The sequence below is a fragment of the Anaerolineae bacterium genome (genome assembly GCA_013178015.1).
Classification (GTDB): Bacteria; Chloroflexota; Anaerolineae; order DRVO01; family DRVO01; genus Ch71.
The window spans coordinates 1-57,671 of sequence record JABLXR010000002.1 but is presented as its reverse complement, the minus strand read 5'-3'; the positions used below and the strand labels follow the sequence as shown (position 1 = coordinate 57,671).

Genomic DNA, 57,671 nt, shown 5'->3' with positions numbered 1-57,671 from the left:
AGCCGGGATGATGTCCAGCTCCGGGTCGTTGCCGACCACCAGGCACCGCTCCGCCGGAACATCGAGGGTGTCGGCGATCTCGCGGAAGTAGGCTGGATGAGGTTTGGCCCAGTGCATGTTCTCGATCGCCGTGATCAGGTCGAACCTGACATCCGCCAGCCCAGCCCACTTCAGGCGAGCGCGGACCGCACTGAGGGGAAACAGCGGGTTAGTGGCCACGACCACCTTGCGGCCGCCGGCCTGAGCCTCCAGCACCGCCTCTCGGGCCCCGGGCATCGCCTCCAGCCCCTCCCCTAGAGAGGGATAGATCTCTTCGTAGAAGCGCATGAAGTGAGGCCACAGGCTCTTTGGATCCAGGCCGCTCAGCCGGCCGAACTCCTCCGAGAAGGCCTCGGCATTGGTGAGCTCAGGGTGCTCGCGCTGCAGGATGGCTCTCGTAGCCTGAAGCACCCACTGCCGAAACTGAGCCGGCTCCACCCCGCCGAGGGGCTGGAAATACTCTCCCAGAGCAGCGAAGTACCGGGCGATGAACTCGTCCGTCTCCGTGCGCAATAGAGTGTCGTCTAGATCGAAGAGAACGGCCTCGAACATGCGCTACCCGCCACCCTGGACCGCGCCAGGCGCCTGCTGGCTACTCGACCTCGCTGCGGCCCTCCAGCGCCCGGGCCAGGGTTATCTCGTCAGCGTACTCCAGGTCCCCGCCCATGGGGAGCCCTCGGGCCAACCTGGTCACCCGGATGCCGAGCGGGCGGATGAGCCGGGCTAGGTACATGGCCGTGGCTTCGCCTTCCATGTTTGGGTTCGTCGCCAGCAGCACCTCAGACACCCCGCCCTCGCGCAGCCGCTCCACCAACTCGCGGGCGCGAATGTCTTCCGGCCCGATACCCTCGACCGGCGAGATGGCGCCGTGCAGCACGTGATAGAGCCCCTTGTAGCGCCCGCTACGCTCGATGGCCACCAGGTCCAGTGGCTCCTCCACCACGCAGATGATGCTCTGGTCCCTGGACTCATCCCGACAGATGGCGCATGGGCTCTGCACGTCCACGTTGAAGCAACGGGCGCACAGGATGGTCCGTTCCTTGAGGTCTACCAGCGCCTCCGCTAGGGCATTGGCCTGGTCCTTCGGCGCCCGCAACAGGTAGTAGGTAAGCCGCGATGCCGTCTTGGGCCCGATGCCCGGCAGACGGCTGAACTCATCTATCAATCTGGCGATCGGCTCGCTCAGAAGTGCCATCCTACAGCATACCTTCTAGGCCCAACCCCCCAGTGAGGCTGCTCAGCTGCTCGGCTACGGCGGCGCGAGACTTGTCTAGCGCCTCATTCACGGCAGCCATGATCAGATCCTGCAGCATCTCCACATCCTCGGGATCCACCACCTCGGGGTCAATGCGCAGCTCCTTGACCTTCTGCTCTCCCGTGACCACCACTTCCACTACCCCTCCGCCGGCCGTCGCCGTGGTGGTCTGTTCCTTCATCTCCTCCTGAATGCGGGCGAAGTCGGCCTGCAGCCTCTGGATCTGGTTCTTGCCCCCACCACCAAGCTTGGGCCGCATGGGCAGGGCGCGCTTGCCGCTACGCTTGCTCATCAGTACTGCCTCCGTCATCGATCACTCTAACTCTGCCGCCCAGCTCCCTCGCCACCTGGTACAGCGGGTCTTCGTCCACCGGGATCTCCTTCGGCTCACCAGCAGCATCTGAATCTGCCTGCCTCTCGACCGCCGTTCCCGGCGCCTGCACCACTCGGACGATCCGAAGCGACCGGCCCAATACCTCGGCCACCGCCTGAGCCAATACCCTCTCTTCCTCGGTCCCGCCCAAGCAAGCGTGGTGGAATGGGTAAGCGAACGCAATAGTCAAAGTGTCCCCCTCCAGGCCGCACGGCTCACTGGAGCGCAGTAGCGCCTCCAGGGTACGATCCCGGCGGTGCACCTTGGCCGCCACCTTGGGCCACATCTTCCGCGCCCTCTCCAGACTGGGCGGCTCCTCCTGCTGGCGGACCGGCCCGGCGGTCGCCGGCTCCTGCCTCTGCTCGCCCTGCCTATCGGGTAACGCATGCGGCCGCACCGCGGGGGGCGCCTTCGGAACGACCGGAGCTGCTGCCTCGGCAGGGTGAGGTATAGGCCGATTCAGCAGGCCGCTGATGTCTACCATGGCCAGCTCCAGGGGCAGCTGGGGCAAATGCCCGTGCCGCACCTGATCGGCCGCCTGGGCCAGGGCGCCAGCCACGTGCCGGAGCGTGTTCACCTCGAGGTCGCGGGCCGACTGGGCCAGCCGCGCCACCGCCTCGGGAGACAACACGCCCTCTGGCTGCACCCCCAATCGCACCAACAGGAGGGCGCGGGTGAGCTCCAGCAAGTCCCGGACGAACTGCTGCATGTCCAGCCCCTCGGACGCCAATCCTTCCAGGAACTCCAGCGCCTCCGCCAGATTCCCATCCAGAACCAGGCCCAGAAGCGTCTCGGCCGCCTCATCAGGCGCCGTGCCCAGCACCTCCCGCAGGAGGTCGGCCGTGACCATGCCCTCACCGACCGACACGATCTGGTCCAGCATGCTGATGGCATCGCGCATGCTGCCCGTCGCCTGCCGGGCGATCAGAGCCAGCGCCGCATCGTCGTGCCCGTAGTGCTCGGCCTCGCAGATCTGCCGCAGGCGGGCCTCGATGAGGTCAGCTTTGATGGGCCGGAAGTCGAAGCGCTGGCAGCGCGACCGAATGGTAGCCGGTACTCGCCACACCTCCGTGGTGGCGAATACGAAGATCACGTAGTCCGGCGGCTCCTCCAGCGTCTTCAGCAGGGCGTTGAAGGCCTCCCGGGTGAGCATGTGCACTTCGTCAATTATGTAGACTTTGTATCGGCCCTGGTTAGGGCGGAAGTTGACCTTCTCCCGCAGATCGCGAATCTCGTCTATCCCCCGGTTGGAGGCGCCGTCTATCTCGATCAGGTCCAGGTAGCGCCCCTCGCTGATGGCCCGGCAGGCGTCGCACTGGTTGCAGGGCCTCTCATCGCCCTCGCCCTGGCAGTTGAGCGCCTTGGCCAGGATGCGCGCCACCGAGGTCTTTCCCGTGCCCCGCGGCCCGGAGAAGAGGTAAGCGTGGGCCACCCGGCCGGCCCGGCAGGCGTTCCTCAGCGTGCGCGTGACGTGAGCCTGACCCACTACATCGTCGAAAGTCTGCGAGCGCCACCGGAGATACAGCGTTTCGTTCGCCATGATGCACAGGCTCCCTGTTCGTCCAGTGTAACCTTCAGCATAGCAGCTGGCAAAGGCCCGGAGGGGAGAGGGGGAGACGCGGAGAGGGGGAGAGGGGGAGACGCGGAGATGGTGAGACACTGTGACATCAGGACGCGACAAACCACCTCTCTGTCTCGTCCTCTCCCTGTCTCCCCCTCTCCCTGTCACCCCGTCTCCGCGTCTCCCCCTCTCCGTGTCTCCGTGGCCGGTCTCCACTCGCCAACCACGCCGGCGGGGGTATACTCGGTACGGGAGGCGCGCATCGTACCGCTATGCTGCCGCTGCGGAGGCTAACCATGGACGGCGATCTCAAGCTGGGGCTCATCGGCGCCGGGCGTATCGGCCGCGTGCACGCTCACACCCTGGCTCGCGCCGTGCCTGGGGTCGGGCTGGCCGCCATCGCCGACGTGCGCCTGGAGGCCGCCCAGGAACTGGCTCGCCAGTACGACGTACCAGTGGCTGTACAGGATCACCTCGCCATCCTTGCCGATCCCGAGATTGATGCCGTCGTCATCTGCACCAGCACCGATACTCACGCCGACCTCATCGTGGAGGCCGCCCGGGCAGGCAAGCACGTCTTCTGTGAGAAGCCCATCGCCCTCGACCTGGTAGAGACGGACCGGGCCCTGGCCGCTGCCACCGAAGCCGGGGTGAAACTCCAGATCGGCTTCAACCGCCGTTTCGACCCCAGCTTCCGCCGCGTCCGCGACTTGGTGGCTCAGGGCCGCGTGGGTGAGCCTCACATCGTCCATATCATCAGCCGCGACCCGGCGCCCCCGCCCATCGAGTACGTGAAGGTCTCCGGGGGCATCTTCGTGGACATGACCATCCACGACTTCGACATGGCCCGCTTCCTCACCGGCAGCGACATCGAGGAGGTGACGGCCGTCGGTGCCGTCCTAGTGGACCCGGCCGTCGGCGAGGCAGGAGATGTGGACACCGCCCTGGTGACGCTGCGCTTCGTCAGCGGCGCCCTTGGCTCCATAGACAACAGCCGCCGCGCCGTCTACGGCTACGATCAACGGGTGGAAGTCTTCGGCAGCCGGGGCAGCGCCGCCGCCGGCAACCAGACGCCCACCAACACCGTCGTGGCCGACGCCGAGGGCATACACCAGGAGAAGCCCCTCTACTTCTTCCTGGAGCGCTACGCCTCCGCCTACGTGGCGGAGCTTCAGGCCTTCTGCGACTGCCTACGGCAGGACGTCCCGCCCCCGGTGACCGGCGCCGACGGGCGGGCCGCCCTCGTCGCCGCCCTCGCCGCTACCCGATCTCTACGCGAACACCGCCCCGTCCGGGTGGCGGAGGTGGAGGGAGGCTAGCCACAGAGACACGGAGACAGGGAGACAGGGGGACGCGGAGATGGCGGATCTCGTCCCCAAGTCATGCAGTCACCCCCTCTCCCCCTCTCCCCGTCTCCGCGTCTCCCCGTCTCCCCGTCTCCCCTCTCAGGAAGCGGATAGCGCTCGCGGCGGCGGTGGCGGGATCGGGGAGGGGAAGGAACTCGCCGGAGACATAACCGCCGTAACCGGTCTCGGCCAGCGCCGCTAGGATGGCGGGGAAGTTCAGGTGGCCGGCGCCCGGGTACCAGCGGTTCGAGTCCGCCACATGGAAGTGAAAGATGCGCTCCCCTGCCGCGCGAATACTGCGCTCGATGCTGGGCTCTTCGATGTTCATGTGAAAGGTGTCAAGGAGCAGCCCCAGGTTGGGAGCCCCCACCTGGGTCACCAGGTCCAGCCCTTGGGCCACCGTGTTGACCAGCACCGTCTCGTAACGGTTGATGGGCTCCAGGGCCAGCCTGACCCCAACGTCGGCCGCCGAACGGCAGCACTCCCTGAGTGCCTCCACCAGCCAGGCCCAGGCCTGCTCGGGCTCCACCCCAGGGAACACGGTGCCTCGGATGAGGCCCACGATGACGACCGCGCCCCAGCGGGCTGACGGCGCCAAGTGGGCCCGTATGCGGTCCACCGCCGCCCGGCGCACGGAGGCGTCGGGATCGGTGAAGGAGAGGCCTTCCTCCGCCCAGGCCTGGCCGGTGCCGACGGCGGGTACCGCCAGGCCTAGTTGATCGAGCGTGCGGCTGAGAGCCTCGACATCCACCAGGCCAGGGTCCCGGATGGCCAACTCCACCCCGTCGTACCCCAACCCGGCGATGCTTCTCAGGTTCGCCTCCAGGTCCCCCCTGAACGCCACCGCCTGGAACTGGGCCGGGTGAGTGGAGAGGACGATGGCGAGGGGGAGACGGGGAGACGCGGAGAAGGGGAGACAGGGAGAAGGGGAGAGGCGGTGAGGGGGAGACAGTGAATCGCCCCCTCTCCCTGTCTCCCTGTCCCCGTGTCCCCCCATCTCCGCGTCTCCCCTTCTCCCCCTCTCCCCCTCTCCCCCTCTCCGCGTCTCCCCGTCTCCCAAGCAGGGAGGGCCCAGGGCAGGAATCCGCTTCACGACCGGCGCATTCCGATGGCTGGTAGCGAGTAGACGGGCTTCCACCCTTCGCTCATCGGCTCACGCAGGTAGGGCTCCATCTCCTCCGCCGAGCGCAGGGTCACCTCCTCCGTGGGTGGAACCGTGCCGGGAGGGAAGGCAGCCAGCACGTCGTCTATGAAGAGGGTTAGGTAGCGCAGGATGGCGGCCAGAGGGCGCTTAGCCTTGTAGGCAGCCGCATCGGCAGCGTGGCCCACCACCCCCTCCGGCGTGGCCTTGATCTCGATGGGGAAGTGGCCCTCCCCCTGAGACCAGTTGCTCGGGCGGGCGAAGGGGTCCACCGACTTGTCGAAATGCCCGTCCGGAAGGTAGGACTTGCCCTCGGTGTTGACGGCGTAGCTCATGTCCACCATCTCGGGGAACAGGTACAGGCCCAGGGAGGTCTCCGATTCGTCGGCGTGGACGAAGTCCGTGCCCCACTGGCCCCCTCGGTCGGTGGTGCGGAAGAACTCGCGCACCGCCCGGTGCCAGTCGATCACCCGGAAGATGCCAGGTAGCTGGTAGCGCTTCTGGAACTCCTGCAGGGCGGACTCCAGCATCCACAGCTGGCCGTGGTTGTTGAGGATGATCTGCTTGCGGAAGCCGTCGTTCCACAGCCCCAGCATGACGTCAATGAGCAGCTCCCGCACTACCTCCTCGCGCAGGACGACCGTCCCCGGCATGCCCAGGTGATGGTAAGGATGCCCCCCGTAGTTCAGCGGCGGCAGGGCCAAGGCAACCGGGCGTCCCCGGCGCGCGGTGTACCGCCGCACCCCCTCGGCTATCATGCTGGCAAACAGCGTATCGGCGGCGCTCACCAGATGCTGACCGTGGTTCTCCGTGCACCCGACCGGGATGATGACGACGTCGTTGAGACGCCGCTCCGCCTCCAGTTGGTGCCGGATGGTCGTCTGGATGTATGACCCCGGCTTGCCCCACTCCACTCCTTGGGGTGGCATCCCGTACTCCGCCAATATGCCCTCTATCTCCTCGTCACTCGCCTCCCAAACCTCCTTCTTCATCCGCCCCACGGCGTTGTCCTCGAAGAACAGGTCGGGCTGGTTCGTCGCTAGCCACTTCGGCATCTGTGCCTCCTTATTGTGGGGAAAGGAGTAAAGGAGACAGGAGTAGAGGAGTAAAGGAGACAGGAGGAAAGGAGCTTGCGGGCAGCAGACATGAGGACGGTCATCCGGGTCGCTGTCGGCTGTCCGCTGGCCCGCAGGGCCGCATCCCTTGTCCTTCACCCGTTGCCTCCCATCACTCCTCTCCTCCTCCCTGCCCACTACCCCTCATCGCTTGGCACCCCCTTCCCTCCTCTACTCCTGTCTCCTCTACTCCTTCCCTCCTCTCCCCCACGGTGATCAGGATCTTGCCGTCCTCGCGCCTCGTGGCCTGCTGGATGGCGGCCACGCCCTCGTCCAGGCGGAAGCGGCTGGTGATGATGGGGGACAGGTCCAGTCGGCCCGAGGCCATCAACCGGATGACGTTGGGGAAGTTGCCGTAGCCCGAATGTCCCTGCGCCCCGAACACCTTGGCCTTGCGCACCTGCAGCTGCTCCAGGTACATGGGCACTCGCGTCGCAGCCCGACCTATCTGCACCACCTTGGCTCCGATGGCCAGGGCCTGCTCCATCTCGGGGACGGTGTGTTGCGGCGCCCCCGCCGCCTCGACCATGAAGTCGAAGCCCTCGCCTCCGGAGTGCTCCATCAGCACCTGGGAAGGGCGCACCTGCGCGGGATCATAGGCGAGATCGGCCCCCACCCGCAGAGCCAGCTCGCGCCTGACCGGAGAGACCTCGAAGGCCACGATCCGCCCGGCCCCGGCAGCCCGCGCCAGCGCGATGGAGGCCAGGCCGATGGGCCCTGCCCCGAACACGGCCACGTACTGGCCCGGCCGGAAGCCACCGGCCACCTCGAAGATGGCGTTGTAGGCCACTGACGCGGGCTCGGTCATGGCACCCAACTCGAGGGCGCGCCCTTGGTCGCCCAGGCGCTCAGCCACGGAGCTGAGCTTCCAGCAGTACTTGGCCCCGATGGCGATGTACTCTGCCGCCGCCCCGTCAATGGTGAAGCCAATCTCCTCCAAGTTGCGGCACTGATTAGGGAAGCCGTTGCGGCAGGGAACGCAATGCCCGCACCAGATCATCTCCTCGGCGGTCACTAGGTCTCCCACCTCCAGGTCGCTCACGGCGGCGCCCCTGTCGGCCACCACTCCCGAGAACTCGTGCCCAATCACGCTGGGGAACCGGGTCAACCCTGGGTAGAGCATGTAGCCGTCGGCGTCGGTTTCGTAGAAGTGAACGTCCGAACCGCATACGCCGCAGGCGCTAACCCGAACCAGCACCTCTTCCGGCTCCAGGACCGGTGTAGGTACTTCCTCCACCTGCAGGCGAGGGTTCCGCCACACGCTGCTGCCCGTCACCGCCTTGCCGGTGCGCTTCTCCCACTGGCTCAGCTCGTATTCTGGCCGCGGATCCCAGTCTGCGCGCAGCACCAATGCCCTCATGACAAACCTCCTAACCGCAGTGAATGGCGAATGGCCGAAAGTGGACAGTGGTCGGGCAGTGTTGAGAAGGCCGTCGGCCTGGCGAGGAGACTGGGCGAGACTGTTCTCATCTGCCATTCACCCTTGGCTCGCCGCTATCCACTGCTCTTTGGCGGGCCTGACGACTGCCGAATGACCAGCCGGGGTAGAATGACGCGGTCGCCTACACTCTCCCCCGCCAGCAACCGCAGCAGCATTTCGACCGCCTGTCGTCCCATGCTCTCCCGCGGCTGGTTCACGGTGGTGAGCGCGGGGCTCACCAGCGACGCCTCCCTTACGTCGTCGAAACCTACCAGCGAAACATCGCCCGGCACCGCCAGGCCCCACCGCCGGGTTTCGTTGAGAGCACCGATAGCGGTGACGTCGTTGTAGCAGAAGACCGCCGTCGGTCGGTCCTCGACGCCCAGCAGCCGGCGCATCCCTAGCTTTCCTCGCTCGGCGTCATCGCCTATGCCTTCGTCTGCCACCACCTGGGACAGGCCCGGCACCATGCCCCGCTCCCCCAGGGCCATCCGGAACCCCTGCTCCCGTCGTCGGTGTGAGCGGGGCCGATCGGGACAGCCGATGTACGCGATGTGGCGATGGCCGAGCTCGAGGAGGTGGTCTGTCGCCATGTGAGCACCCCGGACATCGTCCACGTTTATGGAGTAGATGTAGCTACTCTCCGACTGGTTGTTGAGCAGCACTATGGGCACCTGCAGCCGCACCAGTCGCTCCTCGTAGTTCCCCACCCGCGAGGCCGAAACGATGATCCCGTCCACCCTCCTCTCGCTCAGCAGTCGCACCGCCTCCAGCTCATGCTCGGGGTCGGAACGAGACATGACCAGGATCACCGCATGATCGTTAGCCGTCGCCTCCTCCTCAATGCCATCCACAACGGCGGAGACGAATGGGTCAGAGATGGTGGTGACGACCACACCGATGGTGCGGGTCCGCCGGGTGACCAGGCTGCGCGCCACGACGCTGGGGCTGTAGCTCATGTCCCTGGCCAGAGAACGGATGCGCTGCACCACCTCCGGGCTGATGCGCGGATCGTCCCTCAGGGCCCGAGACACGGTAGAGTGAGACACCCCCGCAGCCCGGGCGATGTCTTTGATGGAAGTGCGAGCCACTCCTCACCTCGTGCACACGTGTGCACGAGCCAGCATGCACCTTGATGATCCCAGTGTCAAACGCGTCTTGGTCGTCGAGCTGAGGCGGGGAGAGGGAGAGACAGTGTGACATCAGGACGCGATCAACCGTCTCCGCATCTCCCTGTGTCCCGGTCTCCGCGTCGCCGCGCCTCCCCCTCCCTTTCTCTGCGCCTCCGTGTCTCTGTGGCTGCCTACTGCCTGTTGCACAGCAGCGGCGGCGTCTCCGCCGGCCGGCTGAACGGACCTGAGGCCAGCAATCCCCAGTAGCCACTGGCCGACAATCGCCTAGAGTCGTACACCGCAACCCCCATCGCCCCTGCCAGCCGGGCCTCGGCGATGGTCTGCGCCAGCGCCTTGAAGGGGCGTAGCCCGCCGTCCACCGCCGGCACCACGGGCACCCAACCTCCGGCCAGTCCCCAGTCCTCGACCAAGGCAGCCACTCGCTCCGCCTGCCCCAGTTCCTCCGCCAAGTAGAGGGCGGGCACCAGCACGTCCACCCGGCCCTCCCGGGCCCACGAGGCCGCATCCTGCCCGAAGTCGGCGCCCGCTTCTGCCAAAGCCCAACCCCACTGGTCCCGCCGCACCGGCCAGATCTGGGCCGAGAGCTCAACCTCAGGACAGACGGCGCGGACCTCCCGCCCGATCTCCTCCAAGAGCAGCCCCAATGCCTCGGTGCCATCCCCCTGAAGGTGGGACCGATACTCCAGTCCCGTGAAATGCAGCCCGTCCACCGGGTAGCGCGAGACCAGGTCCCGGCACACGGCGGCCAGGTAGGTCCTCACCTGAGGATGGGAGGGCGAAGCGTAGAGCACACCATCCTCGCTTCCTGCCTGCAGCCATTCGGCCCCGAACCTGGCGCTGAAGAGCGAGTACAGGTGGCCCAGCGGCTGCTGCTCGACTGGGGCGCTCGCCTCCCATACCGGAAGCACTTCGATCCAGGCGTGGAGCCGGAGGCCGCGCTCCTTTGCCATTTCGCAAGCCCGCGCCAGGGGATCCCAGCGCAGGCCCTCCTCGCCCTGCAGAACCTCCACCACCGGCTCCACAGCGGAGTCGTAGTAGGCCAAGCCGAGCCGTCTCACCTGCAGGTAGATAGTGTTGAAGCGGGCCGCCGCCGCCCGGTCCAACACCTCCCTCAACTGCGCTTCGTCGCTCAAGTCCATCTCGGCGAGCGAGACGTAGAGCGCCCGCACCTCCACGTCCGTCACCGCGGGCTCGCCCCCCATCGCCTCTGTGGTCGGAGATGGAGTCACTGGCTCCACCCCCGGCGGCCCCAACAGACGAGCACCAGCCAGCCGGCAGTCCGCTCCGGCCGACAGGGCATCGAAGGCTATGAAGACCGTGCCCGCTCCGCCCCCCTCTTCAATCTCTAGGGAGACCCGTTGCCAGCCCTGGTCGCGAGCCTGTGAGGACCATGTCACCCCGGGAGAGGTTGGGTCCACCCCACCGGTCGCGTCATACCCTAGGCGCACCGCCGCCGCCCCGGATGCCGTCGGGGCCATGCTGAGGTAGACATCGGCCTCGAGGTAGTAGCCGCCAGCCGCCAACCCGTCCAGCCGTTGCCACAGACCAGCGATACACGTGCGCCCGCCGCAGTCCAGCCGAAGGAAGGACTCGCCTGGGCCTCGAAAGAAGCGGGCGCCGGCTTCAGTAACCTCGAACAACTGCCATCCAGGCGGAGCAGCCTCCGAGTCGCCGCTCCCCTGCAGCTCCAGTTGCCCGTTCGTGAGCCAGTCTTCCCGATCCGAAAGGGCAGCGGCGGGAACGATGGGCCCTACGGCGGCCCTCTGATCCTCAGCCGGCGCTTGTCGGGAGCGCTCCGCCAGCGCAACCACGAGCAGGAACGCCAGGCTGGCCAACAGGGCGAAAAGCGTCCATGAACCGGCTCTCGGTCGGCCCCGAGAGCGAAAGCGGCCTCTCTCGCTGCTCACCAGTGCGCCTGTCTTTCCATCATGGCTCTCGCGATTATAGCGAAGCACTGCCCTTGCTACCACGATCCCCGGGGCCCCGTGACATACCCACACCAGGCATGCAAATTGCAGGTTTCCCCATCCAGGCTGTACAAGGGAGTCCCCGGGACGAGCTTTCTCCCCGCGCCCCGTCTCTCGGCGGGCTCGCGAGGCTCAACCCCGCGGGGAACCCAGATCCCTCGGAGGCACCCTCTCCAACATGGCCGACCCTTCACGTCGCTCGGCATTCCCCTGCGGCTGCATGGTTCTGGCCGCAATCCTTGCCTTTCTTCTGGGCGCCGGCCTGGCAGCCTTCCGCGACTCGGCCCTGGCCGGGCCCCTAGCTGCCGTCTTCTCGCCTTCCTCTGCCGTCTGGTCCGGGTCCGAGCCGGTAACCCTGCTTCTCCTCGGCACTGATGCCCGCGAGAACGAGCCCGGCCCCTCTCGCAGCGATACCATCATGCTGGCCCTCTTCGATCCCGGGGCCCGGAGTGTCGCCCTCCTCTCCATCCCGCGCGACCTCTGGGTCACCATCCCTGGGCACGGGGAGAGCAGGATCAACACCGCCTACTTCCGTGGCCAGGCCTACGACGTCCCTCACGGGGGGCCAGGCCTGGCTGCCCTCACGGTGGAGTACAACTTCGGCGTCCCGGTGGACTACTGGGCTACGTTGGACTTCGCTGGCTTCGAGCGCATCGTGGACGCCCTGGGCGGCGTCACCGTCGAGGTGCCCTATGACATCTACGATCCCACCTACCCGGACGACTGGAACGGCACCACTGAGCTGTACATACCCGCCGGCATCCAGCACCTCGACGGTGCCCTGGCCCTCAAGTATGCCCGCACCCGCCACGGCGACTCTGACTTCGACCGGGCCCGCCGACAGCAGCAGATCGTCCGGGCCGCCCTGGATCGGGCCCTGAGCCCGGCCACCCTGCCCAAGCTCCCCCGTCTGGCACGCGCCCTGTCCGACGCGGTGGAGACCAACGCCGACACCGACGCCTTGGTGGCTCTGGCCGGCTGGCTCTGTCGCACCAGGGAACTCAGTCTGGAGACAGCCCTAGTGGACCGCGACTTGGCGTCAGACTACGTCACCGCCACCGGAGCCTACGTCCTCCTACCTGACTGGGCCGGCATACGCGCTCTTGTGGGGGAGATATTCTCCCCCCGGTTGCCCCAGGGGCAGCCCCTGGCAGGAGTGGCCCTCCGGGTGGAGAACGCTACCGACCTGCCAGGGCTGGCCTCGCATACCGCCTCCTTCCTGAGCACCGAGGGAGCATCCATAACCAGCATCGCTGACCGGGAAGGCGGCACCTTAAGACGGTCGGTCCTCTACGTCTACTCTCCCTCCCCGCGAGCGGAGGAGTACCTGCGCTCGCTCTACGGCCTGGCAGACGATCAGATCGTGCGAGTGGAGGGAGGGATGGAGTCCCAGACTCAGATGACTCTTGTGCTGGGCTGGGACGTGATCGCAGGAGAGTGACAAGGTGAACCGAGACGCGGGACACTGGCGCCGATCCTTCGCCGCCGCCATCGCTTTGCTACTGACTACCATCTCTGCCGTGGCCCTCATATCCGGTGATCTTCTGCCGCCCGTCGCCCGCCTCTGGGCCGACCGCCTCACGTCCAACTCCAGGCCCACTTCCTTCTCTTCGGACCTGGGCGCCATGAGCCCCTCGGGCGATGCCTTCGGTTCCACCACCTGGCACTTCGCCCACGGCGTCGCCGTGTCGTCGGGAGACACCCACCATACCTGGCTGCTGCTTGCCAACCCCGGCACCTCCCCAGCTCAAGCCTCCGTGCTCCTCCAGCCGGATGGCGGAGCAGCCCGGACAGTAACCGTCCAAGTGCCGGCGTTGGGTCGGACGGCCGTATATGCCAATGACCATGTCACCGGCCATTTCAGCACCACCATCACCTCAGATTTGCCCTTGGTAGCCGAGCAGAGCGTGTTCTTCGCCAACGATGGCTACACTGTCCCCGGGGTGGCCTCCCCGACCACGATATGGTACCTACCGGAAGGAGCCGCCGGCAGCGGGTATGACACCTACCTGCACGTGTACAATCCCGGTGCCACCACCGTCGCTGCCGTGCTAAGATTCCACAGCGAGTCGGGGCAGGTGCAGGACGTGGGGTGGGAGATCGGTCCCCGCTCGGCGCTCCGCTTGAGGCTGGCGGAAGTGTGCACTCTGGCAGGTGGCGTCGCCACTCGCGTGGCCGCCACGGCCCCGGTAGTGGTTCAGCGCGTGACCTACTTCCCTGGGTGGAATGGTGGCCGCGGAGCCCATGCCTCCGCCGGCACGTCCGTCCTCACCGATGTCGCCTATTTTCCCCTGGCCCCCGCCGATGCCAATTTCGACTCCTGGCTTATGTTCGTGAACCCGGGCGACTCGCCGGTCACAGTGGCGGCGGCGTACTGGCAAGGAAGCCAGAGGCGCACCGCCACCTACACCCTTCCCGCTCACGCCCGCTACACCGTGTGGCTGGACAAGGAAGCCGCCGAGGGCCGGGCTCCCTCGGGCAGCCTAAGCATCGTCCTCACCGGCAGCGCTCCTTTCGCCGTCGAGGGCGTCACCTACGACGCCGGATACCAGACCGGGACCGCCCACCCAGGAACTCCGGGGGCGGCTCAGCGATGGCACTTCGCCGAAGGAAGCACCGCCGCTCCCTACACCACCCGGCTGGCCATCTTCAACCCCGGTCCCACGGGCGCCGTGGCCAATGTCTCTCTGCTTCCGTCCGTGGCGGGCGCTAGCAGGATCGCCTGGGCCCTCTTGCCGGGAGAGCTGAAGGTGGCCAACCTTAACGAGCTGGCGGCGGGCGCCAACTCGGGCTTCACCGTCGCCAGCGACTCCCCGGTGGTGGCCCAGCGCCTGATGACCATGACCGGCGCCGGGCTCCTAGGAGCCATCGGGCTGCCCGAGGCCGCCCCCCACCTGACTCCCGTCGCCTATCTGCCCCTGGTCATCTCGGTGCCGGGACCGGTCCCCACCGCTACCAGCACTCCCACACCCGGCCCGGTGCCGGAAGCCACGCCCACTCGCATCCGCAAGGCGGAGCCAGACAGCTTCGCTCTCGCGGCGCCCATCACTGGAACTGCCAACTGCGGCACCACCGGGCTGAAGGGCAGAGTGACCGACGCCTCCGGTGCCCCCATCGCCGGAGCCAGGGTGCGCGTCTGGGCCGATGGCTGGGCCGGGGGTCTGAGCAACCCTACCGACAGCGAGGGACGGTGGGACTTCGTCCTCGGGAGCGGAGCCCGCTCGGGCGTCTGGTTCGCCGCCGTCGCCGATGACGCCGGGGAACTGCTCTCGCGCGCCGTGGCCCTGCCCACTTCCGACGACTGCTCCAATGGGCACCAGTGGCTGGAGGTGGAGTGGGCCGAGCGCAGCAGCGCCGCTCCCACCTACGTGCTGGCCTGGAGTCGGCGGCTATCCTGCGCCGAGAACGGCGGCAATCACCACCTCTTCATAGACGTAACCGACGCCGACGGCAACGGTCTCCCCGGCGTGACTCTGCGCGTGGCTTGGGCCGGCGGCCAGGAGGACATCCAGACCGGTGGGAAGCTGGACGTGGGGCCGGGCCGAGTGGAGTTCCCCATGTACAGGGGCACGTATACCGTGACCGTCGTCGGCAGCAGCAGCGACACCGCCCGCCAGCTGACGGTGGAGTTGCCCGACGAGACCGTCTGTAGCAACCACGGCAACACGCTGTATCATTACTCTTATCACGTGGTGTTCCGGGCCATCTGATGCGCGAACCTGCTGGCACCGAACTTGCTTCTACTATCAGCAAACGGGGTAAGACGCGTATGCACCCACATCGCGCCCGTGCTCTACCCGTTTTCCTCATCCTCGCCGCTCTGGGGCTGCTGCTCACGCAAGTCCCAGAGCGGCTTGCTGCTCAGGACCCGGCCGCCCAGGCCGCCGTCACCCCCAACCCGGCGTTCGGCATGTGCTTCGTCACCTCAGCCGAGGACCCGGCCAGCTCGGCCCGACTGGATCGGGCCGTAGCCTCCGGCGCTTCGTGGGATCGGTTCCCCTTCTACTGGCAGAACATCGAGAAGTCACCCGGGCAGTACGACTTCTCGGCCCAGGATCGGGCAGTCGCTGATGACGTTGCCCGAGGGCTCAAGACATTGGCCATCCTCCTAGGCACCTCTCCCGTCTACGCCAGCAACATGGCCTCCGCTGATATGCTGCAGGCACAGCGGCAGGTGCCCATCTGGCCTGCAGGCCGCACTCGCCCTCTGCCTGATGTCAGGATCGCCAGCGCCAACAGCGCTCCCGCCAACCTGGACCGCCCCGTGTTCAGCGACGGCACCGACGTTCCCGGACCGGGCAAAGCCATCAACCCGGACAACCCTTGGGCCCGCTACGTGTACGAGACCGTACGCCGCTACAAGCCCGGAGGCGTACTGGCCCAGGCACGAGGCTGGCCGGCTGGAGCCGGCGTCTCCCACTGGGAGATCTGGAACGAGCCCGACTGGACCTTCTTCTGGAGCGGCTCCGTCGAGCAGTACTACCGGTTACTCAAGGTCGCCTACCTGGCGGCCAAGCACGCCGACCCGGGCTGCACCGTGATCCTAGGCGGGTTGGCCACCTACTTCGATCCCGACTGGTTCCCCCGCCTGCTGCAGGTCATGTCCGCTGACCCGAACCAAGCGGAGCGGGCGGCGCGCAATCACTACTTCGACGCCCTGGCGGTGCACTTCTACAGCCGCAGCGCCGACGCCCTCGACCACACCCAACGGGCGCGCTCCCTACTCGCCGCCCACGGCCTCAACAAGCCCATCTGGGTGACCGAGTCGGGGGTACCGGTGTGGAACGACTATCCCGGCCCCACCGAAGACCCCAAGAGCCCATACCGGGCTACCACCGAGGAGCAGGCCGCCTACGTCATCCAGGCCCACGCCTACGCCCTGTACTCCGGCGCCCAGGTGGTGTTCCACTTCCAGCTCCACGATGACTGCGGCAACGGCCCCACCGCCCGCGACGCCTACGGCCTCTACCGCAACGAGGCCTCCGCCGCCTGCTACCCTTCAGATGCCGCGCCCCGCCTCTCCCTTAAGGCCTACCGTACGGCGGTGGCCCAGTTTCGAGGCCTACAGCCTCTGTGGCGCCGGACGCCGGCCAACGATCGCGAGGAGATCGCCTTCTACCGGCCCCAGACCGGGCACCGCGTCACCGTTCTCTGGGCCACCCAGGGCCACGACGTGGACGCCCTCGTTCCCGCCTCCGGCACTGCTGCCAGTCTGGTGGACTTGCACGGGAACGTCACCACCGTTACCCCGCAGGGTGGCTTCTACTCCATCCGGCTTCCTCGGGCTACCAATCAGAACCTGCCCGGGTCAAGCGAGTACATGATCGGGGGCGCGCCGTACATCCTCATCGAGTCGGCCGGCCGGCTGCTCAGTCGCGAGTTGATCTACAACGGGCGGTTCGCCGCCGGCCTGGACGGCTGGCTCGACATGGGCAGCACCCCTCCCGCCTTGGGCACCTCCTGCCTGAGTGAGGGCAAGTGCCTGCTGCTGGGAAGTGACTTCGTGCCAGACGAGGATCCGGCCCTGGAGGGCGGCGGCAACTCCACTGCCTATCAGGAACTGCTGGTAGACGCGGGGATGGTGGAGCCTACTCTTCGCTTCTGGTACCGACTGGAGAGCGAGGAAACCAAACCAGGAGAGGACTGGTTCGAACTCCTAGTGGTAGACCTGGACGCGGCGGGCGGGCCCACGGCCACCTACCTCATCCAGCCTCGCACTACCTACCAGAGCTGCAAGTGGACCCACGCCAGTTTCGACCTCTCCCCTTGGCGCGGTCACAACATCCGGGTGGTATTCAACTTGTACCAGTCTTCGGGGGAGCGGCCCACCCTGGCCTACGTGGATAACGTAAGCCTGAACGAGCGCCTGATCAGCACCATCCTGCCTTTGGTAGGGAATAGGGGATAGGTTACAGGGGATAGGTTACAGGGAATAGGGGATAGGGGATAGGGAGCAGGCTGGGGGCAGTCCGTCTCTGGTCCGTGGCACGCCCCGTAGACCGACGATCCCCTCGTCGCCCCGCGGACCGACATGGATCATCTCCTCGCCCCGCGGTCGTTCCCCAATCTCCACAACCTATTCCCTATAACCTGTAACCTGTAACCTGTAACCTGTAACCTATAACCTACAACCTACCCAACGGGCAGCGCCCTGACGATCACCCTATGGGTGTTATTGTTGTACGGCCAGCAGGTGACCAGGGTGAGCATCTCCTGCCCGGTGGGGGCTATCCAGCGACCGTTCTCTCGGCGGACACTCAGCGGCATCCCCTTCTCTGGCAGAATCAGCACCTCGCTCACCTGGTAGGTGAACTCCCTGTCCCCGGAATAGACGTAGACCAGGTCCCCTACCTGGAGCGTCACCAACTCCCGGAACACCTCCCCCGCGATGTTGTGGTGTCCGGTCATGACCATGTTGTCCGGCTCGCCTGGCTTGGCGGAGGTGTAGTGCCAGCTGGCGGCGTAGTCAGCTACATCCCAGACGGCCAGCAGAGTCCCTTCAACTACCTCCTCGTGCCAGCCCACTTCCTGCACCGGCGTATCCACGTTGATGGCTGGGATCACCAGGCGCGTGGGCGGAGCCGGCTCCGGCGTGAACGTCGCAGTGGGCTCAGGAGTGGCTGTCGCGGTCGCAGTAGGCTGGCTCTCCTCTAGGCTCAGCATCGGCGCCGTCGCGGTAGCGGTGGCGGTCGGGGTCAAAGTCGCCCGGGTGGGCGAGAGAGCAACCGCAGTCGTCGCCGGCAGGCTCCGCATGGTAGAGCCGCCAGGTCCTTGGGCCCGAAGCGCGTTGGCCCGCGCCGCTGATCCGCCCACGCTGAAGACCACTCCCACGGCCAACAGGGTAAGGCCCACCCACACCGTGATACCTGCCCCGATGGCCAGACGGCGGAACTGCTTCTCGCCCTGACTGGCTTTCATGGATCTGCTACCCTAGGCATATTAGCGATTCTACGTACCGGCTATGTGGTCAGCAAGAGCCATGCCAGCGGCAGCTGCGCTGACCACGTGCTGGCCCCATCTGACTTCGCCTCCCGTGCCGATTGGAACCGGGGCGCCCCGCCATACGCCACCACCAACTCTGTCCTGGGTCTGCGCCGGTGTCTATGCCCCAGACGTACGCCACCCAGGGCCCCGTTGGCGATCCGGCCAAGGGCGCATCTCGTTCCCGGCAGCCTGTGCCCGAGCCGGCCCCAGCCGTCATGCCGAAGTCGGGGCCTGCATCTCGCCCCAAGGCCGGAATGTGCCGCTGCCTCAGGCGGTTGACCTCACCGCCACTGCAACCTATGATGATGCTGCTTGGTGCCCGCCCACGCGCCCGACCGGGCCTCGGTACCTGTGGTTATCCCGTGCGACGCTTTCGGAGGCACCGCCCATCACCCTGCCTCAGCCCCCAGCGGGGGAGTAGCAGGTTCGGAGTGAGAGTGCCGTGTTCCCACTCAGGGACAGCGCCCGGTCACGCGGGACGCCTGTAGTCAACTATCTGATCATACTCGCGAACCTGCTGGTCTTCGCTTATGAGGCCCTGTTGAGCCCCCGGGCGCAGGAGGCGTTCATCTTCTCCTACGGCTTCATACCTCGGGAGTTCTTCTCCGATCCGTTCTCGCCCCAGGCGCTCAGCATCTTCACCTCCATGTTCGTCCATGGCGGCTGGTTCCACGTCATCAGTAACATGTGGGCGCTCTACATCTTCGGCGACAACATCGAGGGGCGCCTGGGGCATTCGCGCTACCTGTTCTTCTACCTGGTCTCGGGCGCGGCCGCAGCCCTTACCCATGGAGCTCTATCTCCCGGGTCTGACATCCCCACCGTGGGTGCCAGTGGTGCGGTGGCCGGCGTCATGGGCGCATATATCCTTGCCTTCCCGCACTCGCGCATCATAACCCTCGTTCCCATCTTCTTCATCCCTTGGTTCATCGAGGTCCCTGCCCTGCTCTTCATCGGCGTCTGGGTGTTCTCCCAGCTCTTCAGCGGTGTCCTTTCCCTCGCCGCCGGCGTCGATGCTTTCGCGCCGGTCGCGTGGTGGGCCCACGTCGGCGGCTTCGCCGCCGGGCTCGGCCTGGTACTGCTTCTGACCGGCGGACAGCCGCGCCCGAGAAGGGCTTAGGGTCGCATGCGGTCGCCGGGGACCTGTGCTCGGCCGATCGGTCTCCCAGATGGGGCCGGAGGAACCCTTACGCCAGGATAGGAAGCTAAGCCCATGGATCTGTCCACCATACTGCTCATATTCCTCCTATTCACCTCCCTGCAGCCCATAGTCCGGCGCTGGATGCTCGATGCTAGCCGCGCCCGGCTCATCCGCCGTCTCCAAGACAGCCGAGGCAGCCGCGTCATTGCCCTGGTTCACCGCCAGGAGACCATCAGCCTCCTGGGGTTGCCCCTGGCGCGCTACATTGACATAGAGGATTCCGAGGCCGTCCTCCGCGCCATCCGGCTCACCGAACCGGACACTCGCATTGACCTCATCCTGCACACGCCGGGGGGCCTGGTCTTGGCTGCAGAGCAGATCGCCAGTGCCCTGTGCCGGCACAAGGCCAAGGTCACGGTGATCGTCCCGCACTACGCCATGTCCGGTGGGACCCTCATCGCCCTGGCGGCCGACGAGATCGTCATGGACGAGAACGCGGTCCTGGGCCCGGTAGATCCGCAGGTAGGTGGGTATCCGGCAGTGTCCGTGCTCAAGGTGGTGCGGCAGAAGCCCATTGCCGACATCAGCGATGAGACCCTAATCCTGGCCGATACTGCCGCGAAGGCTGTCGGGCAGGTTCGGCACACTGTGAAGCAGCTGGTGATGCAGAACCAGCCCGAGGAGCAGGCCGAGCGCCTGGCAGATCTGCTCTCCTCAGGCACTTGGACCCACGACTACCCCATCAGTGTGTCAGAGCTGCGGGCTCTCGGCCTCCCCGTCTCCACGGACGTTCCCCGAGAGGTGTACGCTCTCATGAACCTTTTCCCTCAGGCTCGGCAGCAGCGGCCGTCGGTGGAGTTCATACCCTCTCCCTCCCGGCGCCGGGAGAACGGCGAGCGGCCCCAGCACAGGGAATAGGTTGCAGGGACTAGGTTATAGGGGATAGGTTGGAGGAGATGAGCAGTTGGTGTGTACGCCGCCAATGCCTGGCTGCAGACGCAACCGCAACCTTTGACCGGTATCCTCCATCCCCTGTAACCTGTAGCCGGTAACCTGCAACCTCTGGAGGGCTTATGGACGAGGTGAGAGTGGGAGTCGTCGGCGCTGGCATCATGGGCCGACTGCACTCCCGCATAGTGAGCGAGCATCCGCGGGCCCGGATGGTGGGCGTCTGCGATACCAATCGCATACGCGCCGATGAGTTGGCGGCGCAGCACTCCGTCCCCGCGTGCACGGATATCGCCGATCTGCTGGCCATGCCTCTGGACGCCGTCATTGTCGCCGTGCCTGACTTCGCTCACTTCCAGCCCGTCATGGCGGCCTTGGAAGCGGGCAAGCACGTGCTGGTGGAGAAGCCCCTCACCACCGACGTGGCCGAGGGGGAGAAGATCGCCGCCAAGGTGGCCGAGACGGGCCTGATCTTCTCCGTCAACTACAGCAACCGCTGGATCTCAGCCTACGCCCAGGCCAAACAGGCGATAGATAGCGGGCAGGTGGGTGACATTCTTTGGGCGTACGCCCGCAAGAACGACACTATCAGCGTCGCCACCGATATGCTCTCCTGGTCCGCCGCCAGCAGCCCAGCATGGTTTCTCTCCTCCCACGACATAGACTACGTGCGCTGGTGCATGGGCTGCGAGGCGGTGGAAGTGTTCGCCACCGGCCAGCGCCGGGTGCTCTCGGCGCTCGGCATAGACACCTATGACGGCATTCAGGCCCTGGTGCGTTTCGAGACCGGCGCCGGCGCCATCTTCGAGTCCGGCTGGGTCTACCCCAACTCCTTCCCCACCACTGTGGACTCGATGATCGAGCTGGTGGGCTCGGATGGAGTGATACACATGGACCGCACCAGGGAGACGCTGTCAGTGGCCCACGCCAAGGGCTACCAGTACCCCAAGTCCAGCATGACGCTAGAGGTGGCGGGCCGGCTCGAAGGGGCGCTGCCCACGTCTGTGGGCCAGTACCTGGACGCAGTCCTTCAGGGCCGGCAACCTGCCGTGACCGTCCAGGATGGCCTGGAAGTGACCCGCATCGTGGCGGCCATCCACCAGTCCCTGGAGAGCGGAAGGCCGGCCAAGATCACCCGCTAGGCTCGGGCGGGCGCCGGGCTCCCCGGGCCGGTAAGAGGGCAGGAGGGGCGCATGTTCCGCCGCTGGACGGCCGTTCGGGTGGTGGTGCTAGCCGCCCTCATGGGGGTGACGACGGTGCTGACGCTGCTGGTGCGCGTGCCCATCGCCCCCACCCGCGGTTACATCCACTTGGGCGACGTGGGCGTCTACTTCGCCGCCTTCACCTTCGGGCCAGTCATGGGCTTACTGGCAGGAGGCTTGGGTACGGCCATGGCCGACGTGCTCGGGTGCTACGCCCACTGGGCGCCACTCACCCTCGTGTTCCACGGGGTGCAGGGGGGCGTAGCCGGGTACCTCGGTTACCGCGCCACCACTGCCCGCCAGGCTCTGGCGTGGGCCGTCGGCTCGCTCATCATGGTCGGGGGCTACTTCCTGGCCGAGGTGGTCCTGTATGGGGTAGGAGCAGCTCTGGTGGAGATTCCAGGCAACGCCGTGCAAGCCCTGGCCGGTGGGCTGGTGGCCATCCCGCTTTCGGCAGCCCTACGGCAAGCCTGGCCTCCGGTGGAGACTCTCGGGCTGGTCCGGCCATGGGAGGAGCGAAGGTAGTGGCTAGTGGTGAGTAGTGAGTGAGTAGTGGGTTGCGTCGTCCCAGCTTCGCCCGGGTAGGGCGATCTCCACTATCCACCGTCCTTAGGAGGAATGCTGATCGGAACTGACCCTCTGGTCGTTGTCCAAGACCTCTACTACGCCTATCCCCCCCTGGTGCCGGGAGATGCAAGCGTCGAAGCGCTCCGGGGGGTGAGCTTCTCCGTTGTCCGGGGGGAGATGCTGGCCATCCTGGGGCCTTCAGGCGCTGGAAAAAGCACCCTGTGCCTGGCGCTGTGCGCCGTGGTCCCTCACAGCACCGGGGGAGTCTTCGGCGGCCAGGTCCTGGTCTGCCACCAAGACACCAGGCAATCCACCCCCGCCCAGCTCTCCACCCGGGTGGGGGTGGTCTTCCAGGACCCGGAGAGCCAGCTCTTCGCCACCGTGGTCGAGGACGAGGTCGCCTTCGGCCTGGAGAGCCAGGGCATGCCCAGGGAGGAGATGGTGGCCCGGGTGGATTGGGCTCTGGGGCTGGTGGGTATGAGAGACCACCGTCTGCGAAACCCTGCTCTGCTCTCCGGCGGCCAGAAGCAGCGCGTCGCCATCGCTGCTGCCATCGCCACCAAGCCGGACTTGCTCATACTGGATGAACCCACCGCCAGCCTGGATCCCGTAGGCTCCCAGGAGGTGGTGCAGGCACTCTCCGACCTCCTCACCGAGACCGACTGCGCCGTCGTGATGGCGACTCAGGACGCGGAGTTGGCCGCCCGCTTTGCCCATCGCGTTCTGCTCCTCGACCAGGGTAAGATCACCTACGACGGTCCGGCGAGCGAGGTCCTTAGCTCGCCGGACCTCCTGGCCGCTCACGCCCTCTACCCTCCCCCACTGGCAGAGCTGGCTGCGTACCTCAGCAAGCATGGCTTCGAGGCCGACTTCCTCGATCTGGAATCAGCCGAAGCGCGCCTTCGCTCCGGCCTGCTCCAGGAGAACTCGTGCCTGGGCTCGTAGAAGTCGAGAACCTGCACCACTCCTTCCCCGACGGGTGGGATGCGCTGAACGGCGTCAGTCTGCGCCTGGACGCCGGCGAGTATGTCGCCCTGATTGGGCCTAACGGGTCGGGTAAGACGACGCTAGCCAAGCACCTCAACGGCCTGCTCAAGCCTACCTCCGGGCGGGTGGTGGTCGCTGGCATGGACACGCGTCAGGTCCAGGTGTCCACCCTGGCCCGCACCGTGGGCTACGTGTTCCAGAACCCGGATCATCAGATCTTCTGTGCCACGGTGCGGGAGGAGCTGAGCTTCGGCCCCTCGGCCCTGCAGGTGCCACCAGAAGAGGCAGCCGATCGGGTGCAGCAGGAGATGCGGGCCTTTGGCCTGATGGACGTGGCTGAGCGCCCACCGGCGGTGCTTTCTCCCGGGCTGCGCCGCCGGGTGGCCCTGGCCTCCGTGCTCACCACTCGCCCGCGCCTCTTGATCCTCGATGAGCCCGGGGTGGGCCTGGACGCCCGCGAGCAGGAGGAGGTCTTCGCTCGACTAGCTGCCTACAACACAGAAGGGAACGCCGTTCTGCTCATTTCCCACGATATGCGCGCGGTAGCTCAGCAGGCTCGCCGCTGTTTGCTCCTGGCCGAGGGCCGGGTGGTGGCCGACGGCCATCCGTCATCGGTGCTATACGACTCGAAAGCGCTGGCCGAGGCGGGCATGCAGCCGCCCACCATGAGCCGGCTGGCCCAGGCCACCGCCGATCTCGGTCTGCCCGCCAGACTCCTGAGCCCACAGGAGTTCGGCCGGGCCTACCTGGAACTCCTGGCGGCCTCCCGATGAACGGGCTGGAACTGCACGTGCCGGGCGACTCCTGGTTGCACCGCGCCGACCCACGCCTGAAGCTGGGCCTGGCTCTGTTGGGCGCCGCCCTGCTCTTCGCCTACAACAACCTGTGGATCCTGATCCTGGCCCTGCTGGCCGTGCTGGTGGTGCTGCGAAGCGCCGCCGTACCCGGAAGCAGGCTGGCCGAGGTCGGCCGCTTGATGCTTCCCATCGCCATCCTCATACCGTTCCTGTGGCCGGTGTTCGACCAGGCCGGGCCCCTGTGGTTCGCCGTGGGCGGCATACGCGTCACCGGTTGGGCAGTGGCCCAGGGCTTCGCCACCGCGGTGCGCATTGTGGCCCTGGCCTTCGTCTCCGCCACCGTGGTGCTCACCACCGACATGCGGGCGCTCTTGCGCGCCTTGGTCCGTCTGGGCATGCCCTACGAAGCTGCCCTGGCCGTTACCATCGGCCTCAGCTACGTCCCCCGCATCCGGCGCACCTACGAGCAGGTCACGGAGGCGCAGATGGCCCGCGGTTTCGACTTGGCAGCGGGTGGGTTCATCCGCCGGGCTCAAGCTCGAGTGCCCATCCTGGTGGCTTCTCTGGTGAGCACTTTCCGCTCCGCTGACACCCTGGCCCGCACCCTGGAGTGTCGCGGGTTCGGCCTCCGCGAGGTGCCTCGGTCGGCCCTGTATGAGATCTACTGGCGACCGGCCGATTCCGCCCTCGCTGCCGCGGCCCTGGCCCTGGCCACAGTGGCGCTACTGCTCCGTTTCGTCCTCGGCCTGGGCTCTCATCCCGTCTTTCTGCTTTGAGTGCAGCCCTCACCATCAAGGGCAAAAGGACTCACGCCGCGATCTCGCTCTGGTCGTTGGTTCGCTACGCCGCTCACGCGCGTCCGCGTGGAGGCGCGGGAGTGCGCCCGAGACTCCCGGAACTGGATACTGCGAAGCCACCCCCACGGTCGGCCATGGGGGCAGGACGATGGCGTCTCGGCAGGTTCCACTCGTGGGGAGTCGGCGACCCCAGGAGGGGTAACCACTTGGGCCCACGGCGCGCGTGGGCGGCGCACTCCTCCTCGGGGGGTGCTGAGCGCAGCCTAGGGTCTGAGCGGCGGTCCTGGTCGCAATCCATCCCCCCGGATCCTGAGCTGCTCCATCCTGTCTCGCGCCCGCGGGACGGGACCCTTTGCTCCGCCCCAACGAGGGTGCTATCATCGGCTCGCCGTGGAAGAACCTGCGCTCTGGGCAACCGTCAAACTCCTCGCGCCCTCGCTGATCCTGCTCGCCACCGCCGCTTCGGTGGCCGTGCTGTTGAGGGGCGCCCAGGTGCAAGCGGGGTGCCCCAGGGCGGCTGCCGTGCTTGGGCTGCTCGCGGCCTCGCTCATCGCCAGCCTCCAGCTTGGCGCCACCGCCCGCCTGGCCTCGCTACCCTTGGGTGCCGTCTCTGCTCCCATGATCGAGCTCCGTCAGACCGCCCTCTCCCTTAGTTGGCTGCAGCTTCTCCTGTTCAGCTCCGCCGCGCTGATCCTGGCCTCGCCGCATGGCTCGCTGCCGGCCCTGCTCCTCCTGCTGGCAGTAGCCGCTCCCTCCCTGCTGGCGGGGAGCTTCCCAGCCGTGTGTCTGTTCTGGTTCACCACCGAGATCGCTCTGGCCCTGTACCGAGCGGCAACCCGGGCCAAGCCAGGCCATGCCTTCGCCGCGGCGGGCGCCTTGCTCCCCCCGGTGCTGGGCACGGCCGCGGTCCTGGCAGCCTTCCACGCCAGCGCCTCGGATGAGGCCCTAGTGCTGAGCCTGGGCTCCCTGCGCGGGCCCTCCTGGCTCCTCCTCGTCGCCGCCGTCGCCCTCCGCCTGCGGCCCTGGTCTCCCGCTGGTCCCCTGGCTTCCTACGGAGCGTCCCAGGAGTCGGCGAGAACCGGTGCCGTAGCAGCGCTGCTGGTGGCGGGAACCACCGGCTTCTTCACCCTAAGCCGCCTCGACATGACGCCCCGGCCGGGGCAGCCCCCTCAGTCGGTGGTGCTGGTGCTGCTCGTGCTCAGCGTGGGCACAGCTGCCCTGGCCTGGGCTCACCGGCGCGCCTGGCCAGGCGTGGTGCTGTGGAGCACGGGCGCGCTCCTCACCACGACTCTCTTGCCGGCCACCCTTGCCTTCCCCCCGGCGGCATGGGTAGGTCCAGCTGCGGCGCACATCCTGGCCGCCCTAGTCGCCTGCACAACCGTGAGCCTTCTCCCGTGGCCCCCGTGGTCGCCTCGTAAGCTCCCTGGGCTGGTGATGGCTGTGGTGGGGTTCTCTCTCCTTCCCTGGCCGGTGTTCCCCTACGGCCGTGCCGTCACCTGGGGGCTGGACCTTCTGGCCGGCTTCAGACCGGCAGGAGCGGTCCTCCTCGCCCTGACGGCGGGCCTGCCTGCCGCGGCCCTGCTGGCCGGCCAGCGCGGACGAAGGCACCTGGTGGGGAACTCGAGGGCCGATGCTGCCACCACTCTGGTCGGCCTTCTGGTGGTCGGCGTTTCAGCGGCGCTCGTTCTCGGCGCCGGCTCCCAGAACTCGGCCCAAGCACTCTTCGCCGGCGACCACCCTTCACCAGGAGTGCTGGCCCTAGCACTCCTGGGGGCGTCTCTCGGCCTGCTGCTGACCGTGGCCGACAGGGCCGGCATCCTTGCCCCTCTCGACACTGAATTGCTGACCCGCCCGCGTCCGACCGCCCCGGCCTGGGTCAGGGATGCCCCAGGTGCCATATCCGGGGGTGTGGAACTGGTCTTCCGCTTCCTGGAGGGGGAGACACCGCTCACCTGGACCGTCCTGATCGGCACCGCCATACTCATTCTGGCCGCAGGCTGAGGGAGGCGTTCCATGCCGTTCTTGCCCGTCCCGGAGGGAATCGGCCAACTGGCTCTCTCCGTCTCATCGCAGGTGGTTGTCGTGGCTGTCGCCGCAGCGGGGCTAGCCCTAGTGCTGACCCGCTCCGAGGCTATCCTGGTGTTGGCTCTGCTCACCTCGTACATAGCGACGGCTGTCCTGCTGGCATCGCAGGCAGCACCCGAACTGGCGTTCGTCATGATACTGATCGGGATCTTCGTGGCGCTGATAATGCAGCTGACAGCGGCAGAGAGACGTGCGGCCCAAACGGCGGCCCATCGGGATCCGGCGACCATCGGCCTGCGAGTGTTGGCAACGCTGCTGATCGTGTGGTTCAGCCTCTCGATAGGCGTGCTGCGGCTGCCCCTCCAACCGCAGCAGTTCACCGCTGTCTGGCTTGTGGCCAGTGCCACCGCTGCGCTCCTGACCACCACGGACGCCTTCAGGGTGGGCATAGCTCTGCTGATGCTGACTGCCTCGAGCCTGCTCTACTACGCCACCAGCACTAGCGAAACCAGCCTCCTGGTTTTGGGCCTGGTGGCCGGTTCTGCCTTCGCCATCTCCCTCGCCGCCTCTCACCTGGCACTGGAAGCAGGCCAGTGAGCCAGACGCCCGGACTTCTGTCGCTCCTGGTGGCTCCCGCGATCGCCGGAGGTCTGGTGTACTTCCTCCGCATGTGGCGCCGCCTTCCTCACCTGGCTGCTGCCGCCGCCGCCGCCGGCACTGCCTACTTCGTGCGGGCCGCCAGCGTCGGTCTCAGCGATCAGGTACTAGGCAGACCACTCGTCCTGGACGCGCCGGCGAAGCATGTGATCCTCATCTCGCTCGCTGCCGTGGCCCTGAGCAACCTCGCTCTTCTCTCCCGAGCCACCACCACCGTCTTCCCCAGCACCTCCCTGGGGCTGGCTTCGCTAGTCGGGGCGGCCGTCACCCTAGATAACCTGACACTGGCCTCGCTGTGCCTGCTCATCGGTGGGGTGGCCTCCACGCTTTCCTGGGAGAGCCGAGGAAGGGCCAGCGGGCACCTGCAGTATCTGGTGGCCGTCACGATCGGCTCTCTCTTGCTGGCCCTGGCGGCCAGCGTCATGGAGGTGGCTCCGGACGAACCCTCGCGAACTGGGTCGGTGGCGCTTCAGCTCGGGATGGGGCTGCTTCTGGGTCTGGTGCCGGTAGGCCTCTGGAAAGGCACCCTAGGACGCGACTCGGCTTCGCTAGCTACCTCGGTGGTAGGGCTAGTCCTGGCCCCGGCAGCGATCGTCTTGTTCTGGCGCTTCACCTCCCGCCATCACTGGCTCATTGGGGCCACCCTTCTCCCTGAGCTGCTGCGAGTGAGCACCCTGGTCACGGTGGCGTTCTTCTCCCTGCGAGCCGCGGTCACCCCGTCGCCCCGCGTGTTCGTGGCTGCCGCCTCGCAATCCCAGTTCGCCCTGGTACTGCTGGTACTTCTGCCCTCCCTGGGCTCCTCCGCTCTTCTCCCCCTCACTTCGGAGTGGCTGCTGGCCCGGGTAGTGCCCGTGCTCTTGTTCGCCGTCTCTGCCGCGCTGCTGACTCGTTCGCCGCGCCCGGCCACCAGGGTGCTCTTCGCCTTCTCGGCGGTGAGCCTGATGGGGCTTCCGGGGACACCCTTGTTTCCCGCTTACCTAGCCGGTCTGCTCGCTCTGCCCCAGCGGGGGTTGGATGCTGCCATCCTGCTGTTCGTCGCCGGAACGGCCATCGGATCGCTTCGCCTGGCTGCCCTTCGCTCAGCAGAGGAGACGACCCCTGGCTCGCCGGACGAGGCCACCTTCATCGCCCTGGGGCTGGCGCTCCTGTCCCTAGCGCTTGGCCTCAACCCCACCCTTCTGCGAGGCTACCTCACCTGATCCGGTGGTAGAACGCAAATGACGCCGACGGTGGGCTGGTTCGCGCGGATCTCCTTCTGATTTTCCCTCTTTGATCAGCGCGAATCAGCGGCCGTCAGCGCCATCTGCGTCCTATCGTCTGCGACGACTCAGGGCCCCATGCCGGGAAGGCCTCCCATCGTCTCACCTGGCTTCTGCATGAGCATGCCCATGCGCATGCGGGCCAGCACGGTGAGCGACGGATCGCTGCTCAGCCCCGATGCCGTCTCAAATTCCTCGATCGCCTTGCCCGTCTCGCCCTGGAGCTCGTAGACGCTGGCCATGGCGAAGTGAGCCATGGCGGAGCCGTCGTCCGCCTCTAGGGCGGCCACTGCCTCAGCCTCGGCCCTCTCCAGGGCCCACTCCGCGCCACCCAGCGCCACCCGGTAGTAGACCAGCGACAGGCTGGAGTGGTAGTCAGCAGGAGCCGGCGACAGACGCATGGCCTCCTCGAACTGCTCCCGCGCCTCCTCAGTCCGCCCCAGCTGCTCGTACACCACGCCCAGATGCAGGCGAGCCCCAACATCGCCCGGGTTCAGGGCTACGGCCGCCTCGTACCGGTCCACTGCTCCCTCGAAATCGCCACTTAGCAGGCTGGATTCGCCCTCGGCGAGCAGGGCGCTGAATGCCTGTTCCTCAGGAGAGGGAGCCAGAAAGCGGTTGTAGGCCACCAGGCCCACCAGCAGCAGAGAAAACACCACGATCGCACGCAGCGACCAACGCCGCAGGGCCTCCTGCCGCTGCGCCGCGAGCGCCCGGTCCAGGTACCACCACCAATGATCCTCCGGCGGGTTCTCGGCGCGGCGAGCCTCCGCCAGACGTCCGGCCCCTACTTCGCGCATAAGCCGCCGAGCACTGCTTCGCGTCAGGTTCTGTACCGTCTCCAGCCGAGTACGCTCCGGCTTGAGGTCTACTCCATACTCGGTTTCCAGACGGGGGATGGCCTCGTAAATGGTGTCCAGCGTCCGGAGGAACTCCAGGGCATGCTGGGGACCTGCACCCCGCAGATTCGCTACCGCCAACTCTGCCGTTCTCAGCACCGCGCGCAGATCTTCTGCGTTACGGATGCCGCTCTCGACCACCAGCTCCTCCGCCAACATCGCCACCTCTCCGGCGGGGCAGGTGCCTAGAGGCTGACGGGCTCCCCCCGGCGCGCGCTTTCCACCGCAGCAGCGATCACTCTAGTCACCTGCAGACCGTCCTCACCAGTGACCAGTGGCTCTTTGTCCTCGATTATACACCGCGCGAAGTGCCTTATGCTCTCCACGGCGAAGCCCATCTGCTGCCCATGGATCTCGGGAGACACCAGCACGTCCGGATAGGTGGCTTCGGAGGGGGTGTACTTCTGCAGCACCCGGTGATGGCTGCAGTCCACGTACAGGGCGCCTCTGTCCCCCACGATCTCGCATTTGAGGTCAATGATGCTAGGGGTGTTGTTGGGCACTATCCAGCAGTTCTCTACCGCCGCCACTGCACCACCCCGGAACTCCAGGGTAGTCTGGTAGAAGTCGGGCGTGTCCACGCCCTTCTCCTTGAGCACGCGCGACCGGGCCACCGAGTACACCTTCTCGGGCACGTCGTCTAGCATCCACATGATAGTGTCAATGCAGTGGCTGCCGATGAACCACAGGACCGAAGACCTGGCGGCCCAGCTGAGCATGTCGGTCGGCACCCACATCTGATCGTTGAGCCTGTAGCTAACCAGCTGAGGCGTTCCGATCTCGCCCTGCTCGATGGCTCGTTTGGCCTTGTAGAAGGGCGGGTTCCAGCGATTGTGGAAGTCCACCATGAGTTTCTTGCCGGCACGCTTGGAGGCAGCGATGATGCGCTCGCACTCGGCCACCGATTGAGCCATGGGCTTCTCCAAGAGCACGTGCTTCCCGGCCTCGAAGGCGTCGGTGGCGATGCCTGTGTGGGTGTGATCGGGAGTGACCACACTGACCGCGTGAATGTCCTCCCGGTCGAGCAGTTCACGGTAGTCGCGGTAGTAAGCAGCACCATCCCGGTCCGCCACTTCGCGCCCTCGCGCCTCGTCCAGGTCGCTTACCGCGACCAGCCTGACCCCCGGAAAGGCAGAGTACACACGCGCGTGCATCTCGCCCCAGGTCCCCACGCCGATGACCCCGAAGCCGATCTCATTCACCTGTTCCCCCTGTGAGCCCTAGCGAGCAGGCTGTTCCACGCTTCCAGCCATGCTGCTGGTGTGCGCTAACTCTAGGCCGTACGCCGGTGGCCAGATGGAGAACCACGCCTTGCCGATCAGTTCTTCCTGCCTGACCGGCCCGAAGTTGCGCGAGTCGTTGCTGTTGTTGCGGTTGTCCCCCAGAACCAGGTACTCGCCTGGCCGGAGCACGGTGGGGCCCCAGTCGCCCAGGCCATGCTCGGGAGCCAGGTAGGGCTCCATCAATCTGGCCCCATTTATGTAGACTTCGCCGTTGCGGATGGCAACCTCTTCCCCCGGCAGGCCTACGACGCGCTTGATGAGGGCCCTTCCGTTATCTTGGGGGGAGGGAAACACCACGATGTCGCCGCGGCTAGGCAGGCCCAACCGATAGGCCAGCTTGTTGACCATCAGGTACTGGCCGTCGTGGAGGGTGGGCTCCATGCTATGCCCGTCCACCCGTGTGTTCTGCAGAGCGGAGCGTACGGCCACAAAGAGCACCAGCGCCAGAAGGATGGTTTCCAGCACATCGCGCATGAAGCGCCCGGCTGAGGAACCGTCCGCGGAGGCGGACCCCGAGTCTGCTACTCCTCCTGCTCGTCCTCCGGCATCCGGCGTCGCCTCAGCTCCTCGTACACCCGGCCCACGCTGGTCCGAAAGGCTCTCTCGGTCCGTTTCCGCCATCTCTCGTCGACCTCAAACTCGTCCAGAAGATGCAGCATGCGGGTAGCCGTTTCCGCCCTGCTGCGTCCTTCTGCCAACAGTTCGCTCACCCCTTCGCGCAACCTGAGCAGGAAGTCCTCCTGCCGGTCCACCAACTCCATGCCCCCTACTGGCCCGTGACCTGGCACAATCAGGCGGGGAGCCAGGCCGCGAATGGCTTTCAACGCCGAGAGCCAGTCGCTGGAGTTGCCCTGGCCGATGAAAGGGGGCATCTCGTTCACCACCACGTCTCCGGCAAACAGCACACCCGCGTCCTCGACTAGCATGGCGCTGCTGGGAGGGCTGTGCCCACCCAGCCTGAGCATGCGAAGGGTGCGTCCTCCTTTGTACAGCGTCAGGTCCTGGTCGAAAGTGATCTCCGGAGGGACCACCTCGAAGTCGGCCAACTCCTCCACCACGTGTGGGGCCCAGTCGCGGAAGGCATCGAGGACGCGCTCCCGCATGGTAGGGGTAAACCGATCCAGCCCCCGGAAGGCTCGTTCATTGGCGATCGAGGGGGCGTCGAAGCGAGCGCTGCCGATGGCGTGGTTGGGGTGGTTGTCGGTGAGGAACAGGTAACGGATGTCTGTGCCCCCTACCTCGCGCAGCTGCTCCGCCCAGGACTCTGCTTCTGAAGGGACGATAGGGGCATCGACCAACACCGACCCCTCATAGGTCAGCACACAGCCCACATTGGCGCCGTAGTATTCGTCGGCAACATAGACGTCTTCTGCAATCTCGCGCATGCCCAAACGCTCACTACCTCGGGTGTCGCCGTCGCTTCCCGCTCTCCCTGCTAGCGCGCTCGACCGTGCCCGGTGCCCGCCGGCGCGGCACACTCACACGGGCACTGCGGGGCAAGAAGCCGGGACGGAGGTCTTGGCTCCAGACCTCCCGGGTTCGGGGAGGGATCCTCGCACCAATGCACCTTCCGCGCGGGCGCTGGTCCCCGGCGCCGGCCACAGCTATCACGCCTGCGGCTGCCCGGAGGCAACCACCACCGCCGGCAGCCTTTCGATTCTACATCCCTGCCGACGAAATGGAAAGGAAGATTGAGTGCCGGGAACAGATCCGACTCGAGGCTGCAGGCGCGAGCGACCAGCTCCCCATAGGGCGCAGCTTCACCACGTGCGATACCCGAAGCCCTTACCTATCCACCCGGGCGGGGCAACTCCAGTGGCCACAGCGACATCTGCTTGTGCTGAACTGGACGACCGAGCCGGTATGTCCGGCCGAAAGCGCCAGAACGAGATCAACTACCTGGCGATGTCCGCCTTCTGTATCGACCCCGACCTGTCTATCGAGGAGTTCGAGCATGAGCACGCGGGTTACTTCCGCCACGCCACTGGCAGGCTAACCTCCGAAGGCGGCCCCTACGTGCTCGCCAAGTGAGGCATGCCTCCGCGATACTGGAGAACGAGCTCAACCCGCCGGCGCGACGCTCCCCCAGCCCAAGCCTGCCCCGTGTCCCGCCCAAACGTCCTGCGTACTGCATTTGCCGTCTGGGCCAGGATAGACAGGGCTATGCATGCAAGGGCCTGCGCCGGCTGCGGTCCAGAGGGCAAAGACAAAGCCCCTGGCGGAGCCCCTCGCCATGCCAACCGCTCCCTCCTACCGCGTTCTAATGTTTCCGGCCCCTCTTTCTAACGATTTCCTGCCATACTGCAGTCATACCAGGCACGACACAGGAGGCTGGCATATCGAAGACACACCAATGCTCTGCCGGTCACCATGGAAGCGATCTTCGGAGGCATGAGCGGACACGTCCAGGAATACCGTAGCTAGAGCTCAAGTCACTGTTACCCAGACTGCTAGCCAGATCGGCGGGGGCAAGGACTATCAGGCTCCCGCATCCCCCTACACACCTCGAACACCCCCTCTGGAGAAGGCCCCGCCGGGCGGACGGGGCCTTCTTCGTCTGTGTGCGGTGCGCCAGATGCCCTCAGATGCCGTGTGAAAGCAGCTGGCTCAGGCTGCACTCACCCTGACGGCCCCGCCAACGAACCTACACGCGACGTGTCATCAAGCCGCGCTATCGTATCTACCACCACAATCACGCCAGGGCAGTGGTAGTTGATCGCCGCAACCTACGAGGCCAACCGCGAGACTCGGATGTGCGCCACCGGCGTGCCCGAGACCACGGCTGCCATTCCTGGCTCCCAGAGGTTGCCCAACGGCGACCCGGTGACTATCGGCGAGAGCTATGTGCTCGTAGGCTGTTCCTCACTGGTCTGATCGAAGAGGTGGAGCTGCTCGTCAGGGCGCTCGCCCCGGTGGAGCTCAGGGCCATCTCCGACGCCAGCAGTCCGGGCAAGTGTAAGCCAAGCACATTCGTTCTGAATCCTTCCACCTTCCCCTGATACGACAGCGACATTGATCAGCGAGGTCGCCAACCGCTCCGCGTACTGTCTTGGCTTGGTCGGCCGCAATTTCCCCCAACTGGACGGGAGCAACGATGGTCGGTCATGTGAGAGCCTGCGCCAGTGAAGGTGCCAGACCCTGACCGCTCGGGCGCTACCAGCGAGCCAGCCGTGGCGTCCGCGGTGAGCGGCCGGCGAGACGCAGTTAGCCTCTTCCCCTTCGTGCCTCCCACCCCTCACACGCCACTCCCCACGGGCAGCGAACGGTCACCCGGTCCCCAGGCCTTGTCACCCCGATGACGCTGGGCTATACTCCGGCCGAGCGCGACACACAACCAAGGTTGAAGGTAGCCAGGAGTAGCACAATGGTCGGGTTCGTTGGTAATATCGAAGAACTAACCCTGAATAACGACAACTTCCGCAAGGTCCTCTTCACGGGGCCCAAGAGCCAGCTGGTAGTCATGAGCCTGGAACCGGGCGAGAACATCGGCATGGAGACCCATCCCGACGTCGATCAGTTCATCAGGATCGAGGAAGGTGAAGGTAAGGCGATCCTCAACGGGGAAGAGTCGAAGCTGGAGGATGACTTCGCTGTCGTCATCCCCGCGGGGACGGAGCACGACATTGTGAACACCTCCCAACGGAAGAAGCTGAAGCTCTATACCGTCTACTCGCCGCCAGAGCACGCTGACGGCACGGTGCACAAGACGAAAGAGGAAGCGGAAAGAAGCCACCATCACTAGCCGGTGATCGGCACGGCCGACAGACAATAGCCACGGGAGCGGGGATTCGCCTCCCCGCTCTCTGCGTCCGGAACCTGCCGCACCGCCGGACCCGGGTGTTACCCCGCAAGCCGGGCGCCGCTCTCATTCCGGCGTCCCGCCACCGCTCGCGCGATCGGCCTCACCGGCCCCGTCCACTCCCACCACCTCCAAGCGCGCCGTGCCTTTCTCTCTTGCTTCGGCGGCCTGTGGCCCGGCTCAGACTCCGGCACCGGCGCGCGCTCCAGGCCTCCTACCGACGCCGCTGCCGCCTGGGCGCTCGCGCAGCTCGACCGGGACGACGGCGCCCGGCCCGATGGTCCTGCCCTCGTGGTTCCGGGAGCATAGCGTCGTCGGTTGCTTGACGACCCGGCCGCTCCCTGGTCAGCCGATGGCAAAGACTCTAGTATAGGGGCAAGTGCCTGGGTGCTCGGCACGAGGTTCACTAGGATAGGCAGCAGCAAGGTTAGCTCGGATCACACCGTGTCTCTTGCCGTTAGGAGGTCAGATTGGAGCGTCGCCACGGTGGTGAGCAACTCGAACCGGAGCTAGCTGCGGCGCGTCGCAGGATCGCCGAGCTAGAAGCAGTGCAGTCTGAACTCGAGGGCACTGCCCGCACGCTGCAGCACCGCGTAGACCAGTCCCGGGCGCAGTTCCTGGGCATGCCCTCGCCCGTCTACGCCTGGCAGGTACAAGGAAGAGACCTGATCCTGGTTGACTACAACGACGCGGCCCATCGCGTCACCCATGGTAGTGTGGCCCAACTGGTGGGCGCGAGGGCCAGCGCGTTGTACCGCGATGAGCCGAGCATCCTCGCCGACATGTGGCGGTGCTACGAGGACAAGCACAGCTTCGGGCGCGAGATGGACTACCGCTACCGGCTCACGGGGGAGCACAGGTACCTGGCCGTGTCCTATGGCTTTGTGGCTCCCGACATGGTTCTGGTCCACTCGGAGGACGTCACCGAGCATAGGCAGGCCCAGCACGCCCTGCAGAGAGAGCGCGACTTCATCTCAGCCATTCTGGACACCGTGGGCACCTTGGTGGTGGTGCTCGACCCCCAGGGCCGAATCGTGCGCTTCAATCGCGCCTGCGAGCAGGCCACCGGCTATGCCTTCGGCGAAGTGGAGGGCAAACGATTCTGGGAGCTATTCCTTCTACGCGAGGAAGCGCAAGCGGTCAAGGAGGTGTTCCGCGACCTGGTGGCAGGGCAGTTCCCCAACGAGCACGAGAACCACTGGGTGAGACGCGACGGTGACCTCCGATTGATCGCCTGGTCGAACACCGCCCTTCTCGATGAAACCGGCGCCGTGGAGTACGTCATCGGTACCGGAGTTGATGTCACCGAGCGCAGGCGGGCGGAAGACGCCCTGCAACGGGCCAACGCCGAACTGGATCTGAGAGTACAGGAGCGGACCGCAGAGCTGTTGCGCCTCAACCAGGCGTTGGCTGAGAGCGAGGAGCGGTTCCGCCTCGCCTTCGAGCATGCCCCCGTCGGCATGGCCCTGGTCGGCCTCGATGGTCGCTTCCTGCGAGCGAACCACTCCCTCTGCAGCATGCTGGGATACCCGGAACAGGAACTACTACGCAAGAGCTTCCAGGAGCTCACTCATCCCGCGGATCTCGGGATCAGCCTGGAACTCCTGCAGGACATTGCCGCGGGCAGACGGGACTTCGGCTGGCTGGAGAAGCGATATGTCTGCCAAGATGGGCACGTGATCTGGGCCCTACTCAGTACCTCCCTCGTGCGGGACGCCCAGGGAAGTCCCGCCTACTACGTCTCTCAACTCCAGGACGTCACCGAGCGCAAGGAGGCCCGCGAGCTCCTGGAGGAGCGGGTAGCTGCCCGCACGCGGGAGCTCTCCGCCTTGTACGACGTGACCACCGTTGCTAGCGCCTCGCTGGATCTGCAGACGGTCTTGGCGCAGTCGCTTAGCCGGGTCCTGGAAGTCATGCGCTGTGAGACGGGCGGCATTCACCTGCGAGAGGGCCCCGAGGAAGTGCTTCGCCTCGCCCTCTGGCAAGGCCCCATCCCCGGGATGACCGACGAGACGGAGACCCTGAGCCCGCTGGGTCGAGAAGTGGACTGGGTGATGACCCATGGTGAGCCGCTGATGGTGAGCGACCTGTGGCCATCTGGTGTATCCCCGTCGCCACGGCCAGACCAAGCCGCTGGGCCGATCGCGTACGTCGGTGTTCCGGTACATACCAAGGGCCGGGTGTTGGGCGCCCTCAGCGTGGTGGGCGAGCCCGGACGTCGGTTCAGCGCCGAGGAGGTGGCCCTGCTGGCGTCAATCGCCGGCCAGGTGGGCGTGGCCGTCGAGAATGCGCATCTGTATGAGCAGGCGGAGCGCTTGGCCGTGCTCGAAGAGCGCGACAGGCTAGCCCGGGAACTGCACGACGCGGTCACCCAGTCGCTCTACAGCTCGTACCTGATGGTGGAGACAGCACGCCGGGCGGCGGATGCCGGAGACCTGGACCACACGAGGGCCAGCCTGACCCGGCTGGGTGAGGTACTCGGAACCGCCCTCAAGGAAATGCGCCTGCTGCTCTACGAGTTGCGCCCTCCCGCCCTGGAAGGGGAGACCCTGATCGGGGCGATCCACAAGCGGCTGGACGCGGTGGAACGGCGGGCCGGGTTGGAGGCGCGGCTGCTGGTGGAGGGCGACGCACGCGCGCCGGTTGAGGTTGAGGAGCCGCTTTACTGGATCGCCCAGGAGGCGCTCAACAACGCCCTCAAGCACGCTGCGGCTACCGCGGTAACGGTATCGGTCCAGGCTAGTGACGGTCAGGTATGCCTGGAGGTCGCCGACAATGGGCGCGGGCTGGACCCCCAGGCGGCAGAGAATAGTGGAGGTCTGGGACTCCATACTATGCGCCAGCGCGCCGAACGCGCAGGAGCGACCCTCCAGATCGACTCCAGGCCCGGGGCGGGCACGCGGATACGGGTCACCGTCAAACTGGACCCGGAGGAGGGACAGGGTGGTCGAAGTCATCCGGATCCTGGTCGCCGATGACCACGCGGTGGTGCGGGAGGGGCTGAGAGGCCTAATAGCCACGGAGCCCGGGATGGAAGTGGTAGGAGAGGCTGCAGACGGTCACGAAGCCGTTCTCAAGGCCAGCGTCCTTCGCCCGGACGTCATACTGATGGACCTGGTCATGCCTAAGCTGGACGGCCTTGAGGCCATCCGACAGATCAAGGCGCAGGACCCGAAAGCCCGCATCCTGGTGCTCACCAGCTTCGCCGACGACGACAAGGTCTTCCCCGCCATCAAGAGCGGGGCGCTCGGCTACCTGCTCAAGGACTCATCGCCTCATGATCTCCTTAAGGCCATCCGCGACGTGTATCAGGGCGAGTCCTCTCTGCATCCCACCATCGCCCGAATGCTCATTGGCGAGTTGAACCGGCCGACGACTCTGCCGCCAACTGCCAGCCCGCTCACCGAACGCGAGGTGGACGTGCTGCGACTGGTGGCGCAAGGCCTCACCAACGATGAGATCGGCACCCGGCTGTTCATCTCCGAGCGCACGGTGCGCACCCACGTCAGCAACATCCTGGGCAAGCTGCACCTGGCAAACCGCACCCAGGCGGCCCTCTACGCAGTGCGGGAGGGGTTCGCGCGCCTCGGTAAGCAGCACTAGCGCCTCGCCCGCCTACGTCTTCTGTCTCATTCCCATGCGTCAGAGGACCAGGCTCGATTGCCTCCAGATTCATTCTTTCGACATAGGGGATTCCCTACATTGGGCCGTTGTCAAGCCATCAGTCCTCTCCTATACTAATCCTGTAGGATTAGTATGCGGACGTCGCCCTCCTACTGGCTGTACGAGCGCATGGCATCGGCGGGGGCAACCGGTGGGGCACGGGAGTCGGCTCCCACTGGCGCTAATCATCGTTACGTGGCTGGCCCCAACGCCGCCCGCTCTGCTGGCGGACCCAGCCTAGGGTTAGCCCCTCCCCGGCTGGGTCAGTCTTCGGGCACATCGGGAACATGACCCGAGGCCCCGCGATCGGCTGCGAGTTCGATGCGGGATGCCAACCCAGCCCTCGGCGTGTCAGCCGAGGGCAGAGTGGTGCAGATGAAACAGGTAGTACGTACGTTAGGTAGACTGTTGGCAATGGCCCTGCTGGTGGCAGGATGCGGCGCCGGCGCTGCCGTGTCCGAATCCCAGACTGCGCCCCCCACCGCCACACCAGGCGCCCAGAGCGTCACCCTCATGGTCTGGGACCAGTTCCGGCGGGACACTGAGCGAGCCGTGGTGGATCAGCTGAACGCCGAGTTTGAAGCCGCCCATCCCGGGGTGAAGATCCAGCGCGTGGTCAAGAGCTTCGACGACCTTCGTGTCACCGTGGCGTCGGCGCTACAGGACTTGAACGGCCCGGACGTCGTCCAGGTCAACCAGGGTTCTGACATGCGCATCGCGGTGCAGGCCGGTCTTCTGCTCAGCCTCACGCCGTACCTGCCCCAGTACCGCTGGGATGAGCGCTTCTCCGCCAGCATCCTGGCACGCAACAGCTTTTCCGGGGACGGGTACCAGTTCGGAACCGGCAACCTGTACGGGCTGTCGCCCACGGCCGAGGTGGTCGGCGTGTACTACAACAAGGACAAGTTCAGGGACCTGGGACTGACGGTACCCAGAACCTTCGCCGAGTTCGAGGCACTGCTATCCAAGGCCAGAGAGGCCGGAGAGACACCCATCGAGTTCGGCAACCGGGACCCGTGGCCGGGCATCCCCGTATTCAGTGCTATCGAACACGTTCTGCTGCCGGATCGTTCCTGGCTGGATGAGTTCGTCTATGGCCAGGGCAGTACCTCGTTTGACATCCCGGAGAACCTCCAAGCCGCGGCCAAGCTACAGCAGTGGGTGCAGTCCGGCTACTTCACGGAGGGGTTCCATGACATCGGCTACGAGGACTCCTGGCGGCGATTCGCGCGCGGTGAGGGGCTGATGATGCTCACCGGCAGCTGGCTGAGTGCAGACATCGTCAGGACCGGCGGAGAGAGGTTCGGCTTCTTCCTCCTGCCCCCGCCACGGCAGCCGGGCCACTGGCTGGCCATCGGAGGAGTGGGAGTACCGTTCTGCATCCGCAACGGGACCAGGCACGCCGACCTGGCAGCCGAGTACCTGGATTGGATGGTCTCGCCGCGGGCGGGAGAGCTCTGGTTGGCCAAGGGCGTCCTGCCGGCGGTGCCGGTGCACGCCTCCAGAATCCCGTCCGGCACCCTGCTGGGCGACGTCGTCTCCGCCTACGAAGCCATGAGCGTGACCGACGGGGTGGGCCAGTACATAGACTGGGCCGGTCCCACCCTGTACGACCGGTTGGGGGCGGCCATACGCAACCTCATGGCCCTGGAGGTCAGCCCCGAGGAGACCGTGGCCGCCATACAGGCGGAGTACGCCAGGCGACACTGACAGGGCACGACCGCCGGGCCAGACCGCTCCCCTGGTCTTAGCCTAGAGGAAAGCACATGGATCAGGCGCATCCCACATCACGAAGTTCAGATACTCCAGTCGTCAGAGAAGCCGACGCGAACACTATCCCTGCCTTCGCCTCCCCCGGCAGCGACGCCGAGCGGCCCGCCATCACCCGCCGCGGCTTCCTGCGTGGCATCGGTGTCGCCGCCGCCGGCGCCGCTCTGGCGGGGTGCGGAACGCCATCGGCGATGGGACCGCGCCGCACCAGGGCCGTCCAGTTGGTGTACCAAGAAGGCCGAAGTGAGTGGCTCGTGACCACGGCGCAGCACATGCTGGAGCAGTTCCATACCTCCAATCCGCACATCAGCGTCTTCCTCGCCCAAGACCCCGAGAACACCGCCAGCCAGATGCTCTCCGATTTCCAGAACGGCACGGCGCCGGACGTCTTCGCCGGTTGCTGTGACTCCCTTCCTCTGTGGGCACAGGCCGGCTACCTTCTCGATCTGCGTCCCTACGTAGAGGCGGATCTGGATGAGGCCACCGTGGACGATTGGCACCCGGCTCATTACCGGGCCTTGTTCACCCACAGCGGGGTGCAGTATGCCCTGCCCAAGTGTCAGGGTGCGCTCGTCCTGTACTACAACAAGGACTTGTTCGACCAGTACGGCGTGGAGTACCCCACGGACGCCTGGACCCACGATGACTATCTGGAGGCCATGAGAGGCCTGGTCCGCCCCATGGACCGGACGGGCAAGATAGACCTCTGGGGAAGCATGGTTGACGTGAGCTGGGGGCACCTCCAGGTCCACGTCAACGGCTGGGGAGGGCACTTCGTTGATCCTCTGGATCCCAGACGCAGCCTCATGGCTCAGCCTGAGGCCCTGGAGGCTCTGCAGTGGCTGCGCGACCGCATGTGGGACGACCACACTATGGCCAGCCTCCTGGACGTGCGCACCATCGCCCCGTGGCAGGCGTTCGTCGAAGGGCACCTGGCGATGGTGGAGGAGGGATCGTGGTCGCTGAAGCGCATCCTTGAGAACGCCAACTTCAGGGTTGGCGTCGCCCCTCTGCCGGCAGGACCGGCTCGCCGGGCCACTCTGGCCACCGCCGACGGCTTCGCCATCTATGCCGGCACTAGACACCCCGAGGCCGCCTGGGAGCTGCTCAAGTTCCTGATCAGCCCCAGGTACGGGCGGGCAATGGCCCAGGCCCAACTGCTTCATCCGGCACGGGCATCGCTGGTCGGCGAATGGGCCAACTTGGTGCGGGAGCAGCACCCAGGCAGGTCGCGCGACATGGATCTGAGTGTGTTCGCCGATGGCCACCTGCGGGGTTACTCGGTGACGGCGGAGATCTTCGCCAACATGGCCGAGGCCCGACGCCTGGCCCAGGCAGCTTGGTCGCGCATCTTCACTCTGGGCCAGGCGCAGACTGACCTCGTGAGAACCCTCTCGGCGCAGATTGACGCGGCTCAACAGGCAGGGGCCTAGGAGGCGAGGTGCGACTGGCACGTGTCTGGAAGGCGCGTCGTGGCCCGCCCATTGCCTGGGCCCTGCTGCTGGCCCTGATCCCAGTGGCCGTCGTAGGCATGGCTCTGTACTCCGCTTATCGCCAGGCTTCCGCCGAACTGCTGATCGAACGCAACCGGCAGTTAGCCTACCTGTCTGCCGCTCGACTCGAAGACGAGTTCCTCGGGTTCGCTGCCGTCCTCACCTCACTGGCGCGGACGCCCGAGGTCTCCGGCGGAAACGTGGCCGAGCAGCAAGCCGCGCTCCAGAGGGCGGCCTCGCGTTTGGCCGCATTCGACACAGGAGTCGTGCTTCTGGACAGCTACGGCACGGTGCGCGCCACCATGCCCGAACGCCCCCAGCTGCTCCTGCAGGACTGGTCCCACCACCGATTCTTCCAGGAGCTGCTCGCGTCCACTGAGGTGGCCTTCTCCGACGGGGTGCATGAAGGACCTAGCCCGAGCATGGTGACCATCATAGGCGTGCGGATTCTGAACGATCGGGGTCAGTTCGCCGGGGTGCTGGCCGGCATGTTCGGCCTGGGGAAGTCCACCGCCAGTTCGTTCTACGCCAGCATCGTGCGGCTGCGCATAGGTCAGAGCGGAACCACTTATGTCGTCGATAGCAACGGCCGCATCCTCTATGACTCCAGCTACGCTCAGGTCGGCGCCATCTTCGACGCCCGGGGACTCCCCGCCGGGGCGCTACAGGGCATCGGAGGAGCCAACCAGACCTACGACAGCCCAGGCCGCAGCATGGTCTCCGCCTATGCTCCCGTGCCTGGGACCGGGTGGACGCTCATCACCGAGGAAGACTGGGCTACGGTCACCCACGACACCAGGCGCTACCTTGACGTCCTGCTGATTCTGCTGGCCGCAGGTATGACCCTGCCGGCAACGGGAGCAACGCTCCTGATGCGCCAGAGCCACACGGACGCCCAGGCTCAGGAGCAACTGGCCCAAGCCAGACAGGTGGCGGGCTTGGCCCGAGAGGCTCTGGTGCCAAAGCACCTGCCTCTGCTGCCAGGCTGGAAGCTGGCCGCCAACCACGGGCCCGCCGGTGCCATCTGCGGCATGTTCTACGACTACCTGTTCCTGCCCGACGGTCGCCTCATGCTGGCCATAGTACAGGTTCACGACCCCAGTGCATACGCGGCCTTTCTGGCCGCCACCGCCAGAGCCGTCCTGCGCCACACTGCCCGCCAGCTGGTCCCTCCCTCGGCGGCGCTCTCCCAGGTCAACGACTCAGTGTGCCCGGAGGTGTCGGAAGGCCATACCGTGACCTGCCTTTACGCCATTCTGGATCCGGGCAGCGGTCGGCTGGAGCTGGCTCATGCCGGGGATGCGCTGGCCCATCACCTCTGCAGCAACGGGCCCGCGCCGCTGGAGCCCCCCGGGCCACCCTTGGGCCTGCGACTGGACGCTCAATACCATCAGAGTGAGGTTAGGCTTGAGCCGGGCGAAGCGCTGCTCCTCGCTGCCGGCGGGCCGGCCCGGCGAAGCGGCCAGACGGAGAGCCGCCTGGAGGCCGTTCAGGCGCTACTGGATCGAGCGGCCGGCATCGCAGCCCCAAGGCCGGAGGCGTCGGTCCACGAGGGGCAGTCGCAGGACGGTTCCACCGTGTTGCTGCTGGAGAGGACGGGAGACGCCCTCGAGCAGCCACCGCTGACCCGAGAAGCCTCCTGATGGCGACGGGCCCATCCAAGAGCGCGATTCCCCTGGAGAAGCTGAGCCGCCTGCTGACTATCGGGGCATTCCTGACCGCGCTCATGGCGGCGGTTGCCGCCCCGCTGCTGGCCCTATCATGGGGCCGCCACCCCTTCCCAGGATTCCTGGTCGAGTCGACCCTCGTGGTGAACGGCTACCGATTCCCAGGGGGGCCGGAGGGACTGAGCTACCCCCAGCAGGTGCTGCGCATCGGTGACGTGGCCGTAGCCAGCCCCTCCGAGTTCCAGGCAGTTCTCCGCGCGCACGCGGCCGGCGACTCAGTGTCCCTCGTCACCCGGTCGCCCGAGGGGACAACGCACCTCTATCCGTCAGTCCTGCTTGGCTCGATTCCCGGCAGGGACATGCTGCAGCTCTTCTGGCTGCCCTACCTGGCTGGCCTGATCTACCTGAGCATCGGGGCGTGGATCTACGCTGCCCGGGGCATGACGCGGCCGGGGCGGGCGCTGGCCTTCTTCTGTGCCTGCGTCTCGGTGGTCAGCCTTCTCTTGTTCGACCTCTCCACTACCCACGCCTTTCCATTCCTGTGGACGGTCGCCGTGGCTCAGATCGGCGGCACCCTGATCAGCCTGGCCCTGCGGTTCCCGGTTGAGTGGCGGCCGGTGCGGAGCCGAGCCTGGCTGCTGAGCCTCCCCTATCTTGTCTCCATCGCATTCGCCGCCTGGGGGGTGCTGGCAATCCACGATACCGCGCGACCCTGGGCCTACGTCGCCGCATGGGGTGCCAGCTACCGATATGCCGCTCTGGCGGTGGCCACGTTCCTGGCGATCATGGCCTACCGAGCCAGGGTGGGCGAGCCCAACCTGGTACGGCGGCAGGCGCGCCTGATGCTCTTCGGCAGCGCCCTGGCCTTCCTGCCCGTGAGCGTCTGGTTCGTGGCCCCCGTCGTCGGCGTGCCCCTGGCGTTCGACGCGGTGCTGTTTGTGCCCAGTCTGGTCATCTTCCCCCTCTCAGTGGGAATCGCCATCTCCCGATACCACCTATCCGAGGCGGAAGCGCTCGTCAACCGAACCTTGGTCTACGGCGTACTCACGGCCGTCCTGGCGGGAGTGTTCACCGCCCTACTCGGACTCTCCCAGAAGCTCTTCGTCGCCTTCACGGGGGAGAAGAGCGATGCCGCCCTGGTGATAACCACGATGATAGTCGCCACGGCCGTGGCCCCCCTCAGGAAGTACGCCGACGGACTGCTCACCGCCCAGTTCGCCGCACCTCCCGACGCCGCCCGTGGCCTCAGGCAGTTGGCCGAACAAGTCCAGGCCTTTACCCGGATGAGCGAGTCGAGCGAGATCGTCGGCTACCTCCTGGAACAGGCTTCGTCCTGCTTGCGGGCGCAGTCGGGGGCCGTGAGCCTGGAGTCAGGAGGTCGACTGCGCGTCGTGCATACCATCGGCCGCTGGACGGGAGAAGCTTGGCTGAGCGTGCCTCTGGAGTGCCATGGCATGCGCTACGGCGTGCTCTGGCTCGGTCCCTCGGTGGACGGACAGCAGTACAGCCGGGAGCACTTCGATGCCCTCAGGCGGGCCGCAGCCCAGGTCGCCCGCGCCGTCCACCTGGACAGGGCAGGGCGCCCGCTCCCGGCACCGGATGTGCTGGGCGGAGTGCCGCGTACGACCGAGCACGGCCCACGGCTGCTCGCGCGAGACCGGGTCACCGAGCCAACGGCGTGCAACGCCAGGCCGCCTACCGACATCACTTCGACCATCGTATCGCGTTACAGATGATGACCAAGTTCGCGCGCGGGCTCCAGGGCGCCGTTTGCCGCGCCTTCGTCGTGTCAGCCCAGGCGACAGGGCTTTGGTCACAGCCCAAGGGAGTAACCACCATGTATCTGCGAAAGACCCTCCTCCCGTCCCTGATCATGAGTGTGATGCTGATAGCGCCACTACCCCGGCCGCCTGCACGGCCGGCCCTGTTCACTGAACCACAGCCTGCCTTCATCGCCGGCGCCGAGAGCCATCTTCGCGAGCTGCCCCTGCAGTTTGAGGCCAACCGCGGCCAAGCAGAAGCGGGCGTCATCTTCCTGGCTCGCGGTCCCGGGTACAACGTGCTGCTCGGCACGGACGGGGCGCTCCTGGCCCTGGCGGGCCCCTCGGCCGGCCAACCGCCGACTGTGACACGCCTGCAGCTCGTTGGCGCTGCCTCTGAGCCGATGGTGACTGGCCTCGAGCCACTGCCGGGGGTCGTCAACTACTATCTGGGCAGTGATCCATCGGCTTGGAACACTAGGATTCCGACCTTCCGCAAAGTACGCTACCAGGAGGTCTACCCAGGCATTGACCTGGTCTTCTTCGGCCAGGGAGGGCAACTGGAGCACGACTTCCTGCTCGCGCCCGGCGCCAACCCCGACGTAATCACCTTGTGCGCACAGGGCGCGGACGCCATCAGAGTGGATCCCGGGGGCGACTTGGTCCTTACCGTCGGCGAGGCCGAACTCCGCCTGGCCAAGCCTCTCATCTACCAGAACGTAGGTGGCCGGCCGGAGCCCATTGATGGCGGCTACGTCCTTAAGGGCGATGGCCGGTACGGCTTCTGGGTGGACTCTTTCGACACCGACCGGCCTCTGTTCATAGATCCCGTGCTGAGCTACTCTACGTACTTCGGCGGTAGCGGCGACGACTGGGCTCACAGTATCGCCCTCGATGCCGCCGGCGACGTCTACATCACCGGCTCCACCACCTCTACTGACCTGCCTCTCATGAACCCGGCACGGTCCGGGTCCTTCGGCGGAGGCGTCAACTGCCCCTCGGACGAAACTCCCTACCGGCTCTGCTACGACGCCTTCGTTACCCGGCTGAGCGCCGCGGGGTCGGAACTGATCTACTCCACCTACATCGGCCTCCCTGGCGACGACGAGGGCAGAGGCATAGCTGTGGACTCGGCTGGCAACGCCTACATGACCGGGTTCGTCTCGCTGAATAGCGAGTCCCTGCCAGACATGTTCATCTGCAAATACGCCCAGCTCGCCAGGCTGGATCCAGCCGGTGCGCTCACCTACTGGACGTCCTTCGGCTCGGTAGAATCCAAGGGGCTCGCCATCGCCGTGGACTCCGCCGGCCAGGCATACGTCACCGGCAGAGTAGCCAGCAGCGGCTTCCCTACCACCGCGAACGCCATTCAGGCCGACAGACTGGAGCTGGTGGATGCCTTCGTCGCTGCGATCGACCCCGCGGGCGATGAGCTCCTCTACTCCACCTACCTGGGCGGGAGCGGGGAGTACTGCGGCCTGTGCTCCACCGTCGGCCGAGCCATCGCGGTGGACGATGAGGGCATGATCTATGTCGCCGGCCAGGCTGCCGCCAGCTTCCCTACGACTGCGAACGCGTATCAGCGCTCTTTCGATGGGCTGTGGAAGGCCTTCGTAGCCAAGATTGACCCGGCACTCCCGGGCGAGTCGGGCCTGCTCTACAGCACGCTCCTGGGCGGCACCACCCTCAGCGACTTCGCCTACGGTCTCGCCCTGGATGGCGACGGCAACGTGTACGTCACCGGCTCGACTCAGACTGACGACTTCCCCACCACGGCGAACGCCTTCGACCGCACCTGCGGCACTGATGGCATCTGCAACACCACCGACAACATGGTCTGTGACTACGTCCTGCCGGGCCAGCCCCCGATCTGCCACGTAGATGCCAAGTCCGACGTCTTCGTGGCCAAACTGGACCCGTCGCAGTCCGGGGCGGCATCACTCCTCTACGCCACCTACATCGGGGGCTCGGGGCATGAGTCGGGCCATGCCATAGCTGTGGACGGGTCGGGCCGCGCCCACGTAACGGGAAAGACAGCCTCGCCTGACTTCCCATCGGTCGCTCCCATCCAGCGGGAGATAGGCGGCAACTTCGACGTCTTTGCCCTCAGGCTCGGCCCTGCCGGTTCCAGCCTCGACGCCTCGACGTTCCTGGGCGGGGGTGGCGACGACGTGGGCCAGGGGATCGCCGTGGACCTCGCCGGTTCTGCCCATCTGACCGGCTGGACCGGTTCCCAGGCATTCCCCACTGCCGACCCATTGCGACCTCGAGCCGGTGGCTGGGAGGTCTTCGTTGCCGAGATCAGCTACCCTGACAGCCCCCAGCCAGGACCGGGTCCGCTCCCCGACCTGGGCGTGTTCCTGCCCCTTGTCCTCAGGTGATGAGGGAGACAAAGAAACGTACTCAGGAGACGCACCGGTGACCGTGTGAGCAGCTGCCAGCGTGAGGAGGGGCGCCCTCCGCCGTGAGAGGACGTCGACCGGCAGGAGGCGCGCCCGTGTCCCCTGGTCTGCGCCCTGCCGTCGCAGACCAGGGGCCTCACACTGGTGCTGGGGCCTACCCTCACGCTGGTGTCTCAGGGCCCGCTCTGCGGCGTTGTCGGGCGAGGGTACCTGAGAGAGCTCGGCGCCGGTGAGCGGCGGCTCCGCTCCTTGCGCGACGGCTCAACCGGTGTCATTCGTTCCCTCGGCCACTGCGTCCCCCCTTGGTGCCATCCTCTGAGGCAGCCGCCCTCGAGTGGCCCTCTCGTACACCCCTCCGCCACCACGTCACGGAGATCCAGCCTGGCTCCTCCCCCGGACCCCAGACCTACCACCCTTGGCGGCCATAGGCTGCCAGTGTATACTATTCTGGAAATGGAAGATTCCGGCTCAACCACGTCCGACTCACCGGCCAGCTGGCCGTCTGCTGGCGTCATTCCCTCCACCGTCCCAGCCCCGGTACCCTCCGTGAGCGTCCCTGACGTCCTCCACCGCCTCCAGGCCCCAGTGAACGACCTGCCGCCGGGCGAGGCGTCTGCCTACGATGCGGCGGCGGCCGCCGCCTCGGGGGTTGCCCATGCCTGAGTCACAGGTAGCCACCACCCTCTTCCTCCAGTTCCTGGTCATACTGGCACTGGTGCTCGTGAACGGGCTCTTCGCCATGTCCGAGATAGCCATAGTCTCGGTGCGGCGCGCCAGGATGCAGCAGCTATCCGAAGAGGGAGACAGGCGCGCCCAGGTGGTCCTGGAGCTGGCGGCCGACCCCAACACCTTCCTTTCCACCATTCAGATCGGCATCACCCTGGTGGGAATACTGGCCGGCGCCTACGGCGGAGCCACTATCGCCCCCGTCCTCGCCACCCTCCTGGCCGGGGTCCCCATCCTAGGTCGCTACGCCTCCGCCGTGGCCCTGACCATCGCCGTGGTAGGCACCACGTTCCTCTCCCTGGTGGTGGGCGAGCTGGTGCCGAAGCGCCTGGCCCTGCACTATGCCGAGCCCATCTCCCTGGGCATCGCCCGCCCGATGCGCGCCCTTTCCCGGCTGGTTGGGCCAGCTGTGAGCCTGCTTAGCGGCTCCACGGAAGTGCTCACCCGCGTCTTCGGCATACGCGGTTACGCCGAGCCTCCGGTCACCGAGGAGGAGATACGGGTGCTGGTGGAGCAGGGCACCATCGCCGGCATCATCGAGGAAGTCGAGCGCGACATGGTCGAGCGCGTCTTCCGCATGGGCGAGCGCCAGGTAGACGCCATCATGCGGCCTCGCACCGAGGTGGTCTGGCTCAACATCGAAGACCCCACCGAGGAAGTCCGGCGGGTGATCGAGGAGAGCTCTTACTCTCGCTTCCCCGTGGCTCGCGAGAGCCTGGATGAGATACTGGGGATCGTCCACGTGAAAGATCTGCTGCTTCAGTGCCTGGCGGGCGAGCCCCTGGACCTGCAGAAGGCCCTCAGCGAGCCGCTCTACATCCCGGAGAGCATGCAGGTGTTCCAGGTGCTGGAGCTGTTCAAGCAGGCCGGGCTGCCCATCGCGCTGGTGGTGGACGAATACGGCATCTTCCAGGGTCTGGTGACCCTGGACGACATCCTCGAAGGCATCGTGGGCGAGATCCCAGAGCGGGATGAGATCGAGGAGCCCATGGCCGTTCAGCGCGAGGACGGCTCCTGGCTGCTGGATGGCCTCCTGCCGGTGGATGACTTCAAGGACCTCTTCGGCATAGAACAGCTGCCGGAAGAGGAGGAGTACCAGACCCTGGCCGGCTTCGTGGTAGCCCAACTGGGCCGCATCCCAGCCGCCACCGATCACTTCCAGTGGGACAAGCTGCGCCTGGAGGTAATGGACATGGACGGCAACCGGGTGGACAAGGTGCTGGTCACGCCAGTGGAGGACAAGACCACCCAGGAGTGAGCCTCCTAGCGACGCCCAAGTCTGGGAGTCTCCCGGATTCGTGGGGGCCGCTTCTGACGCTGCCCGGAGCCACCGGCAAGCCAGCCCTAGCTGGCCGCCAGCCAGTCCTGCCACATCGTCTGTGCTTCCTCCAGCGTCCGCACTTCGGTGTAGAGGACGAGACCGGTCCTCAATGGGGCTCGCCTGGCCAGGTGCTCCGCCCAGGCGGCGAAGCTGCCATACTCGACGCGATAGCTCGAGATGCCCACGCCATAGCCGGCTTCCACCCCCAGGATACCCCGAAGGCCGTCCTGCTGGGCCAGGTAGTGCTGCACGCCCAGCTGAGTGCTGACTCCGGAGAAGACGTCCGGGTGCCGCCGCAGCACTTCCACCACATGGCCGCCGGGCGTGTGGGGCATGCTGCAGAAGTGCAGGAGCACTCGCCCACCGAAGGCCCGCCCGATCTGGGCGTAGTAGGGCACCACGAACTCCTCGATGAACTCCGGCCGCAGGTTGATGATGCAGTCCTCACCCACCCGCAGCGCCCCCTCGAGCGAGACGCCGAAGTTGGTGATGGTGTCCTTCAGCGACATGCCCGCCAGAGCGAAGAGGTGCTGCTCGGTCTCGATGAACGTCTCCGTGCATACCTGCAGCACGTGGTGCAACTCGCCAGGGTGCTCGTACAAGTCCGTGTAGAAGGCCTCCCCGCGCAGGAGCATGGCCACGCTCAGGGGGCCCAGCCGCATGGGCGTCACTATCGGCAGCCAGTCGGGCGCTCGGTCGCGGTAGTAGCGCACGGCGTCGCAGGCCGTGGGGAAAAGCCCTCCATCCAGCGGTGGCTTCCGCAGGGCAGCCATGTCCGACCGGCTCTTCAGCAGCGGCACCACCCACGGCCCCAGGTCCTGAATGACATCTATGTCCGGCCGTGGAACGATGAGGTCGGCCCCGAACATCGAGGGCAGGATGCCGTCGCCGAAGTTGTTGATGGCCAGCGCCGGGACGATATCGGACCCGACTGCAAGAGTGTCGCTCAGGATGCGTTCCTGAAGGGTGAAGAAGGTGCGGTAGTCGAGTATGTCCTCGAAGACGAGGTCGGCGCGATTCTCGGGCCGGTTGATCCAGATACCCAGAGGAAGGCGGTCCACCGGCTGCCAGGCCAGGCTGGCGCGCTGTCGCCGCATGATCTCTTCGACGTGAGATTGTGGCGGCCTATCCAGTGACAGCGTTCGAGCGCGCAAGGCACTCCTCCGTTGTTCGTCTAAGTGTCTGGTTTCGAAGGGGCTCACGCACGAGTCCGACCACCCGCGGTCCTTCTGCAGTCCCGTAACACCCGGCAAGGTCTCCGGTTACCGCAAGCAGGCACTCGCGGCCCTTGGCGCCGTGCTGGCTGTCCACCAGGAGGAAGTCGTGCCCCAGCTGCGACAACACCGCGGCCGCCAGCGGCGATCCGAGAGTCACCATGCCGCGGATAGCAGGCCGTCCGGCGAGCATCCTGGCTTTGGCAGTGTTCTTGTGCATCTTGGCTCCTCAGCCGCCGCACGATGCCGCCCGGCGGGTTGTGAATGACGGCGCGATCGCGAGGCCAGTGGCCACTCGGCCCTACACCATCAACAGCCCCCCATTCACGTGTATGGTCTCACCGGTCACAAACGAGCCCCAGTTACTGGCGAGCATGACGATGGCCCCGGCTACCTCGTCCGGGTGCCCATTACGCCCCAGGGGAGTGGCCTCACGGAAAGCCTGCATCCGTTCCGGTGAGGAGACGCGTTCGTGGAAGCGAGTCTCGATCACGCCCGGCGCCACTGCGTTCACCCGGATCCCGTCGGGGGCGAGCTCCTTGGCCCAGCCTCGGGTCATCGCCCCCAGGGCCGCCTTGGCCGCACCGTAGTGACAGGCCCCAGGCGCCCCAGTGTACGCAGCGATGCTGGTGATGTTGATGATGGCGGCGCCGTCGGACTGCCTGAGCAAGGGTAGGGAGGCCTGCGTTACCAGAAGGGCGCTGAGCAGGTTGACGTCCAGCATCTCCCGCAGCAACTCGGGGGTCACCTCCTCCATGGGCACGCGCCGATTGATGCCACCGGCGTTGTTCACCAGGATGTCCAGCCGACCGGCTTCTCTCCGGACCTCTTCGATCGTGCGCTGCGCCTCGGACGGCTGCGTCAGGTCGGCCTGGATCAGAAAGGCGCTGCCGCCGTCGGCCGAGATGAGCTCCACCACCTCCTGGGCCTGCTCTCGACTGCGGAAGCAGTGCACCGCCACCTGGGCCCCTGCCTTGCTCAGGGCCAGGGCCGCACTCCTGCCGATGCCGATGCCGGCGCCGGTAACGAGGGCCACCCGGCCGCTCAACCCGAGTCCACTTACCATGTCCGTGTCTCCCGATCGGTCTCGGTGGCCGCCATCAGCCGGCAGCCACACGCTTCAAGGTCTCCATGTAGTGCCGGAAGCCCGACAAAGGAATGTCGGGGGAGATGATGTGGTCCAGCGCTGGTATGTATCCCGCCGACTTGCCCAGCACGGGCATCTTCGACAGCACCTCAGCCTCGATGGCCCGCGGGCCCTGCATCAAAGCGCGCTTGTCAATGCCTCCGATCATGGCCAGCGAGGGACACTGGCGGCGCACCGCCACCGGATCCATACCGGCCGCCACCTCCAGCGGCGTCGTTCCCGTCATGCCGGCGTCGAGCCAGATGGGGATGAGCTCGCTTACATTGCCGTCGCTGTCGATGATCACGTGCCTGACGCCCCTGCTGTGCAGGAAGTCCGCGATGCGTCGGTAGCTGGGCGCCAGGAAGCGCCGCACCGTCTGGGGCGAGAGGAGGGAGGCCGTCTTGTAGGCCATGTCCTCGGCGCCCAGGAGGAACCAGTCCACTTCGACATCGCGCAGGGCCCCGGCGACTGCGTCCAGGACGAAGCCCGTCCAAAACTCGACCATCTCCTCCACCAGCCTCGGTTGGTCGTGGAAGGCGACGCAGGCCCCCTCTACGCCCATCCAGTCCCGCAGCTGGGCGAATGGCCCGTGGGCCACCAGAACCAGCGGGTAGTCCCGCCCCCGCCACTGCTGTACGCGCGAGGCCCAGTCCGGAGGGTAGCGCGAGGGCTCATCGGCCTGGTAGCGGGCTTTGAGCTCGGCAAAGGAACTCCGCTCCTTGACTGGGAAGTCGAGCCACTGCATGGAGCCGAAGTCCCGCCGGTCCTTGTACTCCCTCACTACCGCCCCTACCGGGTTGGTGTAGACCAGGTGCTGCTCCGTCTCCTGGAGGATCGTCCTCGGGTGTGGTGGCACAGGCCCCAGGTCTAGCGGGATGCGCCAGAAGGGGGCCAGCATGGCGTCGAGGCCGAAGTACTCCGCCAGGTCGACCCCCCGGGGCAGACCTTCCTCTTCCCAGCGCTGGATCGTGGCCGTGGGCGCCCGCATGGAGTAGTAGAACAGGCGGTCCGGCTCGCCGAACGAAAGGCAGGCATCCAGGCGCTCGCGGGAGTTCATGTGTGGCTCGCCCTCTCCCTGCCCCACCTAGACCGAAGCCAGGCCGAGCTGCGCCAGCCGATCCGGCTCGCCGAGGTATACGTTCTGCTTCAGCAGCTCTTCCTGTACCGAGGTGATACTCACTCCCCGCGCCGAGGTACCCGAGCGAGCCGCCACAGCGCAAGCGACGCCCGCCCCTTGCCCGATTAGGTAGCAGGACGCCTGACCTCGCACCAGGCCCCTGGGATCGGTAGAGACGCTCTTGCCGCTGCCGATGACCACGTTGTCCACCCCTTGGGGCAGCATGATGCGGTAGGGGACATCGTGCGAGCGAGGTGGGTGCACCACCCCGCCTCGCGAATGCCGGTAGTAGGCCGTCTGCACCCCGATGACATCGTCGAAGGTGGCTCCGTCGGCCACCTGCTGCGCCGTGAGGTCGAAGCCGGCGTCAATCCAGCGGGTGTAGCGCACTCCCGTCACCGCCGCCGACTCGGACACGTACGCCTTCTCGAACCCCGGGAAGTGCTTCACCAGGAACTCGGCGATGTAGGGGATCAGCCGCCGCGCCTCCATCTCCGCCCGCGAGTGGGTCCTGATGTCCAGGTGGTCTATGGCGAAGTTGCAGGAGTTGATCAGCACCGCGCCGGATGAGCGGTAGGCGAACATGCCGAAGACGTCTATGGCCTGGCACAACCCCACGTCGCGGGCGTAGTCGCCCCGGGCGATGGCCTCCCGAATCAGGCTCATCTTCTGCGCCCCCCAGTGGGGCAGGTGGAATACCCCTCGCTCGCGCCAGTTGGCGATGAAGTCTTCCACCGGAGTCACCCGGTCGGAGTACTGCTGCCACTCTTCCGGATGGGTCTCGAAGTATTCCACGATGGCCTCTATGTCCACGCCCCGCATCTGGAAGAGAAGGCTGCCCGAGTCGGGAGGGGTGTTGCGCACCGGTGCGCCTGCCCACGCAGCCAGGTCGGCGTCTCCGGTGGCATCCACGAACTGCTGGGCCAGGATGGCCTGACGGCCGCCCTTGCTCTCGGTAGTTACTCCCCGGAGCAGGCTCCCCTCCTTGAGCACGTCCGTCACCCACGTCTCCAGGTAGGTCTCCACGCCCGCATCCATCACCATCTCGACCAGCAGGTGGCGGAATACCTCCTGATCGAAGGGCCACTGGGGCAACTTCCGCGTGCGCCAGTCCGGCGTGGTCGCGGCCCGCTCTCCCAGCTTGTCCAGCACCTCTTCCAGAATCCCTCGCGTGACCAGCCGCCCGTCGCCGGTGAAGGCGAAGTTGGTGATGGAGGTCATCAAAGCGGCCGATGCTACCCCACCGAGTACGCCCATCCGCTCCACCAGCACCGTCTTCGCCCCGGCCCGCGCCGCTGCTACCGCCGCCGCTACTCCCGCTACGCCGCCACCGGCCACCAGGACGTCGGCCTCGTCCAGGACCGGGATCTCCCGTCTCGGTTCCGTGATCTCACCCATCTGTCTCACTCCTTGGGGCCTTCGGTTCACCGCCCGAGGGGGCCCGGGCCTAACCCAGGCCCAACTCTCTGAGGCGTTCAGCATCTCCCAGGTGCACGTTCTGTCGCAGCAACTCCTGTTGCACTGCTCTTATGTTCACGCCCTGCGCGGTCGTCCCGTCCTCGGCAGCAACGGCCGCCGCGACCCCAGCACCCTGACCCAGGACCACGCAGTGGCCCTCCGCCCGGAGGAGTCCCCGAGGCTGAGTGGAGATGCTCTTCCCGCTGGCAACGATGACGTTCTCCACTCTCTGGGGCAGCATGACTCGATAGGGGACGTCGGCGTAGCCCGGGCCGAAGAGCGTTCCCCCTCTCGGGTGCTTGTTCCGCATGGCCACCGTGCCGATCACGTCCTCGAACCGGCTCTCCTGCCCCAGCTCCTCCGCCGTGAAGTCGAAGCCGGCGTCAATCCAGCGGGTGTAGCGCACTCCCGTCACCGCCGCCGACTCGGACACGTACGCCTTCTCGAACCCCGGGAAGTGCTTCACCAGAAACTCGGCGATGTAGGGGATCAGCCGCCGCGCCTCCATCTCCGCCCGCGAGTGGGTCCTGATGTCCAGGTGGTCTATGGCGAAGTTGCAGGAGTTGATCAGCACCGTACCGGATGAGCGGTAGGCGAACATGCCGAAGATATCTATCCTTCGGCACAGGCCCACGTGCTCGGCGTAGTCGCCCCTGGCGATCGCCTCCTGCACCAGGGTCATGTGGTGGGTGCCGCCGTGGGGCAGGTGGAACATGCCCCGCTCCCGCCAGTTGCTCACGAACTCGTCCAGGGTGGTGACGTGGTCCTGGTGCTGCTGCCACTCTTCCGGATGGGTCTCGAAGTATTCCACGACGGCGTCTATGTCCACGCCCCGCATCTGGAACTGGATGGTGCCCGAATCCGGCGGAGTGTGCCGGAAGGGCGCGCCCGCCCAGGCGGCCAGGTCGGCGTCTCCGGTGGCATCCACGAACTGCTGGGCCAGGATGGCCTGACGGCCGCTCTTGCTCTCGGCGATGGCGGCCGACACCCTCCGGCCTTCCTTCACCACGCCCACCACCCAGGTCTCCAGCAGGGTCTCGACGCCGGCGTCCATCACCAGTTCCACCAGCAGGTGGCGCATGGCCTCCTGATGGTACGGTAACTGAGGCAGCGACCGGTTGCGCCAGTCCGCCATGGTGGCATCCCGGGCCGCCAGCTTGTCGAACATCTCTTCCAGAATGCCTCGCACCACCAGCCGGTTGTTCGCTACCGTGGCGTCGTTACCCATGGAGGTCATGAGAGAGGCGGTGGCCACCCCACCCAGTAACCCCAATCTCTCGATCAGCATGGTCCTGGCGCCGGCGCGCGCCGCCGCAACCGCCGCGGCCACGCCGGCAAGGCCCCCACCGGCCACCAGCACCCCCACTTCGTCCATAACCGGTATCTGGCGTTCCGGCTCGACCACAGTCTGCGTCACACTTTCCTCCTCGGGCGTCCCTTTCAGGAGCGCTCACTAGCGATGCCCTTACGCAGGCGCTCAATGCAGTCCCAGTTCCCCCAGCCGATCGGGCTCTCCCAGGTACACCTGCTGGCGCAGCAACTGCCGCTGCACCTCGGCCATAGGCAACTCCGGCAGACGCGAGCCCGACCGAGCCCCCAAGGCGGCGGCCACTCCGGCGGCCTGGCCCAGAACCAGGCAGCAGGGCTCGGCCCGCAGCAGACCACGCGGGTCGGTCGAGACGCTCTTGCCACTGCCCACGATGACGTTGTCCACGCCTTGGGGCAGCATGATGCGGTAAGGTAGCTCGGTGGCCACCGGCTGGTAGGCGTTGCCCCCCATCGGGTGCCTCACGGGCTTGGAGAGAACGCCGATCACGTCGGGGAACTTGCGTCCACTGGCCACGTCAGCCGGGGTGAAGTCGAAGCCGGCGTCAATCCAGCGGGTGTAGCGCACTCCCGTCACCGCCGCCGACTCGGACACGTACGCCTTCTCGAACCCCGGGAAGTGCTTCACCAGGAACTCGGCGATGTAGGGGATCAGCCGCCGCGCCTCCATCTCCGCCCGCGAGTGGGTCCTGATGTCCAGGTGGTCTATGGCGAAGTTGCAGGAGTTGATCAGCACCGCGCCGGATGAGCGGTAGGCGAACATGCCGAAGACGTCTATGGCCTGGCACAACCCCACGTCGCGGGCGTAGTCGCCCCGGGCGATGGCCTCCCGAATCAGGCTCATCTTCTGCGCCCCCCAGTGGGGCAGGTGGAACATCCCCCGCTCCCGCCAGTTGGCGATGAAGTCCCCCAGGGGCGTGACCATGTCCACGTACTGCTGCCACTCTTCCGGATGGGTCTCGAAGTATTCCACGATGGCGTCTATGTCCACGCCCCGCATCTGGAACTGGATGGTGCCCGAGTCGGGAGGGGTGTTGCGCACCGGTGCGCCTGCCCAGGAAGCCAGGTCGGCGTCTCCGGTGGCATCCACGAACTGCTGGGCCAGGATGGCCTGACGGCCGCTCTTGCTCTCGGCGATGGCGGCCGACACCCTCCGGCCTTCCTTCACCACGCCTACCACCCAGGTCTCCAGCAACGTCTCCACTCCGGCGTCCATCACCAGTTCCACCAGCAAGTGGCGCATGGCCTCCTGATGGTACGGTAACTGAGGCAGCGACCGGTTGCGCCAGTCCGCCATGGTGGCATCCCGGGCCGCCAGCTTGTCCAGCATCTCCTCAGGCAAGCCCTTGACCACCTGTCGGCCGCCGACGAGAGTCATGAAGTTACCCATGGAGGTCATGAGAGAGGCGGTGGCGACTCCGCCCAGCAGCCCCAGCCGCTCCACCAGGATCGTCTTGGCGCCGGCGCGGGCGGCGCTAACCGCTGCGGCCACCCCTGCCAGGCCGCCTCCGGCCACCAGCACCTCGGTCTCGGCCAGTACGGGAATCTCCCGCGCTTGCTCCACTATCGACTCCGGCATCCGCTGCCTCCTGCAAAGTCCTGTTCGCGCCCCAGCTGCTGCGCGAGTTCTCGGGCCGGGGCGAAGGTGTCCTAGATCGCCTTGCCCCGACGGCACCGGTCAACGGCCCCAGCACACCAGCCCTGAGCGCTGAACCGGCCGAATGGATGGCGACAGACAGCCCGCCATCCCCATCTGGCATGGCGGGACACACAGCACAGTCAGCTAAGTCAGGTGTAGGGCCGTGCGCTGAGTGCCCGGGAACGTCAGCCTAGGCCAGGCCACGCTCACGCAGCAGGGCTTCGTCGCCCAGGAACACGCCCTGCTCCAGAAGGCGCCGCTGCAGGGCCCGTACATCCAGTTGTCGCGGAG

At 66.4% G+C, this 57,671-nt stretch carries 45 protein-coding genes (1 of these 45 running past the window's edge); 25 read left to right on the top strand and 20 right to left on the bottom strand.

Annotated features, from left to right (window positions below; all coding sequences use genetic code 11):
* The 4 genes in view from HPY83_01005 to dnaX are tightly spaced (at most 40 nt apart) and all read right to left on the bottom strand, a layout consistent with a single transcriptional unit that may run on beyond the window.
* Nucleotides 1-591: the 5' portion of an HAD family hydrolase gene (locus tag HPY83_01005; GenBank protein ID NPV06525.1), read on the bottom strand. It extends 114 nt beyond the left edge of the window; the window shows 591 of its 705 coding nt (coding positions 1-591); the start codon lies at nt 589-591; its stop codon lies beyond the left edge, outside the window.
* A gap of 40 nt (nt 592-631) precedes the next feature.
* Nucleotides 632-1,234, bottom strand: coding sequence for a recombination protein RecR (gene recR, locus HPY83_01000; protein ID NPV06524.1), 603 nt, complete (start codon nt 1,232-1,234; stop codon nt 632-634).
* A 1-nt stretch (nt 1,235) separates the two neighbouring features.
* Nucleotides 1,236-1,586, bottom strand: coding sequence for a YbaB/EbfC family nucleoid-associated protein (locus HPY83_00995; GenBank protein ID NPV06523.1), 351 nt, complete (start codon nt 1,584-1,586; stop codon nt 1,236-1,238).
* Nucleotides 1,573-3,207, bottom strand: a complete 1,635-nt coding sequence (gene dnaX / locus HPY83_00990; protein ID NPV06522.1) for a DNA polymerase III subunit gamma/tau — start codon at nt 3,205-3,207, stop codon at nt 1,573-1,575. The genes HPY83_00995 and dnaX overlap by 14 nt, the downstream gene beginning before the upstream one ends.
* Before the next feature lie 317 nt (nt 3,208-3,524).
* Here dnaX and iolG point away from each other — a divergent pair, with 317 nt between their 5' ends.
* Nucleotides 3,525-4,547 (top strand): inositol 2-dehydrogenase, encoded by a 1,023-nt coding sequence (gene iolG / locus HPY83_00985; GenBank protein NPV06521.1) that lies wholly within the window; start codon nt 3,525-3,527, stop codon nt 4,545-4,547.
* Between the two features lie 61 nt (nt 4,548-4,608).
* On the opposite strand, the gene HPY83_00980 is transcribed toward iolG, so the two are convergent.
* From HPY83_00980 to HPY83_00960, 5 genes are all read right to left on the bottom strand, one after another.
* Nucleotides 4,609-5,571, bottom strand: coding sequence for a sugar phosphate isomerase/epimerase (locus tag HPY83_00980; protein ID NPV06520.1), 963 nt, complete (start codon nt 5,569-5,571; stop codon nt 4,609-4,611).
* Between the two features lie 92 nt (nt 5,572-5,663).
* The gene (locus HPY83_00975; protein ID NPV06519.1) at nt 5,664-6,770 is read right to left on the bottom strand and encodes a creatininase family protein; all 1,107 of its coding nucleotides are present in this window, start codon (nt 6,768-6,770) and stop codon (nt 5,664-5,666) included.
* Between the two features lie 172 nt (nt 6,771-6,942).
* On the bottom strand, nt 6,943-8,190 hold the full coding sequence (locus tag HPY83_00970; protein ID NPV06518.1) for an alcohol dehydrogenase catalytic domain-containing protein: 1,248 nt from the start codon (nt 8,188-8,190) through the stop codon (nt 6,943-6,945).
* 134 nt (nt 8,191-8,324) lie between these two features.
* A complete protein-coding gene (locus HPY83_00965; GenBank protein ID NPV06517.1) occupies nt 8,325-9,341 on the bottom strand; it encodes a LacI family DNA-binding transcriptional regulator in 1,017 nt (338 codons plus the stop codon).
* A gap of 212 nt (nt 9,342-9,553) precedes the next feature.
* The gene (locus HPY83_00960) at nt 9,554-11,290 is read right to left on the bottom strand and encodes a family 10 glycosylhydrolase (GenBank protein NPV06516.1); all 1,737 of its coding nucleotides are present in this window, start codon (nt 11,288-11,290) and stop codon (nt 9,554-9,556) included.
* Between the two features lie 238 nt (nt 11,291-11,528).
* Here HPY83_00960 and HPY83_00955 point away from each other — a divergent pair, with 238 nt between their 5' ends.
* The 3 genes from HPY83_00955 to HPY83_00945 are packed head-to-tail and all read left to right on the top strand — an operon-like array spanning nt 11,529 to nt 17,258.
* Nucleotides 11,529-12,791, top strand: coding sequence for an LCP family protein (locus HPY83_00955; GenBank protein ID NPV06515.1), 1,263 nt, complete (start codon nt 11,529-11,531; stop codon nt 12,789-12,791).
* A gap of 4 nt (nt 12,792-12,795) precedes the next feature.
* Entirely contained in the window at nt 12,796-15,060 is a 2,265-nt protein-coding gene (locus tag HPY83_00950; GenBank protein ID NPV06514.1) for a hypothetical protein, read from the top strand.
* 59 nt (nt 15,061-15,119) lie between these two features.
* Nucleotides 15,120-17,258, top strand: a complete 2,139-nt coding sequence (locus tag HPY83_00945) for a hypothetical protein (GenBank protein NPV06513.1) — start codon at nt 15,120-15,122, stop codon at nt 17,256-17,258.
* A 224-nt stretch (nt 17,259-17,482) separates the two neighbouring features.
* Here HPY83_00945 and HPY83_00940 read toward each other — a convergent pair whose 3' ends face one another.
* The gene (locus tag HPY83_00940; protein NPV06512.1) at nt 17,483-18,268 is read right to left on the bottom strand and encodes a sortase; all 786 of its coding nucleotides are present in this window, start codon (nt 18,266-18,268) and stop codon (nt 17,483-17,485) included.
* 508 nt (nt 18,269-18,776) lie between these two features.
* On the opposite strand from HPY83_00940, the gene HPY83_00935 reads away from it, so the two are divergent.
* The 10 genes from HPY83_00935 to HPY83_00890 all read left to right on the top strand — a co-directional run bounded on the left by HPY83_00935 (nt 18,777) and on the right by HPY83_00890 (nt 28,654).
* Entirely contained in the window at nt 18,777-19,454 is a 678-nt protein-coding gene (locus HPY83_00935) for a rhomboid family intramembrane serine protease (GenBank protein ID NPV06511.1), read from the top strand.
* Between the two features lie 93 nt (nt 19,455-19,547).
* Entirely contained in the window at nt 19,548-20,393 is an 846-nt protein-coding gene (locus HPY83_00930; protein ID NPV06510.1) for a hypothetical protein, read from the top strand.
* Nucleotides 20,394-20,548: 155 nt separating this feature from the next.
* Nucleotides 20,549-21,565 carry a Gfo/Idh/MocA family oxidoreductase gene (locus HPY83_00925; protein ID NPV06509.1) on the top strand — a complete coding sequence of 339 codons (1,017 nt, stop codon included), beginning with the start codon at nt 20,549-20,551 and terminating at the stop codon, nt 21,563-21,565.
* 51 nt (nt 21,566-21,616) lie between these two features.
* Nucleotides 21,617-22,150, top strand: a complete 534-nt coding sequence (locus HPY83_00920) for an ECF transporter S component (GenBank protein ID NPV06508.1) — start codon at nt 21,617-21,619, stop codon at nt 22,148-22,150.
* Nucleotides 22,151-22,243: 93 nt separating this feature from the next.
* Complete coding sequence (locus tag HPY83_00915; GenBank protein ID NPV06507.1) at nt 22,244-23,137, top strand: ATP-binding cassette domain-containing protein; 894 nt, start codon at nt 22,244-22,246, stop codon at nt 23,135-23,137.
* Nucleotides 23,122-23,952: an ATP-binding cassette domain-containing protein gene (locus HPY83_00910; protein ID NPV06506.1), complete on the top strand. Its 831-nt coding sequence runs from the start codon at nt 23,122-23,124 to the stop codon at nt 23,950-23,952. Before HPY83_00915 ends, HPY83_00910 begins: the two co-directional genes overlap by 16 nt.
* Complete coding sequence (locus HPY83_00905; protein ID NPV06505.1) at nt 23,949-24,752, top strand: energy-coupling factor transporter transmembrane protein EcfT; 804 nt, start codon at nt 23,949-23,951, stop codon at nt 24,750-24,752. Before HPY83_00910 ends, HPY83_00905 begins: the two co-directional genes overlap by 4 nt.
* A gap of 411 nt (nt 24,753-25,163) precedes the next feature.
* Entirely contained in the window at nt 25,164-26,774 is a 1,611-nt protein-coding gene (locus tag HPY83_00900) for a hypothetical protein (protein NPV06504.1), read from the top strand.
* A gap of 12 nt (nt 26,775-26,786) precedes the next feature.
* The gene (locus HPY83_00895; protein ID NPV06503.1) at nt 26,787-27,395 is read left to right on the top strand and encodes a hypothetical protein; all 609 of its coding nucleotides are present in this window, start codon (nt 26,787-26,789) and stop codon (nt 27,393-27,395) included.
* On the top strand, nt 27,392-28,654 hold the full coding sequence (locus HPY83_00890) for a hypothetical protein (protein ID NPV06502.1): 1,263 nt from the start codon (nt 27,392-27,394) through the stop codon (nt 28,652-28,654). The genes HPY83_00895 and HPY83_00890 overlap by 4 nt, the downstream gene beginning before the upstream one ends.
* A gap of 128 nt (nt 28,655-28,782) precedes the next feature.
* Here HPY83_00890 and HPY83_00885 read toward each other — a convergent pair whose 3' ends face one another.
* The 4 genes from HPY83_00885 to HPY83_00870 are packed head-to-tail and all read right to left on the bottom strand — an operon-like array spanning nt 28,783 to nt 32,281.
* Nucleotides 28,783-29,772 carry a tetratricopeptide repeat protein gene (locus HPY83_00885; protein NPV06501.1) on the bottom strand — a complete coding sequence of 330 codons (990 nt, stop codon included), beginning with the start codon at nt 29,770-29,772 and terminating at the stop codon, nt 28,783-28,785.
* A gap of 26 nt (nt 29,773-29,798) precedes the next feature.
* Nucleotides 29,799-30,815, bottom strand: a complete 1,017-nt coding sequence (locus HPY83_00880) for a Gfo/Idh/MocA family oxidoreductase (GenBank protein ID NPV06500.1) — start codon at nt 30,813-30,815, stop codon at nt 29,799-29,801.
* Between the two features lie 18 nt (nt 30,816-30,833).
* A complete protein-coding gene (lepB, locus tag HPY83_00875) occupies nt 30,834-31,370 on the bottom strand; it encodes a signal peptidase I (protein ID NPV06499.1) in 537 nt (178 codons plus the stop codon).
* A 47-nt stretch (nt 31,371-31,417) separates the two neighbouring features.
* Complete coding sequence (locus HPY83_00870; protein NPV06498.1) at nt 31,418-32,281, bottom strand: MBL fold metallo-hydrolase; 864 nt, start codon at nt 32,279-32,281, stop codon at nt 31,418-31,420.
* Between the two features lie 478 nt (nt 32,282-32,759).
* On the opposite strand from HPY83_00870, the gene HPY83_00865 reads away from it, so the two are divergent.
* From HPY83_00865 to HPY83_00815, 11 genes are all read left to right on the top strand, one after another.
* Complete coding sequence (locus tag HPY83_00865) at nt 32,760-32,927, top strand: hypothetical protein (protein NPV06497.1); 168 nt, start codon at nt 32,760-32,762, stop codon at nt 32,925-32,927.
* A gap of 681 nt (nt 32,928-33,608) precedes the next feature.
* The gene (locus HPY83_00860) at nt 33,609-33,770 is read left to right on the top strand and encodes a hypothetical protein (GenBank protein ID NPV06496.1); all 162 of its coding nucleotides are present in this window, start codon (nt 33,609-33,611) and stop codon (nt 33,768-33,770) included.
* Between the two features lie 490 nt (nt 33,771-34,260).
* The gene (locus HPY83_00855; protein NPV06495.1) at nt 34,261-34,638 is read left to right on the top strand and encodes a cupin domain-containing protein; all 378 of its coding nucleotides are present in this window, start codon (nt 34,261-34,263) and stop codon (nt 34,636-34,638) included.
* Between the two features lie 527 nt (nt 34,639-35,165).
* Nucleotides 35,166-37,673: a PAS domain S-box protein gene (locus HPY83_00850; protein NPV06494.1), complete on the top strand. Its 2,508-nt coding sequence runs from the start codon at nt 35,166-35,168 to the stop codon at nt 37,671-37,673.
* A complete protein-coding gene (locus HPY83_00845) occupies nt 37,639-38,298 on the top strand; it encodes a response regulator transcription factor (protein ID NPV06493.1) in 660 nt (219 codons plus the stop codon). Before HPY83_00850 ends, HPY83_00845 begins: the two co-directional genes overlap by 35 nt.
* Nucleotides 38,299-38,733: 435 nt before the next feature.
* Nucleotides 38,734-40,068 carry an extracellular solute-binding protein gene (locus HPY83_00840; GenBank protein ID NPV06492.1) on the top strand — a complete coding sequence of 445 codons (1,335 nt, stop codon included), beginning with the start codon at nt 38,734-38,736 and terminating at the stop codon, nt 40,066-40,068.
* Nucleotides 40,069-40,124: 56 nt separating this feature from the next.
* On the top strand, nt 40,125-41,561 hold the full coding sequence (locus tag HPY83_00835; GenBank protein NPV06491.1) for a sugar ABC transporter substrate-binding protein: 1,437 nt from the start codon (nt 40,125-40,127) through the stop codon (nt 41,559-41,561).
* Between the two features lie 8 nt (nt 41,562-41,569).
* Complete coding sequence (locus HPY83_00830) at nt 41,570-43,264, top strand: SpoIIE family protein phosphatase (GenBank protein ID NPV06490.1); 1,695 nt, start codon at nt 41,570-41,572, stop codon at nt 43,262-43,264.
* Entirely contained in the window at nt 43,264-45,024 is a 1,761-nt protein-coding gene (locus tag HPY83_00825; GenBank protein NPV06489.1) for a hypothetical protein, read from the top strand. The genes HPY83_00830 and HPY83_00825 overlap by 1 nt, the downstream gene beginning before the upstream one ends.
* 101 nt (nt 45,025-45,125) lie before the next feature.
* On the top strand, nt 45,126-47,429 hold the full coding sequence (locus HPY83_00820) for a hypothetical protein (protein ID NPV06488.1): 2,304 nt from the start codon (nt 45,126-45,128) through the stop codon (nt 47,427-47,429).
* A 676-nt stretch (nt 47,430-48,105) separates the two neighbouring features.
* Entirely contained in the window at nt 48,106-49,434 is a 1,329-nt protein-coding gene (locus tag HPY83_00815; GenBank protein ID NPV06487.1) for an HlyC/CorC family transporter, read from the top strand.
* 86 nt (nt 49,435-49,520) lie between these two features.
* On the opposite strand, the gene HPY83_00810 is transcribed toward HPY83_00815, so the two are convergent.
* From HPY83_00810 to HPY83_00785, 6 genes are all read right to left on the bottom strand, one after another.
* Nucleotides 49,521-50,651 carry a hypothetical protein gene (locus HPY83_00810; GenBank protein NPV06486.1) on the bottom strand — a complete coding sequence of 377 codons (1,131 nt, stop codon included), beginning with the start codon at nt 50,649-50,651 and terminating at the stop codon, nt 49,521-49,523.
* A gap of 361 nt (nt 50,652-51,012) precedes the next feature.
* Nucleotides 51,013-51,777 (bottom strand): 3-oxoacyl-ACP reductase FabG, encoded by a 765-nt coding sequence (locus HPY83_00805; protein NPV06485.1) that lies wholly within the window; start codon nt 51,775-51,777, stop codon nt 51,013-51,015.
* Between the two features lie 34 nt (nt 51,778-51,811).
* The gene (locus tag HPY83_00800; GenBank protein NPV06484.1) at nt 51,812-52,897 is read right to left on the bottom strand and encodes a hypothetical protein; all 1,086 of its coding nucleotides are present in this window, start codon (nt 52,895-52,897) and stop codon (nt 51,812-51,814) included.
* A gap of 27 nt (nt 52,898-52,924) precedes the next feature.
* Nucleotides 52,925-54,355 (bottom strand): FAD-dependent oxidoreductase, encoded by a 1,431-nt coding sequence (locus tag HPY83_00795; GenBank protein ID NPV06483.1) that lies wholly within the window; start codon nt 54,353-54,355, stop codon nt 52,925-52,927.
* A gap of 49 nt (nt 54,356-54,404) precedes the next feature.
* Nucleotides 54,405-55,832: an FAD-dependent oxidoreductase gene (locus tag HPY83_00790; GenBank protein ID NPV06482.1), complete on the bottom strand. Its 1,428-nt coding sequence runs from the start codon at nt 55,830-55,832 to the stop codon at nt 54,405-54,407.
* 60 nt (nt 55,833-55,892) lie between these two features.
* Entirely contained in the window at nt 55,893-57,320 is a 1,428-nt protein-coding gene (locus tag HPY83_00785) for an FAD-dependent oxidoreductase (protein NPV06481.1), read from the bottom strand.
* Nucleotides 57,321-57,671 lie beyond the last annotated feature (351 nt).

Excerpts from the sequence above, each read along its gene's own strand:
- HPY83_00825 (NPV06489.1), top strand. The coding sequence starts at position 43,264 with ATGGCGACGGGCCCATCCAAGAGCGCGATTCCCCTGGAGAAGCTGAGC.
- HPY83_00945 (NPV06513.1), top strand. The coding sequence starts at position 15,120 with ATGCACCCACATCGCGCCCGTGCTCTACCCGTTTTCCTCATCCTCGCC.
- recR (NPV06524.1), bottom strand. The coding sequence starts at position 1,234 with ATGGCACTTCTGAGCGAGCCGATCGCCAGATTGATAGATGAGTTCAGC.
- HPY83_00975 (NPV06519.1), bottom strand. The coding sequence starts at position 6,770 with ATGCCGAAGTGGCTAGCGACGAACCAGCCCGACCTGTTCTTCGAGGAC.
- HPY83_00820 (NPV06488.1), top strand. The coding sequence starts at position 45,126 with ATGTATCTGCGAAAGACCCTCCTCCCGTCCCTGATCATGAGTGTGATG.
- HPY83_00805 (NPV06485.1), bottom strand. The coding sequence starts at position 51,777 with ATGGTAAGTGGACTCGGGTTGAGCGGCCGGGTGGCCCTCGTTACCGGC.
- HPY83_00800 (NPV06484.1), bottom strand. The coding sequence starts at position 52,897 with ATGAACTCCCGCGAGCGCCTGGATGCCTGCCTTTCGTTCGGCGAGCCG.
- HPY83_00815 (NPV06487.1), top strand. The coding sequence starts at position 48,106 with ATGCCTGAGTCACAGGTAGCCACCACCCTCTTCCTCCAGTTCCTGGTC.
- HPY83_00980 (NPV06520.1), bottom strand. The coding sequence starts at position 5,571 with ATGGGGGGACACGGGGACAGGGAGACAGGGAGAGGGGGCGATTCACTG.
- HPY83_00920 (NPV06508.1), top strand. The coding sequence starts at position 21,617 with ATGTTCCGCCGCTGGACGGCCGTTCGGGTGGTGGTGCTAGCCGCCCTC.
- HPY83_00955 (NPV06515.1), top strand. The coding sequence starts at position 11,529 with ATGGCCGACCCTTCACGTCGCTCGGCATTCCCCTGCGGCTGCATGGTT.
- HPY83_00885 (NPV06501.1), bottom strand. The coding sequence starts at position 29,772 with ATGTTGGCGGAGGAGCTGGTGGTCGAGAGCGGCATCCGTAACGCAGAA.
- HPY83_00925 (NPV06509.1), top strand. The coding sequence starts at position 20,549 with ATGGACGAGGTGAGAGTGGGAGTCGTCGGCGCTGGCATCATGGGCCGA.
- HPY83_00905 (NPV06505.1), top strand. The coding sequence starts at position 23,949 with ATGAACGGGCTGGAACTGCACGTGCCGGGCGACTCCTGGTTGCACCGC.
- HPY83_00865 (NPV06497.1), top strand. The coding sequence starts at position 32,760 with ATGTCCGGCCGAAAGCGCCAGAACGAGATCAACTACCTGGCGATGTCC.
- HPY83_00870 (NPV06498.1), bottom strand. The coding sequence starts at position 32,281 with ATGCGCGAGATTGCAGAAGACGTCTATGTTGCCGACGAATACTACGGC.
- HPY83_00940 (NPV06512.1), bottom strand. The coding sequence starts at position 18,268 with ATGAAAGCCAGTCAGGGCGAGAAGCAGTTCCGCCGTCTGGCCATCGGG.
- iolG (NPV06521.1), top strand. The coding sequence starts at position 3,525 with ATGGACGGCGATCTCAAGCTGGGGCTCATCGGCGCCGGGCGTATCGGC.
- HPY83_00995 (NPV06523.1), bottom strand. The coding sequence starts at position 1,586 with ATGAGCAAGCGTAGCGGCAAGCGCGCCCTGCCCATGCGGCCCAAGCTT.
- HPY83_00930 (NPV06510.1), top strand. The coding sequence starts at position 19,548 with ATGGATCTGTCCACCATACTGCTCATATTCCTCCTATTCACCTCCCTG.
- HPY83_00785 (NPV06481.1), bottom strand. The coding sequence starts at position 57,320 with ATGCCGGAGTCGATAGTGGAGCAAGCGCGGGAGATTCCCGTACTGGCC.
- HPY83_00795 (NPV06483.1), bottom strand. The coding sequence starts at position 54,355 with ATGGGTGAGATCACGGAACCGAGACGGGAGATCCCGGTCCTGGACGAG.
- HPY83_00970 (NPV06518.1), bottom strand. The coding sequence starts at position 8,190 with ATGAGGGCATTGGTGCTGCGCGCAGACTGGGATCCGCGGCCAGAATAC.
- HPY83_00895 (NPV06503.1), top strand. The coding sequence starts at position 26,787 with ATGCCGTTCTTGCCCGTCCCGGAGGGAATCGGCCAACTGGCTCTCTCC.
- HPY83_00915 (NPV06507.1), top strand. The coding sequence starts at position 22,244 with ATGCTGATCGGAACTGACCCTCTGGTCGTTGTCCAAGACCTCTACTAC.
- HPY83_00835 (NPV06491.1), top strand. The coding sequence starts at position 40,125 with ATGGATCAGGCGCATCCCACATCACGAAGTTCAGATACTCCAGTCGTC.
- HPY83_00840 (NPV06492.1), top strand. The coding sequence starts at position 38,734 with ATGAAACAGGTAGTACGTACGTTAGGTAGACTGTTGGCAATGGCCCTG.
- dnaX (NPV06522.1), bottom strand. The coding sequence starts at position 3,207 with ATGGCGAACGAAACGCTGTATCTCCGGTGGCGCTCGCAGACTTTCGAC.
- lepB (NPV06499.1), bottom strand. The coding sequence starts at position 31,370 with ATGCGCGATGTGCTGGAAACCATCCTTCTGGCGCTGGTGCTCTTTGTG.
- HPY83_00855 (NPV06495.1), top strand. The coding sequence starts at position 34,261 with ATGGTCGGGTTCGTTGGTAATATCGAAGAACTAACCCTGAATAACGAC.